The following is a 56,579-nucleotide window of genomic DNA, read 5'->3' on the forward strand; positions in this document are numbered from 1 at the left end:
TTTTGCCATGTCGTGTGCGATATCGAGTATCTCGCTCAATTATTACACTCCAGTTCTGCGATTGACCCTTTGGCTTTCAGGGATTCGACTTGTTCGTCGGTTGTCTTGATTAAATCCGCGGCGACTAATGCCAGAGCTTGATACTCGCCTTCTTCGCCCATTGGGCAAACACCTTACCTTTGAATGCTCTCAACTCATTCTCTATATATCATAGTGATACAGTTTTCGTTTTACAATTTTGCAGTGCTTACAGCTTTCATCATCGCGTCATGCATTGATACTGGCTGTTTTTTCTGTAACCGAAGCGTGAAGTGTCGATTGTCGCTTCATTCCCAACACGGTTTGCGGACACGACAAAAATCAAAAGCCGGTCATCTCCGGTTTTGAACCCCAAACAGCCCGTGCTTGAACGGTTTGTTTTGGGAAAACCTAAAAAATGGTGTTGTTTTTGTATCTCCAAAACCGCAAGAGCCACGATCTATCACAAAGTGCGCATCATACATCGAAGTCATCAAATATATCGCCGATTTCCTTTCCTGCCGCCGCAAGTGCAGCTTGTTTGGCTCTGTCACCGGTGTATTTCTTGCGCGCTTGTTGCGATGTGTGGTCGTTCAACAGCATTCCCGCGAGCGTTGCGTCCTCGCTGATAGAGAACACTATGTCGTAGACAATAGAGCGACATATATGTGCACCTGTTCCAAACTCTGATGACCAGACTTGAGAGACGTAATTCTCGGCAACCAGCGTGCCATCAGGGTGCACAAAAAGTGGCCATTCCTGCTCTTGCGCTCGTTTACGTAGGGTTTCGAGATATTTATCATCGTCATCCTGCAGCAGTCGTGCATCGACGAAATGCTGGACGCTGGGGTGCACTGAGCCCGGATAGGTTTCACGACCGGCGCGATGGCGGGTTTTGCGCAGCTTGTAGTCCCGAAGACGGTAGCGTCCATCAGACCAGATCAGGTCGCGGCCAAACCTGAGATCGTGCCATTCTCTTCTGAGAGGCGTCAGCGGAGGGACCGCGATGGCCAGCGCGCGGTTGCGCTGAATATGTCTATGTGCAGGATTTGCGTATTTGCGGACCCGTTTCAGAATCTCGTGGGCACGCGGATGAATGGTTGTGACATCAATGTTGGCAAGCGCTGCAAATTTCTGCGATGTCTCCACCTTATCTCGGTCGCGCAATTTGATGAGAAGACTATCCAGTTCTTTTACCAGAGTCTTGGAGTAGGCTTTCGAAAACCGCATGAAATCCCGCAGATCGTTGAAGGTGGCTGTTATGGTTGCAGGGCGCAACTTGGCGCCGCGATTAGAAGTCCGTGTCGTCTCATAGGCGTAGAACGCACGCAGCGCTTCGATAGTGAAGTCCAGATCCATGCCGTTCTCTCGCAGAAACCAGCCGAATTGGCAGAGTTTGCGCGTCATGCGATCATAAATATCCGGGGCCAGTTTGATCTTGCCATCGTCTCTGCGGTTTTTGATGTGTGCAAGATGCTGCTGCCAGTCCTTGGGTAGGTCTTCGGGGTAAAGCGAGATTTTTCGTTGATAGTCTCGCTGCGGCTCGCGGGAAATGCCAGCAAAGCGCGTACAGATTGAAAAGGGAGCGCGTGCCGCACGAAGAGGGCCAAGTGCTGCCGCTGTCGGGCCATCGGTTTTGAGCATTGCTGCAATGGCGGAGTCGATGGAGGATAGTCCGCCATTGAGGCGCGCCCAAACATGGCAATCGGAGGGCGTTAGTTCGGTGCAGTCATGTTCGGTCATGAATTCGACCAGACTGTCGAGCGCGTGCAACTCGGCAAGAGGCATGCTCAGCAGGATTGGCGAAGCAGCATTAGGTTGCCAGTGAGGTTTGGCGAGGATCTCGTGACGGTTCATTTTCCGATTAAAGCCTCCGCCAAAAGGTCCTGCACTTCTTCGAGTTTTTGCCTCTTGTCGATCCATCCGTAATAAGTATCGAGCACGCCGACCGAGCACCCGAGATAGGCGGCAGCGCGACCGCGATTGCTCCATGACCGTGCCAGAAGAAGAGACGCGAAACCATGTCGGAAATTGTGCGGATACATCGGCAAGCCGATCTCTGCGCTACTCCGTGTTAGCCATTTATGAAGCATTGATCCGGAGAGAGGCTTTGCGGATTGCTCGGATACGAAGAGATGTGTGGCTTGTGCGCATTTCTGCTCTTTGCAGAAATCGGGATTAGCGAAGTCAAACAGTGGACGCGCTGTCTTCAGATACCAGTCGAGGACATCGTAACCGCAATACTTGTCATCGCGGATATAAATGGGGGGTAGTTCAACGTATTCGCCCTTCATGTCTTTCTGCGCGATCCGTAGTTCGAAGATCTTGTTTTCATCAATCGTCTTGCGGAAAAAGTTCTGATGAACACCACTACATTGTGCGGTTAAAGCGCTGCCTTTCCGTAGGCCGGCCCCACGGATTTCCAGCGCGGAGAATGCCGCGCAGGTGGCAAGTCGCCGCGCATCGCGCAGTTTAGGTCTGGTGAGAGGTTTGTCAGTCGCAAGGATATCTTTCGCTCGCTCCTGGTAGAGCACGTGCTGCCGGAGAAACGTGCGCACATCGGCGGGATTATGAATAAGTTTCTCGCAGAAGGTTCGGCTCTTTGGGGACATCTTTCCCCTCGCCATGTGTCCTTCCTGCAGGTGCGGGTTTTTCTTCAGGTTTTTAAGCCATTTCTTGGTCTTGATGCCGTTGGCTTTGCCGATCTGCGCGACGGTCCGGATGTATTCTGCAGCAGTCCGATGACTGATTTCACCATCCTTTTCCGCAAGCTTGATCCAGTGACGAATGACGGGGATACGAACATGTGTTTCAAATAGGGGGTCGAGACAGTTCAAGGAGGCAAGGTCTACTACACCTGTTTCTTGTGCCGCACGGGCCAAGGCGATCAGCGCGGCGCGGTAGGCCTCGGCTGTCTTCGCGTTGAAATTTTCCGATGAGCTCTCCGACACATCATCGTATGTGCTCTGATCGTAGCGCGCTGTTTCGACCATGTCGTCAATCATTCTGCGTACGGCCTCGGGCACGGGGCTGCGGGCCGTAGGAATAAGATAGTCAGTATCGAAGTCATCAGGCAGGAATGCTGCGATCTGCGGGAAAACACGGTGTCGATTGAGCGCTTTGAGTGCAAGCACGGATGCGTGACGCGTGTGCTCCGGCATTCCATCCAGAAACGTCGGCACGACGTCAGGGGTCAGGTCCATTGGGTCGATACCTGCCGCTCGCGCACGGTCGGAAAATGTCCGGATAGCGCCAAATGTTGCAGGGTGCATCGGTCCGTGATTTTTTGAAAGGTCTTCCAAAAGCGCAAGGAATGGCGTCCAACCATCGATGTGATCTCTTAGTGCTTTCTTTGCGTCGATCAGGCCGAGCGTGCTTCGGATCCGTCGACGGACGACTTCGCGCCACTTCGAGTAGGCGCTCTTGGATGACCAAAAGCCGCGTGAGGCGCCTGGAAGAGGCCCGGCACCAATCTGTTTTACCGGCGGAAAATGCGCATCAAACCAAGCCAACAGGTCAGCGCCGTCGCCATCGAAAGTCGAAAGGGGAGCAGCGAAAAACTCGCTCAAGCGCATAATCCGGTTGCGTTCTGTTGTGTCGGCAGTTTCGTCGAACACGGTCTGCATCGTTTTTGGGGCGGGCAGAGTGTTGGTTATCGCGGTCTGTGAAGCACTGGAGAAAAGGCCCATTCGGCACTCCTCGTAATGTTGAAGGGACGCGACCGTCTTCCGGGACGGCTGGGGTTCTTATGAGCGAGTTGGCCTTAGGGCCGGATACGGCCTTTCAGGAAACTCGTACGCGGCGAACGAACCAGAAAGTGGTCATCATGTTCTCGAAGAGGGGTGTTGAAACTGCCAAGAGAGGTTGATGTGCGGTGTGAGTTTCTCACGCTAAAATCCATGGGAGGTCCTTTCATTTGGTTTGACGGGCAGATTGGCTGCTTGGCGTGCAGACGAAGCGAAAATGTGCGTTCGAGTCGAAATATTCGGAAACTAAGCGACCCCTTATGTTTTCGAGAGTTTCGCCTCGGACGACGCCCTGTGCAGGCAATCGCCTCGGCGTGCATCTGCGCCAGTTTCCGTGCAGGAACAGGGTGTTTTGGCTTGGGCAGCTGCGTATGCTGCGGTGTCAGCAAACAGACCTCGTGGCGTGCCACCCGCTTGCCTGTGAACGGCTTTCTGTGCGCATCCAGACTCTTTCGCGTCCGTTGCGGAAGGGGGCTCATCAGAGCCGGAGAGGGTGAACCTGCGTGCCACGTCTGAAACGATGTATCTGACGCGTCCCTGACTGATGATGCGAGCTGGAAGATCGTCTTTGTTGGCGAGCACCGCGTCGACCCGTGTTTGAGAAACCTCGAGATGCCGTGCCAGTCGTGAGCCTGGCAGGGTGTGTTCTGGGATCGGCGTCAAAATTTGAAATGCGTTTCTTGGACTTGCCAGCATCTGCTTGACTTGTGCCTTAAGCATGAGGTGCCGCTTCGGTCCGAACGCGTAGAGTGGGGGGTATTCGTTGTTGGGTGCGCGCAGTTGATCGAGAAGGACCTCACTTGAGATGCCGAACCATTCCGCGACTTTTGCTACGCGCACGAGGCCTTCGCCCAACATGTCTTCTTCGATGGAGGTCGTAGGTGACACCCCCAAGAGTTGCTCGTAGATCCGTAACATCGGAAACTTGCGACCGAGGGGCTGAATTCCGAACCGTTGAAGGAACGGACCTACCTCGTTGCGGGACAGTGTCGACCACTGGTGCAAATCAAGTAAGCTGGCTGGGTGAAATTTCGAGAATGGTAACATTTTCATCTCCTGTTTCACAGGAGATGGTTTGGGTTTCAGTCGGACGGAAATCATTTATGTCGTTTGCCTGCTGTCGACGCGACTATCTGTTTTTTTTGCTACCAATTAATGGCCATCGGTGGGCCTAAAATGGCTTTTGTGCATTTCGTTGTCGCCCTTTTATGCCAGGCCCGACACGTTGCCCGCCGAACAGGCGGTTGAGGATTTAGGTTTTGCCGGTTCGTCGGTTGATCCTATCTTCTCGTTGGGCCCGGTGCTGACCGCCGAATAGGCGGCTGAGAAAGATCAAAGGATGCACTTCCTTGTCGCTCTTCTATGCCGGGCCCGACATGTTGTCCGCCGAACAGGCGGTTGAGGATTTAGGTTTTGCCGGTTCGCCGGTTGATCCTATCTTCTCGTTGGGCCCGGTGCTGACCGCCGAATAGGCGGCTGAGAAAGATCGAAGGATGCACTTCCTTGTCGCTCTTCTATGCCGGGTCCGACATTTCACACAGTGAATGGCTGCGGTCTTACAATATTAGGCGCTGGAACATTGACAATGGCGGGGTGGCACCCGCGCATAAACTGAGAACGGTCGCCTATATTCGATGGATGGACCCCATTGATAATGGGGGGATTTCTGGGGGCTTGCCTTACTTGAGAGTCAAACCGAGATATTTGTGCGATGGCACGCAATCGCTACGCATTTTGAGGCCTATCTCAGAGCCTATCCCTCCTTCGCGTTACTGTCGTTCACCAGTTGTGCGGCGAAGGCCTGCAATCCGGCCATGTGAAAGAAGTGCTTTCTCTCTACCCAATTATTTATAGTTTCTTATATTCAGGTGACGAGTGGGCGATCACAAACCGTGAAAACAAACCTCCAATCCCTTAGCCCTCTCTGCGTGCAAAACGACCTCGGCAGCGGCGCGGGCGTCTTCGCCTGCGTCGTGGTGGTCGAAAGAAAGACGCAAATGGGTCTTGAGGGATGCGAGGCCATGCCCGCCGTTTCCTTTCAGCTCTGGCCAGGCGCGCCGGGCGACGGTCACACTGTTCTGCCAGGTCCAGGGAGGCTCGTCGCGCTGTAACATCGCGCATGCTGCACGGAAGGCGCTGCGGTCGAAGCCTGAATGCTGGTAGATGGTGAGGCCACAGAGCGGGGCTTCGATCATTGAGAGGACTTCTGCAAATCTGGGAGCGCCGCTTACGGTGGACTGGCAAATGCCGTGCAGCCCAGTGAATGCCCATGTCGATGTGCATGGGTCAACGTAGGTCGTCCAGGTTTCAATGGAATTATCAGGGCGAACGCAAGCCACGCCGATCTGGCAGATGCTGGCTCGGTCGTGATTGGCGGTTTCGACATCAAGAGCTACGAAACGGAAGGGGCCGGACGGGAAGCCCGTGCTTTCGGTGGTGCGGCGTCCAAAAATACTCGGCATCAGAAAACGTCCTTTGGAATAGCTACGGTAGGCAATTGCTTGCGTCCTCGAAGCGCCCGAGCACATCGATACAGGCCACGATGTCTGCCAAGGCATCCCGTGCTTCGTCGCGCTCTTGTCGTGCGTAGAACAAATTCGACTGCGCATCCGAAAGGGCATCTTGCGTTTCTTCAAGCTCTTCCAATGTGGTTTCGAGGGCCGCGCGCATTCGCTGATTGTCTTCGAGGAGATCGTTGTAATCGTCCACCAGCGCGTTGAACCTGTTCAGAAGGCCGTCATATTCATCCGCGCATTCGGTGAAGTTCGATTTACAAGTGAAACCTTCATAATTGCACTGGTAACTGTCAAAGCACACGGCATCCGAGCTCACGCACTTACCTGAACTCGAGCAAACCGTTTCGCCGTATCCAAGGCAGGCGCCACGAGCGCCCCAATTGCAACTGAAGTTTTGCTGCGCCGCCACCCCCGTTGGGATTAGGAGGGCCAACACGGCGAGTGCTTTGATCTTCATTCTGGCAAATCCAGTTTCGGCAGGGCGCGGACAATCTTCATCGTCTCCAGGCTCACCGTGATCACCCGTTGGAACAGCTCCAGCGGGTAGGCCGGGTTGTTCATGGTCTCGTTGGCGTAGTCGTTGGCGTCGTTGACGATGCCGCTGGCCTTGTCGGTCTTGACCACCTGGCGCTCCATCACCCATTCGAGCGCCGGTTTGCCGTTGACCACGTAGTCATAGGCCTCAAGCGGGATGTCGGTCATGGTGATGTTGGAGTTGTAGATCACCGTGGTCTTGTCCTTATCGCGCGCTTTGCCGCCGAACTTCATCTTGGTGACGCGGTAGAAGGCCTTGGGGTCATCAACGACCCAGGTGCGCGGATCGCCCTGCTTGTAGGTGACGGGGTAGGGCTCAACAGTTTCGTAGTTCACATGCAGGTCGCCAAGGCGCCGCCCGGCGTCGGAGAAGGCGCGGAAGTCGGCATAGGTCTTCACGCAGGGAATGCGGGGCAGTTCCTTGGTCAGGTTATCGGCGTAGCGGTCGCGATAGTCGGGCGAATGCAGCAGGCCGTAGACGTAGTAGAAGATGTCCTCCTTGCTGATCTCCTCGCCCGGATAGGCCGCCTGGAAATGCGCCAGCCCGGCATCGGTGATCGCGTCACGGCGCTGGAGGCCGGAGGACTGGCCCTCGAAGAGGCCGCCAGATTCCTCGTCCTGTTGGTCGTAGAGGTAGAGGGGAAAACACTGTGAGTTGTAGTGAAATTTCAGCTCGCTTACGCGATCAGCCATCAAAATAGAGAACTCAACGGCTTCTCCAACGCCTACAATTACGATCGTCCGATTTGAAACTTCTTGTTTTGGATACATACGAGGCATTTGGCCTTGACGATGAATCCACATCTTATCGTTGTAGACGAACTGCCTCTGAAATGGCCGATATAAGCCAAGTTGTATTTCCTGTTCAGAGAAAACAGCCGGAACTCCTTTCTCAAGATATGAGAAGAGGCTGCTGGTCCAGCTGATCTTCTTGGGATCATTGGAAACAGCAGACTTCAAATTCCTGCTACTTTCGCCGGCCCATCGGGTTCTTTCCTCTTCATACTGGCGGACTGATCTCTTCATATGCTCTTTGAGATCGCATCGGGAGAAATTGAACACCCAGTAGTCCCGGCCTGTTTCCAGCCCGCGCGTATAGTTCTCGAATAAGACCGATCCGGTTCGATCCTTCTTATCCCCAATCTTCATGAACGCATCGAAGCTCGCGTCGCGCTGGTTCAGCCAGTCGTTCTGATCGTCCGGCGTGATTTGTTCCCAACCTTGCGAATTGCTGATCCCCTTCACCGCACCGAAGTCGCGAATGATCGCCAGCTTTTGTTTGCGATCAAGGTAATCTCCGATGTCTCGAAAAAAGATGCGCCCATGTTGTGTAGCATTTGGGTTTTTGACAAAAACGCTGATCCCAATTGGAGCACGACTACCAGACCCGAAGGTCTGACCACCTTCTTTGCGTGCTCGTTCGCCACTGGTTCGAGTGTTCCCGCGAAGGTGAAATACATAGAGGTCGGTAAATTCCTCGGCCAGACATGCGCGCAGCCCATCCGCCGCATTGCCATCCACCCAGCCAGCATTCGTAACGAATGCCACGACCCCGGCATCACCAATCCGGTCAGATGCCCAACGGATAGCCCGGATGTAGCTGTCATAGAGGGCGTTCTTGTTCGTCGCGGTTGATCGCGCCGCATAGGTATCGCGGATGCGCCCATCCAAGGTCGGGTAGCCGACATTGGCATTGTTATCATTGGCGTTGTTCTGCCCCGAGGAATACGGCGGATTGCCCACGATCACGCGGATATCCAGCTCCTTCTGACGGGTCCGGCGTTCTGAGTTGTCGGGCATGTAGAGCGCAAGCTCGTCGTCGCCTTCATACATCTGGAAGGTGTCGGTCAGGCAGATGCCCTCGAAGGGCACGTAGTCGTTGCTCTTAGCAATCCCTTGGTAAACCGCTTCGATATTGATCGCAGCGATGTAATAGGCCAGCAGGACGATCTCGTTGGCGTGGATTTCGTGACGGAACTTGTGCTCCAGTTCTTCCGGCGCGATCAGGCCTGATTGCAGCAGGCGGGTGATGAAGGTGCCCGTGCCTGTAAAAGGGTCGAGGATATGGACGCCCTTGGAGCCAAGAGTCTGGCCGAAGTGTTCCTGCAACATCTCGTTGACCGAGTGCAGGATGAAATCGACGATCTCGACAGGGGTATATACGATGCCCAGCTTCTCGGTCGTGCGGGGGAAGGCGTTGCGGAAGAACTTGTCGTAAAGCTCGACGATCAGGCGCTGCTTGGCCTGCGGGTCGGTGATCCCGTGGGCGCGGTTGCGGACGCTGGTGTAGAACTTTTCGAGATCTTTGGATTCTTTCTCAAGACGGTTTTCGTCCAGAACATCCAGCACCTGCTGCATCGCGCGGGAAACAGGGTTCTGGTCGGTGAACTGGTGCCCTTCGAACAGCGCCCTGAAGACGGGCCGTGTGATAAGGTGCTGGGCCAGCATCTCGATAGCATCCTGCTCCGAAATGCTGTCGTTCAGATCGTCGCGCAATTCGGCGAGGAAATCATCAAAGGCACGGCGTGCTGGCGTGTCGGCTTCGGCCAGCAACCCGTTGATACGCGAGATGTGGCGCTGTGCGATTTCAGCGATATTGGTGGCCCAGTCTTCCCAGTAATCGCGGGTGCCGCATTTCTTAACGATCTTGGCCATGATGGCCTTGGAGAATTCGTCGATAAAGAGTTCGCCCTGTGTCGGAGCGGGGCCGGTGGTTTCTGCGTCACCACCCCCCGTGCCAATCGCAGATTGAGGCTGTGCCTTCCGCGTTGGCAGTTCGGTGACTTCATGGGTGATGGACTTGAGCTCTTCGGACTCCGGAGTGATACCGACGATCTCGATCCGGTCGGATACATCTTGTCCCAGTGATGCCTGGTTGATGGTGCCGTCGAAACGTTCGTCATGGGCGCGCAGCGCGTTCAGGATTTGCCAGACCACACGGTAGCGGTCGTTATCCTTCAGCGCGACTTCTGGTTCCACACCCGCGGGCACACCGACGGGGAGGATGACGTAGCCCATCTTCTTGCCCTCAGCACGGCGCATGACCCGACCTACCGATTGCACTACGTCGATCAACGACTTGCGCGGATGCAGGAACATGATCGCATCAAGCGCAGGCACGTCGACGCCTTCAGAGAGGCAGCGTGCGTTGGTGAGAATACGCGCCGTATTGCCCTCGGCCTCGGCTTTCAGCCAGTCGAGCAGTTGGTTGCGGGACTTGGCGTTGAAGGTGCCGTCAACGTGCTCGATCTCGATGTCGAGCCGGTCAGGCGAGGAGGGGGCATCGTCCTCTATCAGGGCATCGTCGCCAGTGTATTCGGCCACAACTTGTGTAAACTCGTCTCGGATGAGTTTCGACGCGGCGATGCTTTTGCAGAACGCCAAGGCGCGCTTCATGGGCTGCGGATCGAAGGAGATGTCCTGCTTCAGATCCTGTTTGGTCAGCGCCTTGTAGCAGCCGATGATTTTGGTGGCGTCGTCGAGATCAAGTTCGGAATTTTCATCGGCGAGGCGTTTTTGGACGTTGGCACTCACCAAGCCTTCATCCATTGCCAACACGATCACCTTGTAGTCGGTTAGCAGGCCCTTCTGAACAGCCCAGCCAAAGCCCTTATGGAGCAGTGTCTTGCCGTAGAGGCTCTCATCATCCATCGAGGCCAGAACAGCGGCCTCTTCGTCTGCCTTCGTCTTGACCGCATCGCCGAAAATCCGTGGCGTCGCTGTCATGTAGAGGCGTTTGCGGCCTGTGACGTAGGCATCATCATGGATGCGAACGAAGTTTGAGTCTTCTTCGCCGGCCAACGTGGCGCCTGTCGTGCGGTGTGCTTCGTCACAGACGATCAGGTCGAAGGCGGGAAGGCCTGCCTTTTGCGCGGCGTCGAGCACTCCAATGGACTGGTAGGTCGAAAAGACAACCGTCATTCGCTCCGGATCGTCTTGGGCTGCCTTTTCGACCAATCGTTCAGGGTTGGTAGTCGCGGGGAAGGCAAGGTCGTGCGCCTCAATCTCGGCCACGTCGTCTTTTGAGACACGGCGCTTTCCAACTTGGGCGTCGGAACAAACAGCGAAGGACCGGAGAGGTGTCTCGCTGTCGTTTGTCCACTCCCGAACGGTCTGGGACATCAGAGCAAGGGAGGGCACCATGAACAACACCCTGCCACCCTTGCCAACGAGATCTTCCGAAATCTTGAGGGAGGTGAATGTTTTGCCGGTTCCGCAGGCCATAATCAATTTGCCCCGGTCCGCCTCGGCCAAGCCGTCGCGAACGGCGTCCAGCGCTTCGATCTGGTGGGGTCTGAGGGACTTTTTTTCCGAGAGCACAGCTTCGCCGCGAATGCCGAAGATGCTCCAGTCTATGGGGCTTTCGCGAAGATGAGTGAGGGACAATCGCACCACGGGGATGCTTTGACCTATGATCATCTCCTCGGCGTTCGCACCCCAAGACACTTCAGTGGTGTCGATGACCACGCGACGAACGAAGGGCGCTTTGCCCGACGCCGATATGAAGCTATCAATATCTGCTTTCTGGATCCGGTGTTGTGCTGCGTAGAACTTGCATTGTATCGCGGCATAGCCATCTTCGTTACGAAGCTTTGCGACAAGGTCGATGCCAGTGTCTTTGCCGTTCCAGCCGTACTTGGCGGCCCAATCCGTCCAGGACCAAACCTCCGAGTATTCCTCTGCCTGAACTGGATCCACAGTCAGGTAGGCACACGCCAGACGCTCGAGATAGGTGCCTTTTTCACGTTCAGTTACTGCAGCGTCTCGGTAAGATTGTAGAAGGTCGTCCAGCGCGGTCATATGTGTTCACTCGTTGAAAATATGCAGAAGATTTGGGCTATTCTGGATACTATGCGGAAAAGCCACAACCACTCAACCGGAGATGGCACAATCATGTCATGTCATATTGCCATCTTGCGAACACCACGACAGTCTTTCGCCTTACCCCTTTTCAAAGAACCCATAGTGCGGCTTTGAATGACCGAATGACACGGTATCCGGGCCGAACCTCCGGTTGATGTTATCCACGACTTTTCCGAGCTTTTTCGTTCGGTCTTGGATGCTTGAGGAAATGGCAGAAACAGGTCCGGCACTCGATCCTCGAGCCGCTATGCTCTGCTACCCAACTGCTCTGCTACCCAACCTTCTGCCACTGAGGGCCAGAGTTTTTCGTCGTTTCTTAGCATGACGGGCTGGTATCGCCATCTGAGTTTTTCAGCATTATTGGGGGCATATTCCCAATCGCGCTGTGTGGTCGTTCTTCGTTGTAGTATCTACCACTGCCCGACAGGGTTATGCGGAGCATGATCCCGAGAGGTGCCAGTCCTCGATCTTTTCGCAAGTATCTTCGCGGCTCATGAACCAGTGTGTGTTCAGACATTCACCTCTTAGCTTTGAGTTGAACGCTTCTATGAAAGCGTTGTCTGTCGGTTTTCCAGGACGTGAGAAGTCCAGCGTGACCCCGCGCTGGTAGGCCCACAAGTCCATGTCGCGAGAGATAAATTCGCTCCCATTATCCACCCGTATCGTTTTGGGATATCCAATGTCGCGGCAAATACGATCCAAGGTGGCCACGACATCCTCACCTCGATAGCTGAAGCGAGGATCGATGACAGGACAATAGCGCGAGAAGGTGTCTACGACCGTCAGGATGCGAAGCTTGCGCCCAGTGGCGAGCTGGTCATGCACGAAGTCCATGGCCCAGACGTCATTGGAACAAACAGCGTCCGCGCGATCCTCTCGTAGCTTGGCTTTGACGCGCCTCTTGGGGGGCTTATTGCGCAATTGCAGGCCCATTTCCTTGTAAATCCTGTAAACCCGCTTGGGGTTCACTTCCCATCCTTCGCGTCGCAACACATAGTGGACGCGGCGATAACCATATCGAACACGCGTTTCGCAAATCTCTTTGATACGGGCCTTTAGACTGGCCGGATCGCGGCGACGGGATTTGTACTGATAGGTCGATCTATCGAACTTCAGCACGCTGCAGGCACGTCTGACAGACACGCGCCAATCTTCCCGAACACCGTCGATGATCTCGCGCTTACGATCCGGCCTCAGAGCTTTCGTTTGACGACATCCTGAAGCATTTCCTTGTCGAGCATTAGATCAGCGACAATTTTCTTCAGCCGTCGATTCTCATCTTCCAGCTCGCGCAGTTTCTTCATCTCGGACGGCATCAGCCCAGCATACTTGTTTGGCGGGAAAACCGTCCACTGGACACGCCCCTACGGTAAATGTTGATCTTCGCGAAATTCCTGATGCTCTAGCCTTCCTTGAAGGCATCTATCAACGCATGACGTGCGTTCTTTCAGGTTTTCCCGGCGAGCATTCGCGCCAGCATGTGACGGATGTGATCCTGCGCTCCGAAAAACAGAGCAACGACGACAACGCAGGCTCGTTCTTCATCCAGCAAGAACCAGATGGCGGTCTTTTCCATGCGCACGAAGCGCAGGCCCGCCCGAATATCAGATCGCAACGTTCCCATATGGGGCGATTGCGTCAACACATTCACCGAAGTTATTATTTTGCGAATCCGATTGGCCGCACGTATGAGTGCGGCATCTGGCTCATCGCCCAACTCGATATACGAGCTCGCAAGATGGTCAAAGATCAGCTCGAAGTCCCATTCCGCTTCTGCGGAGAACTCAAGATCCCACATTATCTGACTGCAATTTCCGCGCAATCATCTGTTCGATACGAGTATCCATGTCTGCCGACGAAACCATCGGTCCCGACAGGCGCCGATCGACAAGTTGCCGCAACGCAGCCACCTCCAGGTCCTCAGCTTCAGTTTTTTGCCGAAGCAAATCAAGTCCATGTTGAAGGACGGAACTCAGACTGGCATATCTCCCGGATTCAACAAGGTCACGAGCAAACCTGTCTTGCGGGTCCGACAAAGAGATCGATGATTTCACAGTCATGCCAGTCCTCCTTTGGCAGAAAGGTAGCACTTGGTAGCACTGCATTCAAGGCAGGATACCCATCCAAGTTGATCGCCACACTGATTTCGCACCCATTACTGCGTGACCGCGAAGATTTCGTCGGGAGCTGATCTCCCTATTATTTCTCTGACGAGCAGCAAGTGTTGAAGAATAAGTCGACTTTGAGGGGCGGCCCTCAGTAGTGTCAATATTTAACGTAGGGGCGTGTCCACTGGACGCTTTTCTTTTTCCGCCTGCACTCCAGTTAAAATACGTCGCTTGGCTAATACCAGCCTTGCGGCAAATCTCCGCAACCGGCGTACCTTCTTCGCCCTGCTTTACAATGAACGCCTTCTGCGCGTCCGTGAACTTCGATGCTTTCATCGTCTTCGCTCCTTTCCAGCCAAAGGAAAATACGAGCGAAAAACTCTAACTACAAACGGCAGAAAAATCGGGTTTCACAGCAATCGCCCAATGTCCCGAACAGCGTTTCATTTAGGCATTCATCACGTAGCTTGCCGTTGAAGCTTTCGATGAAGTCGTTCTGCTGCGGTTTTCCGGGTGCAATGCCAGGATTAGGATGTCGTGCAGACGGCGTAGGGAAGTGAAAACCAACGATGTCACCCGCCAGCACAGGTGTAGGAAGCGCCAAAAAACAATCCTATTCGAAACAATCAGGCAGCTTCTTCGACGAGCAGGTCAAACAAGTAGTCGTCCATAATACCGTCATGTTCGCCAAGTAGAGACACACTTTCGATGCCCTTAAGTTCGGCGAAGCCGTTGTCAATATTAGCTTTTTGAGGGCGCGACTCATCCGCCGCTCGCAGCGCAAGCGTTGAGATGCTACTGGTCATGAAACTCATGGTAGTCATGGTGTTTGCTCCTTTAGTGCACCCAAGTATTCGATTTTTGGTGCAAAAAGTCACTGTTTTCCTGAGCCGATGAGCCCTGTAAGGGGTCAAATTTTTCTACAATAGTAGATAGGGTTCCTCAGTCATATTCCATTTTTCACCCCAAGTAAATTTGCCCTGCGGGATATTTCACCTTTGGAACGCTGCGGGTGGCGAGGAAGAAACCGATTGCCAAAGGGCCGACGCGCCCGACGAACATGATAGTCATGATGATACCGCGCCCGATGCCATCAAGCTCATCCGTGATCCCGCGCGATAGGCCCACTGTTCCAAAGGCGGATGTCACTTCGAATGCTACGTCGATGAATTGACCATCGTGGTTGATTGCCATCACGAAGATCCCCGTCAGGACGAGCAGCATGGATATTGTTGTCAGTGCGAGGACCTTCATGACCTCATCTACCCCCAAGGACCGACCGAAGACATGCAACGTGGTTTGACGTCGAAAGAAGGCGACCGTGGCAAGAAGTAGGACGAATAGTGTGGTGACCTTGATCCCTCCCGCGGTCGAGGTGCTGCCGCCGCCGACCAGCATCAGCGTCATCGTCAGCAGGGACGTGCTGTCATGCATTCCGCCAGTGTTAATCGTGTTGAAGCCTGCGGTGCGCGGGGTGACCCCCTGAAACCAACTCGCCCACAGTTTGTCGATGGTGCTGAGGTGTCCCAGAGTCTCGGGATTCCGCCATTCCAAAAGTCCAAACATGACACAACCCCAGAGGATCAGGAAAGCGGTGCCAACAAGCATCAGCTTGGAATGTAGAGTTAGTTTGCGCCAGTTTCGCGTCTTGTAGACATCCCCCACAACGATGAAGCCAAGCCCACCCAAAATGAAAAGGGCAGGGATCACCAGATTGATAATCGGGTTTCCGACCCATTGCGAAAGACTGTCGGGGTGTAGTGCAAACCCGGCATTGTTGAAGGCAGAGACCGAATGAAAGACCGCCTGCCATAGGCCAGTCCAGCCAAATTCAGGGACAAATATTAAAGCCAAAAGGGTGGCGCCAACCGTTTCGCAGGCGAGGGCGATCACAAGGATCATGCGAGCAATATACGTGAGGTTCGACAGCGAAGTCTGGTTTAGGTCTTCGCGCAGAATCAGCCGTTGCGGCATGCCGACAGGGATCCCCAGAGCTCCGAGCAAGAGTACCGCAAAGGTCATAAGACCGAGCCCACCAAGCTGGATGAGCATCGCAATTATAGCTTGACCAAATCCGGTGAAGGCGGATCCGGTATCGGCAAGAGCAAGCCCGGTGACTGTTACCGCCGAGGTCGCCGTGAATAGAGCTTCGCTCGGACCGATGTCACCGTAATGCGAGATGGGCAACCAGAGAAATATAGCGCCCAGAAGGATCAGTGCCATGTAGAAAAGCGACAACAGTGCAGGCGGGGGCATTCGCAGTTTTTTCTTCCGCCTGAGAAAACTCCAGAATGGTGCAGTCATAATTAGAGGCTGGCTGCAAAGCTGTGAAGGTCGTTCCGCTGGCCCAGCAGTAGAAGCAGGTCATCGCGCTGAAACTGGCACTCTGAGCCGTCCTGCCCGATGAATTCACTCCCTCTCATAATCCCGATGCAGCGAAGATTGTAGGTCTTGGCATGTGGCAACTCGTTCAGGCGTCGGCCTTCGAGGCTCTCGGAGATGCGGAAGTTCACCACATGAAAGCCGTTTCCGAGGCTGACATAGTCCCGCATCAGCGGATTGTTCAGAATTTGCGCGATATGTTGACCAACCTCGACCTCCGGGTGAACGATCCTATCGACGCCAAGTTTTTTAAGAATTCGGTGGTGGGTTTTTGTGGCGGCCTTGGCCCAAACGACCTGAACGCCGACAAGTTTGAGGTTCATCGCCGACAGGATGCTGGCTTCCAAATCATCACCCATAGCAACGACAGCAGTATCACAGTCGCTGAAACCGGCATCACGCAGCGCTGCGTCATCCCGGGCATCTACGATCATGGCTTGTGATAAGGTATCTGCAAGGTTGGCGACACGCGCCTCGGAGATGTCGATGCCGATTACGTGGTTGCCGAACCGCTGCAGTTCCTTTGCAACAGAACTTCCGAAGTTGCCCAGACCAACGACACCAAATGTTCGCTTTTTGATATTCAATGCGTTGTGTCCATCCAATTTGACTGCCACGGAACATTGCCGCAAAGCAAAAAGATGTCAACATGGGCTCCAAGCGGACTTGTGGTGGTGCGACACGAAAATCTTGACCTTGCAGGCTTCAGTACGGCCAACCAGATGACCGGTCCCAGCCCGAAGCGGACATGACCTGTGCATTTGCTGCACCAGAGGCATTTCGAAGTGCGGGCGGGAAGCGGAAGTCCTCTACACATGCAAACGTTCAGGTGCGCTTTTCGCAAAGCAGACACTCAAAGTGTCAGACGCGGCTATGTACGTGTCCCCAAGGAACCGATGGTGTACGATGGTTTGTGGAAGCCCCTCAGGCGGTCATCTCGTGGAAATAGCTTACCCCGGTCAAAAACATTGAAAATCTTGACGTCGCTCGGTCTGGCGCAAGAAAACGGGATGCCTCAGTTGAAGAATGACCAATCAACATCCGCAGCAATAGGATTTGAATGTTCAGACGGCTTGTGACCAGACTGGCCATTGCAAATAGGGAAACAACCGTAGTGATTGAGAAAATCGCTCAAGAAGAAGCTTTCAATGTCAAAAAGGTTCTCATTTCCGTAGTTCCTGAGAACTACTGCAGAGTAGTACGTAAACTTCACGCCCTGTGTCTTTGCGTAGTTACTAATTCCCATATTGCCAGATTGGCCGGACAAGTGGCCGCCAAGCCTCTTAAAAAGGCTGTTTTGTTTTGACTCGCTCATCCCAATGTAAATCAGCTTTGAGTTTGCGAAGGGATACGCGACTTCACTTTCGGTCAAGTAGATGAAGTAGATGCCCGCAACACCACGAACAAACTTGATTTCTTGCTCGCTTAGATTGTACGATTGTGTGAATAATATCCGCATTTCTCAATACTAAACAAGGACATAGGTCTTGACCACCGAAAACATCAAGACAGCATCCGAGGTCATTACCGAGTTCCTCGACACCCAGGCTAAGGACGAAGCCCTCGACGCGGACACTGTGGCCGCTGTTGGCAAGCTTCGAAAGGACGATGATCTAAGCAAGGTCAAGCTGCTACGAAAGCTGGAAGAGGCACGCAAGGCCGCACTCAAGGCTGATGTGGCGGACGCAGAGGAGGCAGGTGATGACTAAAATTCGCAAGGTCACCGTCTCGCGCTTTCGCGGCGCACGTTTCGAGCTGCCCCTCGATTTTTCGAAGAAAACGAAGAGCGTTGCGATCTTCGGTGAGAACGCGTCGGGCAAAAGCACTATTACAGATGCCCTTGAGTGGTTCATTCATGACCGCGTGGACCACCTGTGGCGGGAGGACTGCAAGCAGGACTCGCTGCGCAATGTACTCGCCGACGACAAGCCCAGCTCTGTGGAGCTGGTATTTGACGGCACTGACCGCAACGGAACCAAAGCGCTGTCGGGCACGCTGAAGACCTCAGCCACCTTTGCCAATGACAATGCAGAGCAGCTTGTTGCTGATCTGAAAGGTGACAATATCATTCTCAGGCATGCAGATATTGTTAACTTTCTCGACAAAACAAAAGGCGGAAAGCGTGAGGCCATTGCCGATATTATCGGTTATAGTGAAATCACGAAATTTAGAAAAGTCCTTTTGCAAACCAAGAACCAGCTCGAAAAAGAAACTGAATACACGACCGCAAAACAGCAGATTCAGCGGCTTCAGTCCGGGATGATCGCGGAAGTAGAGCAGGTTGTTCCTGACAGAAAAGAATTTTACGGCGTGGCCGCCAATGTCATGAAGCCATTTGATCTTACGACAGAAATTACTGACGAAGAGTCCTACGTTGAGGCTTTAGAAGAGCTTCGAGGACAGGGCAGTAGTGAAGAAAAGATACGACTGGCAGAACGGCTTGCGCAGCTTGAAACGGCTTGCAGTGACCTGGTCGCCGATATTGATCAACTCTCTGATGATGCTACGGCATTTACGGACAAATACAACGCCCTCGCTAAAGAGAGCGAAAACGTCAACAAGCTTCGGCTCAGTGACTTTCTAACGCGCGGCAAGTCCGTCCTGGACGACGAAGTCTTTACTGATCCGCATTGCCCGTTTTGTTTGTTGCCCTATGAGCTTGATCAACTTCAAGAAGAGGTCGGCAAGCGCCTTGAAGCGTTAGAGGTTTTGCAGAAGCAGCTCGATGAAGCAGGCACGCTCAAGGATGCGCTTGTTGAGACCGTCATCAACGCGGGCCTTAATACGAAAACCATCATGGAGACGTATTCCGATCTGAAGGATTTTTCTTCGCTGATCGAAGCTGTTAAGGCTGCGCGCTTCATGTTGCGCGACTATCTGAAAGAGCTGAAATCCGCCTTTGATGATAGAAGGGTTTTCGAGGCACCGGCTGGTTTCGTTGCCGAACTGAAGGCGTTGCGTGCAGAAGCGGAAACGGCTGCGGAGCAAGCCAAAGAAGCCGCGAAGAAGCTGCAGCTCACGGAGCTGGAGAAGAAGGTCGCCGCGGCGCTGACCAGGCTCAAAACCGTCAACGATCAGGTGAACGACTTTGAAAGCTATCAACACATAAAGGATGCATATGAAACCCAAGTCATCACCCTTTCGTCAATGCTGAATGCCTTCATCAAGGTTCAGAATGGGGCACTGCAAGCCGTGCTGGATACCATCAGCGATGATGTCGGGAAGTTCTACGCGGCGCTTCATCCCAAAGAGAGTGTGGACAAAGTACGCCTGACCATGGTCGGCGATGAAGGTGTCGAGTTCCAGTACACTTTCCATGGCAAGGCGACCCAGCCGCCACGCAAATATTTGAGCGAAAGTCACCTGAATAGTCTTGGCGTGGTGCTGTTCCTCGCCAACGCTCGCATTTTCAACAAGCACGCCAAGTTCTTAGTGCTGGACGATATCGTCACAAGCTTCGATACATCGCATCGGCGCAGGCTCTTACGTCTTTTGCGCGACGAGTTCTCCGATTGGCAAATCATCATCCTCACGCACGAGAATATCTGGTTCGACATTATCAAGAGGGAGATGGGGCAGCATGGCTGGATTTTTCATGAGGTCCGGTCAGACGGTGCAAATGGCATCCTTCTCGAAAACAGCCCCGCGACGCTGAAAGAAATCATCGAACAGAAAAAGGGCAAGGAAGACGTTACCAATGACCTACGCAAGCTAATGGAGCTTGTCCTCAAGAACATCTGCCAGGCACTTGGAGTCAAGGTGGCCTTCCGCTTCAACGACATCAACGAAAAGCGAATGTCCGATGAGCTGATCAGCGCGCTGAGATCAACTTTGAAGGACAAATCGCCCGATCTGCTGGACACCCAAATCTTCTCCGATCTGGCAGGCTCGGCCCTCATCGGCAATCTGGTCTCTCACGATAACGCCGACAAAATTGTCGGCGCTGACATTGAGGTGTTGCTGGAAGATATCGAGAAGCTGATCGCCCTCTTTGTTTGTAAGCATTGTAACCGCCAAATTCGCGCAGATATCGATGTGCCCGGTGAGAAAGCGATTTCGTGTAAGTGTGGGAAGTCTAAATTGCCTTGGAAAACTTAAGTGCTGTAAGACCTGCTTAAACAGAATTCGCACATCACGCGATTGGCATACAAGCCGGTAGCGACCGCAAAGTCCGATCAGAAGTGCAGATAGACCGGTTTGAACTTCGATCAGATATGGTTAATGGAGCGTATTGGTCTGTTTGGTGTGCGGACAGCTTCAAACTATCGGGAGGTCTTTGATGGATAATCCTCATACAGCGGCCACGAAATTTGCGGCAGATTTTGGGGCGATGGAATACGCCCTAAAGAGAATGCCAAAGTACCGCCGCAAGAACAGAGCAATTGCAGAGGCTGATTGGGACGCATTTGCGAGAGATTTGGGGCAGGAATTCTTTGATCATGTCGTGGAGTCTGGGGTTGCAAAAACACTGATTGGCGAGCCACCGCGACGCCTTCTGGCAGATATGCAGTGGGATCCACCTAATCCCGTCCCACTCTCAAATGTCTTGCAACTCATAGTCAATGGTGTCTGTCGCGTGCGAAATAGTTACTTCCATGGCGAAAAGTTCACTGGTGGACCGGCTGGCCAATGGGAGCGCGACGCCAAGCTCATTGAAGAAGCTCATGCCGTACTTAAAGAGGCTCAGAAATTCGCCTTCAGCCAGCCTGAAAGCGTTGTTGGTTCTGATTAGGTGGTCCAAACTCGTAGCCCATCAGTCTTCATTTGAACCGTGGTTCAGCCAATTCGAATGTCCGGAATGCGGCTTGCGACCGCAGCATCCGAAGGCCGCGCTCAAGGTCGGCTATGGGCCGTCCATAACGCTGCATGCCTTTCAGGCAGGAGGCTTTGCAAAGCGCATTTTCTGCGCTTAGCTGCCGTTCTGGACAAATTCATTGAATGACCGCTCTCAGCCCTTCCAAGACATTCGTGCCTGGCGCAGAATGACGAAGGGTATACCCTGGGAGGGCGGAGAGTGGCCATTATCTGCAGGTGCGAGTTAGACAGCTTCAGGAACAGCAGACCGACTTTGGTTGTGGCAATATACAGGGGACAAGCTAATCGTTCAGAACTGGCGTCTTGGAACAAACTACAAGCTTCTTGGATCCGCGCGTCATAGCCACATAAAGGCTTTTGGCGTCATGATGTGCGGCGTCCAAAACGACCGAGACGTCAGCTTCCAAACCCTTAAGCAGTAGCGTGCTGCCGACTGCCCGCTTTGGAACTTCACGGCCAAGAATACGGCTTTGCTCGCGAAACCTGACCGCCGTCTCATACAGTGAATTTGCTTCATCTTTGTCGCACTGGTTCAGAGCTTTCAGGCACACTCTGAGTACTTCATTTCGGAACACGCGCACCCCTGGCATTCTTGATATTTCGGAAAGCAACGCCGCACCCCTTGCTAAAGATGGTCGCTCGCTAAATTCCAGCGCAAGAACTTCCGCTTCATTGGGTTCATTTCTGGCGGTGCCAGATTGTAGCGATTTCACTCTTTTGACGAAATCGTCCGGACCAACGTTTGTCATGACATTGGCAGCAAACTTTATAATCTTTTCCAAAGCGTTTGCATCGTTTATGTCAAAATCTGCTGCAAATTCCGTCACATCCCTCAGGTCAACATTTTCAACGGTGGCAGCACCCGGAGTCCGCGCCGCGAAGTCACGGTGCGACTGTGGTTTCTTGCTGTCGCCGATGACTAAGACCGAACCTCCCGCTTTAGGAGAAGTCGTCCGTGCCGCTCCAAGTTGCCGTTTGTAGTCGTCACTTCCATCAAGTTCGATCCACTGAACCGACGGTGGAGCTGCTCGAAGATCGACAGGTTGCCCGTTTACCAAAGCGCACCTTGCCTTCAGTAACCATTGGCCGAGTTCTTCAGAATCGGCATTCTTCCAACGCCATGGGATGTCCAGTTCCGTAACAAGTGGAAAGTGTTTGCACACCATGTCGTTCCACGGAGCAACTTCGTTTCCGGGCCAATTGAAAATTGCCTGCATGGGATCACCCAGAATAACAGTTCGCAGAACACGGGCCGCGTAGAAAACTATAGCGTGTTGAGGAATTGAGCAGTCTTGATACTCGTCCACTATGAGGCGATCATAGTTTGCGGCAATAATGTCATCCAAGTGGGATTCTTTTAAAAGACAGCACGCAGCTTTTCTGATCTTTGGATAATTTGGGCGCGTAGCCTGCAGAAGCGAAGAGTTTGCGCCAGATCGTTCCGGAAACATGGATAGGAGCCGGATCACCCAACCATCAATTGTCATCAACCGAAAGGCAGACGCCGGCACGCCAGCGCTTGCAAGTCGGCTCCTTAGGGCCGCCACGCCGGCATTCGTATGGGTAAGTACCAGCACGGGCTTGGGGCCAGTATGGCACGTCAAAGCTTCAGCAATCAGGTGGGTTTTACCACATCCAGCTGGGGCCGTCACCGTACCACGTTCTATGGAAAGAAGATCAATCGGTGTGTCATGCATGTTCGATCCATAAGAATATTGCAGTCAGGACCTGCTGAAACCACTGTTGAGAGTTTCGCAATTCTGGACCGACTATATTTCGACCGATGTGCTCCATCGCAGCAACATTTTTGAACCAAGGATTTTTTTTCTGCTTGGATGCTTTGGCAAGTATAGCCCGGGTATCTTGGCAAATGCCCCCCAACTCGACCTCGGCTTCGAACGCATCAAGGTCAAAAGTATTATTAGATGCCGATTTAATCCATTGGTCGATGCTGCCCCGATCATGCAAGTCGATTGCATACGCGACAAGCTCTTTAACTACAGTGTCAGAGACGCCGCGAAAGATTGCATCTTCGATCGCCTGTCCCGGTTGCCATTTGAAAACAACCCCTCCAACGTCTTCAAAAGCTGCTTCAGCCTCTGCATTTGGCCGTTTATCATCATCCCTGAATACTGCGACCGGGTAGCCCACATCGACAAGTGCTTGCCCCCTACCAATAACTCGGGTGACTCCGCCTCCATCAGCAAGAGAAACGCCGCGAGCCGCTAAAGGTTGGTAGGTCGCATTTGATGAAAAACAGGCATCCAGCCCTCGAAGAAATCCAACTTCGCTGGCACCTTCACAAACAATAACCCTGCGGGAAAGAAACGCTTCAGGGTGTGAGCGGATCGTACCTTGGGCGGCGTCTTCGTCACCGATCTTCTTTGCCTCATGACTTCCGTCGTCAATCTTGCGCAGTACAAAAAGCTGGTTTCCGGTAAGCTCCCTTAAAGCTGTCGGAGAATGGGTCGTAACAAATGCCTGCAAAGGCGGATTTTCCTCCTTGGCCCCCAAGGAGGAAAGCAACCGAATAATTCGATGTGGTTCAAGACCATACTCCAGCTCGTCGATCAGTATCAGCGAAGATTTTTCGGCAGCGGCCCGTTGCAATCCAGCAATGAGAAGCCGAATTGAGCCTACGCCCAAGCTTCTCAATGGCACGCCCTTGGCGTCATGAAGCGAAACTGTACCACCGGAAAAACTGACGCTATGTGCGTCAAGCAATGCTTTGGCATCTGTTCCCGCTTCGATCCCAAGAGACGAAGCTGTTCTTCGTACAGTGTTAAGAGTTTCACTTAACTCCTTCTGGGCATCATCGCCAAATGAGTCTCGCGCAATTCTGGCGGCGCTGATAAGAGCAGCTGAGGCATCCGCCGTTTCATCGTTCAGTTTGTTCAGTACGGAACCGCGCCGCCAACTGAGGTTGTAGTCACTCAAGGCTCCAAGGCGGTTAGGAGCGAGCCTCAGCCTGTCACCCCAAGACAAACTGCGCGACATGCCCTGCGCTGCGGCACGATCTGAAAACAGATCCCACTTGGGTTCCAGGTCGTCCTGAACTACCAATTGAAGGCAAAGAACAGTCTCCGCATCCTTTTCTGGTTCCTCCAGAATCTCGCCAGTTTCAGCGCGAAAGCCACGAAGAAAATGGCCATATGCATCGAGGCTCTTCAAGCCATCTTCCAGATCACCAATCGTAAGTTTGATGCAAATTGGCTCGTCGACGTTCATCTCGAAAAAGTCCGCGTCTGAAATGGAGAGGTTCCGGCGCGCGCCCAGACAGTAGTCAATGGCATCGAGAATGGTTGTCTTCCCGCTATCTCCCGGGCCTATCAGGCAATTGATGCCGGAAGACGGTCTCCATGAAAGAGATTTTATTGAGCGAAAATTGCTAATTTCAACTTTTCTTATTCTGGCCACGGTGCCTCCCTCAAAAAAACTCCAACAACTCTCTGATGAGTACACAGCAACGAGACAACTTCAACCAAACGCTTGTCGACCGGTCCCGAATGAAATCAAAATTCGATAGCGGAGCGAACGGCGGGTTCGGCGGGCCGAGCTGCCGCATTAGCTCGCTCGGCCATCGGTCCGCAATGGGCCGATCACGTCGAGAGGTCAGACCACGGCTCCAGACTCTGCAAAGGTTACTATCTGCGCTTAGCTGCCGTTGGCGCAGGGCGCAGCGAATGTCGGCAATTCGCTCTCTTTGCCCGATACTGTTCAGGCGAAGCTGATGGATGTTCCGGCAGATAGGTTTCGCTGAGTGGGCATCAAATACTTAAGGCTCCCGAAGATTTCTCCGGGAGCTGTGGTACGGTATGCCAACTCAAGCAAAAGGAGGGAGACAAAGGTTGCATCATGACCGGCATTGGCCGAGCATGAGTTTGGATTATTTTGTTGTCGATATTCCCTAAAAAGATTTGAGTTTTTCAAGACGTTTGTCTTGAGGTCGGCGATCTAAATCATGCCAAGGCAGCTCTCTCGCCAGTCGCGGATCCGAGCAATGTGTATCCGTGCTGAAACTTCTGTCATGAAACTTTGCTCGCACAGTATCTGTTCGAGAGTCTCATCTGCGACCAACGTGCCGATCTCTGGATCGTCGCCGCGACTATGGGTGCCGAATGCCCGAAGGCAACGCCACAGGAAATGGGCGGCTTCGAAAACCTGCTTCGTCTCGCCTTCAAGAGCGGCCTCAAACCTGCGGGGCAGGGGGAAATGCGCGTTTTTCAGGCGCGCTCCGGTTTTGGGCATGGGCCCGATTTTCTCCGCGGGCAACACACCAGATTCAGCGATTTCGGCCACAGATCGCAAAGCGTCGAAGTTGTCGACGGCGCGGGCCCATTTTCGACGCAGATCCGCTCGGAGGGAGCGCTCATGGACCCAAGCCCATTCGCGATCAACCTGCCAAGGCTGCAGATCGTCTTTTGCCGCGATCTCCATCAGAACATCGACGGGATTGTGTGCTCTGGGGATCCCTGCATCGACAATTTTTGACTGCAGCGTTTTCCATCCGTGCGGCCATGCCCGACCGACCTGATCTGCGAGGCGCAACAGTTCATTTCGGTAGGCTTCCATGTCTTTGGGATGTTGGGCCAGCGTGCTGTCGATGATTTCGATCCATGGAATGTCCTCAACCGTCCCCGAGAAAACCGACTTGTCAGGGGCATGACGATATAAGGCACGAACGGCTATGAGTCTCGCGCGAATTCCATTTGCGCTGTAACCGGCTGCTGCCGCGTGTTCCGTCAGTTCAGATGCAAGGTGGTCGGAAAGCTCACCAGCTTTCAATGCAATGTCGGCGACGGGGGCAGGGGGAAGACCTGGTAGGCGATCTCGCAATCCATCAAGCACACGCAGGCCATTGACCACTACGGAAGTTTTTCCAATTTGTCTGGCCTGCTCAACAAAATTTTTTGCGATGCTTTCGTCGATGTCTTGGGGCTCAATATCGGGAGCAATTCTGCTTACAAATGTTGAAAGCCGCGCCAGTGCATATAGATCCTCTCCGCGCACTCCCATGTCCTTGGCTCTTTCACGCAGCATCGACCAAGGCGGCAAACGATCAGTGTGACGCAGGAAAGCCTTCAGTATAGACCGATATGCTTGCAGAGTGTCGTCACCAAGATGCGGGCAGCGATCACGAATGATAGACATTGCATCGTTGAGGGCAATTCTATTGTCGAGATTGATGCCGCTTTCAATCAGATGCCACAGCATCCGGCGCAGTGTTGCTATTTTCTTTTTCGGGATGTGTCGTTTCTTGGAATAATCTGCGAGTTCGGCCTCCATCCCATCTGGTAGAGTCAACGGCTGTCTGTTTGTCTTTCGGGGCTGTGGGTTTGCGAGCGCCGCGTATTTCTGGGGGCAACGGACGCGGTCAGAGGTAACATTTGCGGGCACCGACTTGGGGTTTGCAGCTCGTAGCAATGAGAGCAGGGTGCGAAGATACAAATCCGCAGTGACTGTCGCGACTTTTTCTTTCGCTGCGTCGTAGTATCGCGTTGCTTCGACAAAGCTTAGAGACCATCCAGGCTCGGGTCCGTTCTCGTCGAGCAACCCGATGTCGACCGCCAGCTCGAACGCTCGTCGTGCGACCGCGGCATGACCAACGGGTATCTGCGCAGAAGCGGCTGCCAGCGCGGCGGGCAACGCGATGCGATGTTTGTCGCCGTCGCGGTAATCTGGAAAGGGGCCAAACCTTTCCCTGCCAAGACACCCCGCAGCTGCAACGCGTGGGTCGTCTCTGAGACTGTCTAAGGTTGAACAGGAATTCCTAAAGGCGCTTCTCTTCGTCCTTCGGAGATCGCGATCAACGGTCAGAACCATCTCACGTGTTAGGTCACGCAGGGCGATCCCCGGGAAATATTCTTCCATCATTTTGCGGTTCACACCCGGGAGGCGACCTTCTCGGGCAAGCTGGTTCAAAAGGGTATAAGGATCTTGATTGGACCATGCACCGGCCAGTTTTGCGTGTCGCAAGAGGCTATCGCGGCAACGACCGTAGATTGCCGCATCCCCGAATTTTTCGGCGAGACATTTGTCTGGCTGCTCGGGAAACCACGTCGAGAATGTTGTTTCTGTTTTTAGCACGATCGGGTCGTGAAACGCCTCAGCTCCAATGACTGTATAGGCGAGGTCGAGAAACGCCAATATCGAAGTGTCATTGGGCGTGGGGACGGTGTCATTTTCGATCCGCACACGCAAATCGGCAAGGCTTAGCGGGGGTGTATACTGTTTCATTTCGGGAAGATGGTCTCACTTGCGAATATCAAAATATTTCTTTCGCGGCATGGGAGAAGAATTGGGTATTGGGGCTATGCGCCGCAGAGGAGTGGCGTGCCGCCCTTGTTTTCCTTGCCTATGAGTGCGGGAAATCGCGGCAACCGGTCAGCCCAAGCCGAACAACAGTTTGCGATCACCCGCACTCGCAGCTGATCACTGCAAGCTGGCTCTATCCCACCACCCGTAGATGTCGCTGAGGTTCTGTGTGGCCTGGTGCCATGTGATGGTCCTCAAATGGACGACGGATCATGCTGATATCGACGACAACAGATTTTATACGTTTTGCCAGCGTTTCGATCCCGAGGTTCTGCCCGTAAGAACGGTCACCTTCGTCCGTATAGGTGTGGCCCATCAGGCGACAACGAATGGCGTCCGATTTGTCGTCTGCCAGCAAGTCGTGATGGAAGGTTGTTCGCAGCGCATGGAAATCCAGACCTGGCCAGTAGCACTCGTTGTTACGGCGATAATATGCGAAGGCCTTGCTGAAATTCGCAGAAAATCTGCCCTTTTGCTTGCTGCGGTTGATGAAGGGGAAGAGCCGGATATGCCCCTGTTTCTTGCGCAGCGCGACCAGTTTCAGGAGGCCCAGATCGATCAATTGCGGGTGGATCGGCAAGGTCCGGGCGCTGCTGAGTGTCTTTACCCCGTTGATGATGGTGTGTTGAATCCGCAGGTAGGGAATGCCGTTGTCAGATCCGAAGTCCTCCGGCCCGAGCTGAAGGATCTCTTCCATACGCATCCCCTGGTGCCGCGCGATAAGCGGTGCCCAAAACAGCGGCTCCCCGATATCGTCGAGCGGTTCGTGGAAAATGCGGGACCCCCAAAGCGCATTTATCCGGTCGTCCCAGGCTTCCCGCTTGCGTTCGCCCTCGGTGCTCTTGAGCTCCTTCTCGTCCTTGTTGCTCCACGAGCAGATGCTGAACGGGTTTTGATCGATCAGTTGCATATCCATTAACATCTCACCGACAGCGCGGGCGACGCGCCCGTGTTTGATGAAGGTCGTGACCGAAATCCGGTCTTCCTTTCGATTCATGCGCATTTTGTCGATCAGTTCGGAACATGTTCCGTTTGCCTGGGCCGCAGCTATATCTTTTTCGAGCTGTGCCTGATCTGCATCCGCTTTTTCGATGATTTCGACGACATTGTATCTGTTGCGATCTTTTCCGGACTTGCTGTGGTTGGCCGGGAGGCGCCGGAGATATTCGAGAGCATCGTTGACGTCGTCGACATGGACTTCATCGACGGGGATGTCGCCGAGAACGGCTGGCCAGAAATCAAGCGCCAACCGGTGCTTGCCCTTGAGATCTTCGCAGAGGCGGTCATCGACCGGGGCCGCTTTCAGCCTCTCCGGGATTGGCTTTCGTTTCTGATGTTTGTTGAAGGGTGCCTTGTAGCCCCAGCTGCGCAGTTCGAAATAGAGTTCGAACGCCTCGACAACCGTGATCCCGCGCTGCTTTTCCAAGGCTGCGCGGGATGTATCGGAGAGTAATTTCCGGTCCACAAGGATGCGGGGCGGGCGCGCCGCGACACGTGCCTGCTGCCAGGTCTGCTCGTCATACCCTTCGGGAAGATCAAAGCCGGCGGGTATGATTGCCGGTGTCACACACGTCGAATACTTATGAGAGGAGACGCAGTCGGAGGGCTCATCAGCACCGATCGGATCATGTCGAGGGGCCGGTTCTACGGGCGCATGGACTTCGGGGCTGGCTTTGGATGTGATTGCGTCCGTTTTCGACGCGAATGATGCCGGGGCAGGCGCTGGAGGTTTCGCGATTGCTTGCGCGCTTGCGAATGCTGTCGGTTCAATAGTGTTACCACCAGAGGTGCTCCGAAATCTGGGCGGAGCTGTCTGCGTGTCGTTAACCGCACGGCGGAAAAACAGTGTTGGCTGCTCATAGATACCTTGCTGGCGGCGCGCGCGTTCGTGACTTACATCGAGCAGAACTTTTGTCGCCTCATAGGCCAGTGCAGACCAGTCTTCGTCGCCCTCGTTGACGTCTATGCCGAGATGCATGGCGACGTGTCGGAGCGGGCGTCGTGCGACCTCTCGATCGCCGAGATAGAGTGCCTGACGCAATGTCGTCTGCAGTGCCTCTTCGCGCCGCAGGTCAAGAGCGGCGGCCTCGGGGCTGCGGGGAGCGGCTACGGCGCGAGCGCGCTCGAAGGCTTCGATCTCGAACCGGGCGAGGCTTTCGAGCATCGTGACCTGAATATCGGGCGAAATTGCCATCACTGTCTCCGCGTCTGCGGCGAAGATCAGGTCGCTCATCTCGGTGAGGCGGCGGGCCAGGATCTTCGCGTCGCGGAGGATTTGGGTGCGCAGCGAAAAGCACAGAAAAACTTTTTTTGGCGGTGGCGAATTTTTTTCGTCCCGTAGGAACCGAGGCAGTCGTCTGCGCCAGTAGTAGCTGGCGCGGCGTATTTCGAGATGGGGCGGAAAGCTCCGATTCCGGGGCATGGACATGCCCTCCTGTGCACACGTTGTGCACCGCCGAGTGCACCCGAATGTGCACCTCGTCATCGAGTTCCGAAGGCGGAACTCAGAAATTAAATGATTTCAAGGGGTAGCTGATATTTTGGCTCCGGCGGTAGGGATCGAACCTACGACCAATTGATTAACAGTCAACTGCTCTACCGCTGAGCTACGCCGGAACACGGGGCGTATATAGCGGGGGCGATTTGGGGCCGCAAGAGGGATTTGCACGAAATCTTTGCAAAAATGACATGCGGGGTGATTTCTTGGGTTACGCCCGTGAAAATCGCGCCGATTGTGAAAGGTGCGGTGTCGCGGATATGCGTTTTTGTTCATATAGATCAATGAGATGAGCGAGCGTGTTGCGCGCAGCATAGGGCAGGGCGGGCGCGGGCAGGTCGCTGTAGATTGCACGGGTGAGCGTTGTGAGGTCGCACGGTCCCTTGGCCAGTTCTGCGAGAATTTGGGATTCGCGCATGGCGCGATGGTCCAGAAGTTCGCTGATACGCGCTTCTGGTGTGTCGATGGCATCGCCATGCGCGGGCATCAGGCGTGACGGGCCGAGCTGGCGCAGGAGAGTGAGGCTTTCACGATAGGTGCTGGCATCGCCATCGGGTGGGGAAATCAGGGACGTGGACCACCCCATAATCAGGTCGCCCGTAAAACACAGGCCTTCCCACAGGAAACTCAAATGCCCGCTCATATGCCCCGGTGTATGTAGCGCGGTGACGGGGCCTGCGGCGGTCTCCACCACCGCGCGGTCGGCAAGTTTGATATCTGGTGCGAATCCGTGATCCACGCCTTCGCCACCACCAAGGGCGTCTTCCTCGCGGGCAAGGCGCTGCATGATTTCGGTGCGGCCCGAGGTTGCGTCGCCAAAGGCCATGACAGGTGCATCAGTGAGTGCGGCGAGGGCGGGCACACCTGCGGAATGGTCTAGATGGGCATGGGTGACAAGGATGTGGCTGATCCGCGTGCCGTCGGGCAGGGCGGCCATGATGGCTTCGCGATGTGCGGCACTGTCGGGGCCAGGGTCAATCAAAACCCGATCCGCGCCCGTGCCGAGAATGAAGGTATTGGTTCCCCAATGGGTCATGGGCGAGGGGTTGGGGGCGATCACGCGGATCACACCTGTGGCCACCTCTCCTTGAGTGGCTGGGCGGGGAGATCGGAGCGGGTCGGTCATGTTTTCCTTTCCCTTCGGGCGCATGCAGGGCTACCAATAGCCATGTTCTTTCGTTGGCTCAAAAAATATTTGCCGCGCGGGCTCTATGGGCGGGCTGCCCTGATCCTGCTCGTGCCTGTTGTCGCGGTGCAGATCGTGGTCCTCGTCGCCTTTTCGCAGCGCTATTTCACCGATGTCACGCAGCAGCTGATGGCGGGGGTGACTTCGGAGGCGAAGCTCTATGTCCTTGCCGCTGAAGGTCTGGATGGTGATGCGGCGGACATTGTCATGGCCGATCTGGATACGCGGCTCAACATGATATCGCGATACGGGGAAGATGTGGCACCCGTGGCGGATGCGCGTGTCTGGTATGATTTTTCCGGTCAGGTCATCATGCGCGAGTTGGCCAAGGCCTTCGCAACGCTCGACGGGGTGGATCTGGCATCCGACATGCGGGCGGTGCGTTTTTCCGTTGCCTTGGAGGGCGGGCGGCTTGATCTCACCGTGCCGCGTGGGCGGGCGTCGGCGCGCAATCCCCACCAATTGCTCGTGCTGACGGTCTTCACGGGGATCGTGCTTACCTTGATTTCTATTGTGTTCCTACGCAACCAGTTGCGGCCCATTCGCCGTCTGGCGCGGGCGGCGGAGGCTTTCGGGCGCGGGGAGGTCACGGAATACCGTCTCGCAGGGGCGACGGAAGTGCGCTCTGCGGGCGCGGCGTTTCTCAATATGCGCTCACGGATTGAACGCCAGATCGAACAGCGCACATTGATGCTTTCGGGCGTATCGCACGACCTGCGCACACCTCTCACACGTATGCGGTTGTCATTGTCTCTTCTGGAGGCGGAGGGCGTGGCGGAGGATGAGATTGCCAACCTTCGCGCTGATCTGGACGAAATGGCGCGGTTGATCGACGAGTTTCTCGAATTCGTCCGTGAGGATGCTGCGGAGGAGAGTGTCGAGACGGATGTCATGGGGTTGATTGACGCCGCGGTGGCTCGGTTGGAACGCGCAGGTGGCGTGGTTGAGATTGGTGCACGTCCTGAGGAGCTTGTCGCCCTGCGCCTGCGCCCGACGGCACTTGCGCGCGCGCTCGACAATCTGCTGTCGAATGCCCTGCGGTATGGCAGCAAGGCGCGGGTGAGCCTCTTTGTCTATGAGAGGTCAGTGGTTCTGTCGATCGAGGATGACGGGCCGGGAATACCTCTTGAGGACCGCGAACGCGCGGCTCAGCCCTTCGTGCGACTCGATGCGGCGCGCAACCAGAACAAGGGATCGGGCGTGGGGCTTGGGCTTGCGATTGCCACCGATATCGTGCGTCGCCATGGCGGGTCATTGCGTCTGGGCGAGAGCGGGGATCTTGGCGGCTTGCGTGCCGATATGGTCTTGCCGCGCTAGGCCTTGGCGGGCAAGGACGCGTAGCGCGCGAAAGGGGGCGGAATTGGTAGGCCCGGCAGGACTTGAACCCGCAACCAAAGCGTTATGAGCGCTCTGCTCTAACCAATTGAGCTACAGGCCCGCCGCAGGTTGGTTATTCCGAGGGCGGCGGAGGGTCAAGAGGGAAGACGCGTGCGAAGTGTGACTGCGATGTCTGCCAAGGGCGTTTGTGGCAAACCGGCCAAAGAGGTCGGCATTTCGCTTGAACGTGGGCGGCGGGGCCAAGAGGCTTTTCTTTATCCCTGATTCCGCGTAATTGGTCGCGGACGCCATGAAACAGGCCTCGCGGGAGGCCGCCTAGACGCGGAGATTTCAGGACATGGGCAACTCGGACATCGGTCACACCAATGGCAAGCACGACGGGCTTACCTATGCCTCATCTGGCGTGGATATCGACGCGGGTAACGAACTGGTCGAGCGGATCAAGCCAGCGGCCAAGGCCACGGCACGCGCGGGCGTGATGGCGGGGCTTGGCGGCTTCGGCGCGATGTTCGACCTTAAAGGCGCGGGCTACGACGATCCCATTCTGGTTGCCGCCACCGACGGTGTGGGCACCAAGCTGCGGATTGCAATCGACACCGACAACGTGGCGACCGTGGGCATCGACCTCGTGGCCATGTGCGTCAACGATCTGGTCTGCCAAGGGGCCGAGCCGCTGTTCTTCCTCGACTATTTCGCAACGGGCAAGCTCAAGCTCGACAATGCCACCGCGATCATCGAAGGCATCGCCAAGGGTTGCGAACTTTCGGGCTGTGCGCTCATCGGCGGCGAGACGGCTGAAATGCCTGGCATGTATGAGGACGGAGATTTCGACCTCGCGGGTTTTGCTGTGGGCGCGATGGAACGCGGGCAGGACTTGCCGTCAGGCGTGCGCGACGGGGATGTGCTGCTGGGGCTTGCCTCCGACGGGGTGCATTCCAACGGCTATTCGCTGGTGCGCAAAACGGTCGAAGTGTCGGGCTATCGCTGGAGCGATATCGCCCCCTTTGCCGACGAGACGCTGGGTGAGGCGCTGCTTGCGCCGACGCGGCTCTACGTCAAACCTGTGCTCAAGGCGATCCGTGCGGGCGGTGTTCATGCGCTGGCCCATATCACGGGCGGCGGCCTGACCGAGAACCTGCCGCGCGTTCTTCCGCAGGGGCTTGGTGCGGATATCGACCTGACCGCGTGGAGCCTTCCTCCCGTGTTCAAATGGCTCACCGAGATGGCAAACCTGTCGCAAAGCGAGCTGCTCAAGACGTTCAACGCGGGCATCGGCATGGTCGCCGTGGTGGACGCGAGGCAGGCCGAAGCACTCACGGCACTTCTGGAGGCCGAGGGCGAAACGGTCGTCCAACTGGGCCGCATCACAACGGGTGGTGGCGTGACCTACGAGGGCGCCCTGTCGTGAAACGGGTCGCGATCCTGATTTCAGGGGGCGGCTCGAACATGGTCTCGCTGGCCAAATCAATGACCGGCGACCACCCCGCACGCCCCTGTCTTGTGCTCTCCAACCGTCCCGAGGCGGGAGGTCTGGCCAAGGCCGCTGACATGGGTATCCCCACGGCTGTGGTGGATCACACGGAATTCAAGGGCGACCGCGCTGCATTCGATGCCGCCGTGATCGCGGCTATCGACGCCCATGCGCCCGATGTTCTCGCGTTGGCGGGGTTCATGCGTATCCTGACGCCTGAATTCATCGCGCATTACGAGGGGCGTATTTTGAATATCCATCCCTCGCTCCTGCCCAAATACAAGGGGCTGCACACCCACGCCCGCGCCATTGAAGCGGGTGACAAGGAGGCGGGCTGTTCGGTCCATGAGGTCACTGCCGAACTCGACGGCGGGCCGATCCTCGCGCAGGCCCGCGTGCCGATCCTTGAGGGGGACACGCCAGAGGCGCTTGCCGCGCGTGTCCTGCCTAAAGAGCATGAAATTTATCCCGCAACGCTGCGCCGTTTTCTCGATGGCGACCGCTCTCGCGTCGATTATTGAGCGCACCGCATGGGTCAAAAGGCGGGCGAAAATCCCACGCTGCGCGGTGCTCCATACGCCGCGACGCGGCGCAGCCCTTTCCTTTTGTGGATAAACTCCCTAAAGAAGCGGGCAATGACGCGCGGGATGACCCCGCACCGCCTCTGATAAAAGACAAAATATGATCACAATTAAAACGACCGAGGGCCTTGCTGCCTTCTGCGACCGCGCCCGAAATCACCCTTACGTGACGGTCGATACCGAATTCCTTCGTGAACGGACCTATTATTCCAAACTCTGCCTCGTGCAACTCGCCGTTCCAGGTGACGCCGAGGAGGACGCCGTTCTGGTCGATCCGCTCGCCAAGGGCATTGACCTCGCGCCACTTTACGAACTTTTCCGCGACACCTCGGTGGTGAAGGTTTTCCACGCCGCACGTCAGGATCTGGAAATCTTCTACATTCAGGGCAATGTCATCCCCGAGCCTCTGTTCGACACGCAGGTGGCCGCTATGGTTTGTGGTTTTGGCGAGCAGGTGGGGTATGAAACTCTCGTGCGCAAGATCGCCAAGGAGAGCCTTGATAAGACCTCGCGCTTTACCGACTGGTCGCGCCGTCCGCTCACGCCTGCGCAAGAGACCTACGCTCTGGCCGATGTGACGCATTTGCGGGTGATCTATGAATTCCTCGCCGCCGAACTCAAACGAACGGGTCGCGAGAAATGGGTCGAGGAGGAGGAGGAAGTCCTTACGTCGCCAGAGACCTATGTGATCGAGCCCGAAAACGCATGGAAGCGGGTCAAGACGCGCACGAACAGCGGAAAATTTCTCGCCGCGGTCAAGGAATTGGCTGCCTTCCGTGAGGAATATGCCCAATCGCGCAATGTGCCGCGCAACCGTGTCTATAAGGATGATGCGCTGTTGGAACTGGCCTCGACCAAGCCTAAGACGGTGCAGGATCTGTCACGTTCGCGCCTGCTTTTGCGGGAGGCGCGCAAGGGGGAAATCGCCGAAGGTATCCTCGCCGCCGTGGCGCGCGCTGCGAACTATGCGCCTTCCGAAATGCCTATTCCCGACACCAGCCGTGAGAAGTTGCAGGTCAATCCTGCGCTTGCCGACATGCTGCGTGTTCTGCTCAAGGCTAAATCGGACACCTACAATGTCGCGGCGAAGATGATTGCGACGGCCTCCGATCTCGACCTGATTGCGGCGGGTCAACGCGAAGTTGCCGCACTCAGAGGCTGGCGCGCCGAGGTTTTCGGCGACGATGCGCTGCGCCTGTGTAACGGTGAGGTTGGTCTCGCTGTGAAGGGTCAAAAAGTGGACGTCATCACGCTTTAAGCGCGGCTCCGAGACCGAGAATTTGCCCCTGCGCCGTGGTTCATGGCGCAGGGGTTTTTCGTGGCGCGCCTATACCACTGCTGCCTCAACCTGAGTACGGACATCGGTTTCCGCCTCATCAAGCGCGAGGTTGAACCGTTTTCCGGTCATTGGCAGCGGCGTGAACCCGCAGGCGATGTAGGCGCTCTGCGCGGCGGTGTTGCTGTCTGACGTGCCGACGGTCAGGCGGGCGCAGCCATGGGTGCGTGCGGCCTCGATGCTGGCGTTGATGAGGGCGCGACCCACGCCCGTTCCGCGATGTTCGGGGCGCACGAAAAGGTGGTGCAGGTCCATCACCCGTTGCCCGAATTGCAAGCGCATCCCGCCTGTAAGGCCCGCGTAACCCACGACAATGCCGTTCCGTTCCGCCACCAGAAGGCGCAACCACGGCATGTCCGCCTTGAGCAGATGCACAAGCGCGGGCAGGTCGAGCGTTGCCGCATCGCCGTGGTGTTCGGCCAGCGCGCGGATCATGTCCAGAAGGGCGGTTTTATCTGCCCATTGGGCTGGGCGCACGGTGGCGGAGTTACCCGCCTTGTTTGTGGCGGGTGTTGTGGTGTTGATCGGGGTCGGCGCTGTGAGCGCTTGAGGGTGGGCTGTCATTTGTCTGTCTCCTGTTTCGCGCGCCACGAGGAGACATTTGATCATTAAAAAAGCCGCCCCGAGGCGGCCTTTCGTGTTTCCATGACTAACGGGCCGCTCTCTATGTGAGATCGGTCCAATAAAACGTGGTCATGGCAGTTGCGTGTTTCATACGCACGAACATGACGGGCGATTCACGATCTGTCAATCGGTGAATTTCGCGAGTTCCAAGCGATTAGCATCTGCCATGAAAAACCGCCCCCGACCAAGGTCGGAGGCGGCGCGCAACCGTTGTCATCCTAAGCAACGGGTGTCTCTCAACGCGAGGGGGCGTTACTGGTCGTAGTCAACCTCTTCGGTCAGGCGCAGGGCCGTGCCACGTTCGGCCGCGATTTCCATCAGATTCAGCCCGTCAGCCTCGAATGTGCCCCAGCCCGCGACGAGGTCGATGGCTTTGGTGCCTGGCGCGATCGGGTATTCGTAGTTGGCTTCCGCGTAAATTTCCTGCGCATTGGGGGAAGTCAAAAACTCAATGAATTGCGTGGCTTCGTCAACGTTCTTCGAGGCTTTTGTGAGGGATACGCCAGAGATGTTCACGTGGGTGCCGCCACCTTCGAACACGGGGAATTCAAGGCGCACGGCGTTGGCCCATTCGGCCTGCTCTTCGTCCTGAAGCATCTTGCCCATGTAGTAGGTGTTGCCCAGCGAAATGTCGCATTCGCCCGCCCAGATCGCTTTAACCTGCGCGCGGTCGTTGCCTTGGGGCTTGCGTGCGAGGTTGTCTTTGAGGCCCGTAAGCCATTCTTTCGCGGCTTCTTCACCGTGGTGCTTGATGTAGGCGGAGGTCAGGCCGAGCATGTAGACATGGGTGCCCGAACGGGTGCAGATGCGGCCTTTCCACTTCGGATCGGCGAGATCTTCGTAAGTGGTGATTTCGCCATCTGCGACGCGCTCTTTCGATGCGTAGACAACGCGGGCGCGGGTGGTGAGACCCCACCAGTGGCCGTCGGGGTCGTGGAATTCGGCAGGCACGTTCTTTTCAAGGGTTTCGGTGCGGATCGGTTGGGTTACGCCTGCGTCCACAGCTTCAGCCAGACGGGAAATGTCCACGGTCAGGATCACATCTGCGGGGGAGCGGTCTCCTTCGGCGACGAGGCGCTCGGTGATCCCTGAATCGAGATAGGCCACGTTCACGGCAATACCTGTTGCCTCGGTGAAAGCGTCGGTGAGCGGCGCGATCAGTTCGGGCTGACGGTAGGAGTAGACGTTGACATCAGCCAGCGCAGGCGCGGCGACGGCCAGCGTGGCGGCGGTGGCGAGAAGTTGTTTGGCGAGTTTCATGGAATAGCCTCCTGTTCGTTTGAGGCGTTTTAATCCGAGTGATTTTGTCGGGTCAATAGCTGATTAAAAAAATCAGGAATTGAATTGTCATAGTTTTTTGCCGGCGTACCCAACTCATACGCGGGGGCAAGCGAGGCTAGAGTTTCCCCGCCTTGTCCTCTTCCTTCACTTCATCCCAGAGCGCGTCCATCTCGGTCAGATCGCTGTCAGTCGGCGCTTTGCCCATTTTCTTAAGGCGATCCTCTACCGCATTGAAGCGGCGTGTGAATTTAGCGTTGGCAGCGCGCAAGGATTCCTCGGCATCCACGCCCATATGGCGGCCAAGGTTAACCATGACAAACATCAGGTCGCCGAATTCCTCGAAGACTTCTGCCTGCGTGAGCGTGTCGCGGGCCTCTTCCAATTCGGCGGCTTCCTCGCGGATTTTGTCGAGGACATGGGAGGCATCGGGCCAGTCGAATCCGACCCTTGCGGCGCGCTTTTGCAATTTCTGCGCCCGCATGAGGGCGGGCAACCCCATGGCCACACCGTCAAGCACGCGTGTCTCGCCGCGCCGTTCGCGTTCGGCGGCTTTGACCTTTTCCCAGTCGCGGGTCTGTTGCTCGGAGGATTTCTCGTTGCTCTCGGAGCCGAAGACATGGGGGTGGCGTTCGATCATTTTCTCGGAAATGGTCGCGGCCACATCGTGAAAATCGAACAATCCCTTGTCGGCGGCAATCTGGGCCTGAAACACCGACTGGAACAACAAATCGCCCAATTCGGATTTCAAATCCTCCATATCGCCCCGCGCAATCGCGTCATCGACCTCATAGGCCTCCTCGATGGTGTAGGGGGAGATCGTCGAGAAATCCTGCTCGATATCCCACGGGCACCCCGTTTCGGGGTCACGCAGGCGGCGCATGATTTCGAGCAGTTTCCCGATCCCTTCGGGGAGATCGTGGATCGGATCGCGGTTCGGGCGAGGCGCTGTGTTTGTCACGGGCGGAGGGCCTTTTGCTTTGGGCATTCTGTCGCGGCAAGGGTGGCCTTTGCACGAAGGGCTATGCAAGGGCTAAATCGCGCTTTATGGTGCGACCCATGACCAACCGTTGCGCCATCATTATTTGCTGCATTATCCGCTGACATCTGTCGCGCGGGTTCGGTCTCTTTTCTCTGACAAGTGAAGCTGATAAAGCCCGCGGGGACACGCCCGAGGAACATTCATGACGACGATCAAGCTCACCAATTCGAAGACCCGCCGCAAGGAGGTTTTCACTCCCATCGATCCCGACAATGTGCGCATGTATGTCTGCGGACCCACGGTCTATGACCGCGCCCATATCGGCAACGCGCGGCCTGTGATTGTGTTCGACGTGCTCTATCGGCTTCTGCGCCATGTTTATGGCGAGGATCACGTGACCTACGTGCGCAATTTCACCGACGTGGATGACAAGATCAACGCGCGGGCGGCGGAGAGCGGGCGGTCGATCCGCGAGATTACCGACGAGACAACGCAATGGTATCTTGAAGACATGCGTGCGGTCGGGGCGCTTGATCCGAATTTCATGCCGCGGGCCACGCAATATATCCCGCAGATGATCTCGATGATCGAAGGGCTGATCGAGAAAGGACATGCCTACGCCGCCGAGGGGCATGTGCTTTTCGCCGTGGAAAGTTACAAAGCCTACGGCGCTCTTTCGGGCCGCACCATCGATGACATGATCGCGGGCGCACGGGTCGAAGTCGCACCCTACAAACGCAACCCGATGGATTTCGTGCTGTGGAAACCGTCCTCCGACGACCTTCCTGGCTGGGACAGTCCTTGGGGGCGGGGGCGTCCGGGCTGGCATATCGAATGCTCCGCCATGGCCAAAGACCGGCTGGGCGAAACCTTCGACATTCACGGCGGCGGCAACGACCTGATGTTTCCGCACCACGAGAACGAGATCGCCCAAAGCTGCTGCGCGTCCGGATGCGAGGACGGGCAGGGGTTTGCGAATTACTGGCTCCACAACGAGATGTTGCAGGTTGAGGGGAAGAAGATGTCCAAGAGCTTGGGCAATTTCTTCACTGTGCGGAATTTGCTCGATGGCCATGATGGCCAAGCCCCCGTGCCGGGTGAAGTGATCCGCTTTGTGTTCCTCTCCACGCACTATCGCAAGCCGATGGATTGGACTGCGGAGAAGGCTCAGCGGGCTCTCGCTGAACTTGGAAAATGGCATAAAATGCGCGGGGAAAATGTCGCGTCGGATAATGTTCCTACCGAGGTCCTCGACGCAGTTGCAGACGATTTAAACACTCCGCGAGCAATTTCAGAATTGCGCCGACTTGCTAATGCTGGGGATATTTCGGGGTTGCTTGCGGGGCTTGATTTCCTAGGTCTGAATACTGTGAGCGTAGACATGTGGAACGAGATACTCGAATCTGAAAAAGAAGAGCTTTCAGAACTTGCCGACCAACTCGCCGCCCTCCGCGCCACCGCAATGGAAACCAAAGACTTCTCCGCTGTGGACGCTCTGAAAACCGCACTCATCGACGCAGGTGTCGAGGTGCGTATGTCCAAGACGGGCGTTGATCTTGACGCGGGGCCGAATTTCGACGCTTCCAAACTGGAGGGTCTGCTGTGACTTCCTCCAAAGACCGCCTTTACCTCTTCGACACCACCCTGCGCGACGGGCAGCAGACGCAGGGCGTGCAATTCTCCTCCGACGAAAAGCACCGGATTGCCTCCGCCCTCGACGCGCTCGGCATCGACTATATCGAGGGTGGCTGGCCTGGCGCGAACCCGACCGATACCGAGTTTTTCAACGCCCCACCCAAAACCCGCGCGACCTTCCTCGCCTTTGGTATGACCAAGCGGGCAGGGCGCTCGGCGGAGAATGACGAGGTGCTGGCAGGGGTGCTCAATGCGGGGACCAAATCCGTCTGCCTCGTGGGCAAGACCCATGATTTCCACGTCACCACCGCGCTCGGCATCACGCTCGACGAGAACCTCGATAACATCGCGCGGAGTTTCGATTACATCGTGGCGCAGGGGCGCGAGGCGCTGTTTGACGCCGAGCATTTCTTCGACGGGTACAAGGCCAATCCCGATTACGCGCTCAAATGCCTCCACGCCGCCTATGACGCGGGCGCGCGTTGGATCGTGCTGTGCGACACCAACGGCGGGACGCTGCCTGACGAGATCTACGAGATCACGAGAACTGTCATCGAAAGCGGCATTTCGGGCGACCGCCTTGGCATTCACACCCATGACGACACGGGCAACGCCGTGGCCAATTCTCTGGCCGCCGTCAACGCAGGTGCGCGTCAGGTGCAAGGCACGCTCAACGGTTTGGGTGAGCGGTGCGGCAATGCCAATCTGACAACGCTGATCCCGACGCTTCTGCTCAAGGAACCCTATGCCTCCACTTTCGAGACGGGCGTGAGCCGTGAGGCGCTTTCGGGGTTGGTGCAGACATCGCGGATGCTCGACGACATTCTCAACCGCGTGCCGCAACGCGCCGCGCCTTATGTTGGGGCCTCGGCCTTTGCGCATAAAGCGGGGCTTCACGCCTCCGCGATCCTCAAAGACCCCACGACCTACGAACACATTGCGCCCGAAGTGGTCGGCAACACGCGGATCGTGCCGATGTCCAATCAGGCGGGCACGTCGAACCTGCGGTCGAGACTGGCCGATATGGGGCTGGACGTGGCCGATAAGGAGGCCCTGTCGCGCATTCTCGATCGCATCAAACTGCGCGAGAGCGAGGGCTATTCCTACGACACGGCGCAGGCGTCTTTCGAATTGGAAGCGCGCCGCGAAACGGGCCAGATGCCCGAATTCTTCGAGGTCGAACGCTACCGCGCCACGATCGAGCGCCGCCGCGATGCGCGTGGCAGGATGAGCCATCTGTCGGAAGCCACGGTTGTTGTCTCCATCGAGGGAGAACGGCACCTGTCGGTTTCGGAAGGCATCATGGAGGACGGCTCTGACGGTGGTCCCGTCAACGCCCTGTCCAAGGCGCTGGCCAAGGATCTCGGCCCCTATCAGCACTATATCGAGGACATCGAACTGGTGGACTACAAGGTGCGTATCACCCAAGGGGGCACCGAAGCCCGCACCCGTGTCATTATCGACCATGAGGATGGACAGGGGCGGAGATGGTCCACTGTGGGTGTGTCGTCGAACATTATCGATGCCAGTTTCGAGGCACTGCTCGACGCGATCCTGTGGAAACTGGTGCGCGACGGGGCGACAGCCCTCGGGGCGGAGTAACCCATGTCTGTGCAAGCCTGCGCCGAGATGGTGCAACGGATGGACGAGGACCGTTTCCGCGCGACGATGGCCGCGCCTGTGCCCGCACGTGAGGTGCTTTTCCCGATCCATGCCTTCTGTCTGGAGGTCGCGAAAGCGCCGTGGGTGACGAAGGAAAGCATGATCGCGGAGATGCGTTTGCAGTTCTGGCGAGATGTTCTGACGGAAATTCAAGAGGGCAAGACCGCAAGGGCCCATGAGGTCGCGGCCCCTTTGCATGGTGTGCTGGACGGGGCGGCGGCGGCGGCGCTTGATGAGAGCGTGACCGCACGGCAGTGGGATATCTACCGCGATCCGCATGAGGATGATGTCGCGTTCAAACGCTATCTCCATGCCACCTATGCCATCCCGATGCATGTCGCCGCGCGCCTGCTCGGTGCGGATGAACGCCACGCCAAGGCGCTTAACCGATTGGGGCTTGCTGGTGCGGTCGGGCGGTATCTCGCGGCCATTCCAGCCTTGCAGGATGCGGGGCGTATTCCGCTGGTGGATGGGCGTCCCGAGGCGGTTCAGGCACTGGCGAAAGAGGCGTTGGATCAAGGACGATGGGGCGCGCAAAACCTGCGTGGCCTGTCGAAAGAAGCCCGCGCTCCGATGATCGACGCCATGATGCAATTGCCCGTTTTGCGGCAGGCCGCGCGTGATCCTGCCGCGGTGCTGGATGGGCGACTGGGGCAGGGCGCGTTCAAGAAATCCCTTCGGCTCGCGGGCGTTTCTCAGCTGCGCTCTTGGGCGATTTTCTGATAGTAATCCAAGACGTAGACGCGGATCGCAGAGGCCAGACCCGCATCCACTCCGCGCCCCTCGTCGATCTCGGCGGCCAGCACGTTGATCGGTTTGCCCTGTGCTTGCGCAATGTCGCGGAAGGCGCGCCAGAAGGGGTCTTCGAGCGACACTGATGTGCGGTGGCCACGTAGGGTGAGGGAGCGTTTGACAGGCCGCGCGTTCATTCCTCGGACGCCCCGTCTGCATCGATTACACTCTCGTTGTCTCGTTTCGCGCCGTCGAGGGTCGCCTTGGCGCGTTCCGCGTCGAAGGCTTCAACCGTCCTTTGCGCCTTGCTGCGCCCGAAGCGCACGGCGTTTTCCTCACCGCTCGCGCGTTTCTCGCGGCGGGCCTTTTCTTTGCGGAACTGGCGCAGATTTGTGACCTTGCTCATAAGGCAAGCCTAACGCAGCAGGCGGGTCTGATGCCACAAGAAACCATAGGAGCGTCACAATCCTGCCGTTTTATCAGGGCATCCGTTTGGCTCGTGTTAACTATGAGCGTGCCTCTGGGCCGCATGATACCGAAAGCCAGTGCTATGAAAATCCGTTGGACATACGCCTCGAAAGCCGCCGCGCTTGCCTTTGCCGCCCTTGGTGCGACCATGAGCGCCGCGCCCGCCCATGCGCTGACGGTGGATTTCACCATCGATGCAACGGCAACCCCAGGCTGGTCGCCGACGGACGGGCTCGATACTGGCATCTATCTGCCCTACGGCAGCGAGTTTTCGATTGCCGTCGATCCCGATGCCCTGTGGTCCTTTGGTGGTGGCCTGATCTCGACCAACGCCGATGGCGATCCGCTTCTGACCTATTCCAATAACGGTCTTACGGCGGGTACAGGCACACTTGTGGGCCGTGTTGGTGGCTCTTCCTATTTCTCCATCGGCACCTCCTATTCGGGCACCGCACAGTCGGATGGCAACCTTTTCCTCTTCGCTTGGGATGGCACGCCGATCGACAACTCGGGCGAACTCACTGTCTATGTCGGTGACAGCCTGACCGTGCCCAATATTCCCACAACGCCACTTCCCGCGACCGCGTTGATGCTGGCGGGCGCTTTGGGTCTTGGCGCTTTGGGGACACGCCGCAAGCGCGGAGCGGGCACGCAGTCCGCCGCTATGGCGTAGAAACCTCCGACAGATCATTACGAAAAAGGGCGCCCGTTGAGGCGCCCTTTCTTCATCTGTTTTCAAATATCCAAATCCGCGACGGATCAGTCTTTGGGACCGATCATTTTCTCGGGACGGACCACCTCGTCGAAGGTCTTTTCATCGACAAAGCCGAGTGCGATGGCCTCTTCTTTCAGGGTGGTGCCGTTCTTGTGCGCGGTCTTGGCAACTTTGGTGGCGTTGTCGTAGCCGATGGTCGGTGCCAGCGCGGTCACAAGCATCAGGCTTTCGTGCAGCAGTTTCTCGATGCGCGGCTCGTTGGCTTTGATGCCCACCACCATATTGTCGGTAAACGCCGAGGCGCTATCTCCCAGAAGCTGCATGGATTGCAACACGTTATAGGACATCATCGGGTTGTAGACGTTCAACTCGAAGTGCCCTTGTGAGCCAGCAAAACCCACGGCGGCGTCATTGCCCATGACATGCGCGCAGACCATTGTGAGGGCTTCGGCCTGTGTCGGGTTTACTTTGCCCGGCATGATCGACGACCCCGGCTCGTTTTCGGGCAGGATCAATTCGCCCAGACCACAGCGCGGCCCAGAGCCAAGCAGGCGGATGTCGTTGGCGATCTTGAACAGCGATGCGGCGACGGTTTTCAGAGCGCCGGAGAATTGCACCATCGCGTCATGGGCGGCCAGTGCCTCGAACTTGTTGGGCGCGGTTACGAAGGGCAGGTCGGTGATCTCGGCCATATTGGCGGCGACCTTCTCGGCCCAGCCTTTCTTCGTGTTCAGACCCGTGCCGACGGCAGTGCCGCCCTGTGCAAGTTCGTAGATGTCGCCAAGGTTGGCTTCCACGCGCTCGATGCCCTTGCGAACCTGATGGGCGTAGCCACCGAACTCCTGACCCAGCGTGAGCGGGGTGGCGTCCTGCGTATGGGTGCGGCCGATCTTGATGATGTCCTTGAAGGCTTCGGACTTCTTCTCCAGCTCAGCGGCCAGTTTGTTCAGACCAGGCAGCAGAACGTCACGGGCCTGCATCGCAATGGCCACATGCATGGCCGTGGGGAAGGTGTCGTTGGACGACTGACCCATGTTGCAATGGTCGTTGGGGTGGACGGGAGATTTCGATCCCATCTCGCCGCCAAGCATTTCAATCGCGCGGTTGGAGATCACCTCGTTGGCGTTCATGTTGGACTGGGTGCCAGACCCCGTTTGCCAGACCACGAGCGGGAAGTTGTCGTCGAATTTGCCTTCGATGACTTCGCCTGCCGCTGCGATTACCGCATCGGCAATCTCGGCTTCCATATTGCCCATTTCCTTGTTGGCCATGGCGCAGGCCTTTTTGATCACACCGAGCGCACGGATGATCGGAACGGGTTGGCGTTCCCAGCCGATAGGGAAGTTAATGATCGACCGCTGGGTCTGCGCGCCCCAGTATTTGTCGGCAGGAACTTCAAGCGGGCCGAAACTGTCGGTTTCAGTGCGGGTCTGGGTCATCGGGGCTCTCTCCCTTGATGGATATCACTGTCGGGCATGGCTATACGCGCTCGCGCAGGGCAAGGCAATGTATACAGGCGCATACAGGGTGTGTTGTTTGCGCTAAACCTGTGGATTAAGGGAGAAAATCGCCAACGCGGGGCATAGAGCCGCCGCGCTATTTACGGAACTTGTCCAACGAAACGATTTCCGCCTCTTTCGGCGCGTCATCCTTGGGCGTGTCGTCATCACCCTTGGCGGAGAAATCTGGGGTGATCTCTTCGGCCTCTTCGAGATCGTCACCGTCTTCGTCTTCGACTTCCTGCGTCTCAAACCGAAGTCCGAACTCGACAGATGGATCAACAAAGGTGCGGATCGCGTCGTAGGGGATGTAGAGCGGTTCGGGATTGTCGCCGAAATTCAACGTGATAGCGAAGCCGTCATCGGTCACGGTGAGGTTGTCGAACCAATGCTGGATCACCACCGTCATTTCTTCGGGATAGCGATCAGAAAGCCAGTCGGCCAGCTCCACGTCGGGATGCATCGTGTCAAAGGTGATGAAAAAATGGTGCTCGCCCGGAAGACCGTCGCTTTGAACGCCTTCCAGCACTTTGCGGATCAAGCCCCGCATCGCATCATGCATCAGATTGCCGTAGTCGATGCTTTTCGCCATCGCGTGCATCCTTTCGTTGTCGACCCCCTTACCATAGGGGATTCTGTTTCGATGAAAAGAGGCTTACGGCAATAAGGGATTAGAGGCGCGGGGAAAAGGTGGCGTGGATGCTTCGTGCGGACAGGCCGAAAACCCGTGTCGGCTATCCGTCGGACATCTGTCGGGCAAGTGTCGGGCAAGTGTCGGGCACCCGCGCGCCTCGCCTCAGGTCGGCGTCAGGCGTTCTTTCGACATTCGCCGCGCGGACGATGAACTTTCGGAACATTCTGAGAGGGGGGGAAGTGCAGGCTTCTGTTGCCAGGTGCCTGCGAACCCCGCCTTACGCTGCTAGGCGAAAGGGCTTAGATTTCGATGTTTCGAACTGCTTACGCAGCCAGAGCCATCGGAGCTTTGTTGTCATTTGCAACTAGCTTTAGTGAACCGATAACGGTGGTATCTCACCGAGACAAAGCTACATCTTTACACGTCCGTCGATCCTATTTCGTCCCCATGATCCCCAAATGAGGGAGGTTTGGTGGAGACGCCGGGTACCGCCCCCGGGTCCGATCCGCTTATTACATGCGCGTTTATGCCCATAGTCGGATTGCTCCGACAGGTTTTATTTAGGCGCAGGCGGGATGGTTTTCAAGATCAAAGGCACCGACAGGGTGTCATGGGCCACTAGACATCTCAGGGAGCGCAGCATCGCGGTTTTATGCTGAAGGTTAATGAAGGCCGTTCATTCAACGCTATTTGTTGTCGCTTTCGAAACAATTGGCTTTTCAAAAACAAATTGTGTCGCCTGTAGCCGTATTCCTCGGCGAAAATCCCTTTCAAATGCCACAATTGCGTCCGCATTGCGTCATGTTTATCGGGGAAATCCCTTTCCAAAGGGCTTTGGTGTCTTTCCTTGGCGGTCGCAGATTCGCGTTTGCTACAGTTGGGAGCGGCACTCGGGCAGGTATTTAGTGGCATGCGCTTGGGGCAATTCCCTGAACGCAGAAGAAGGGGATCAATCCCCTGTATCGAGGAGTGGAATTGTGCACAAAGCACTCGCAAGTATCTGTAAACACGTAACGAGTTATTGTCGTTCTGAAAATGGTTCCGCGACAATCGAACATGTCTTATGGCTGCCCGTCATGACGGGGTTCATGATGCTGACCACAGACGCGACCATTCTCATGAACCATCAAGGGCACCTCTATGAAGTGGCGCGGGACGGAGCGCGGATGGTTTCTGTGGGGCAGCGCACTCCGCAAGAGGCCGCCGAGGCCCTGCGTAGCAAGCTCGCCAATGGTGAGAATTACGACATAGATTTGCATGTGGATGGCGATTACGTCGTCTCCGAAGTGTCCATTCCCTTCAGCAAAGTGGCACTTTTCAGCCGCTCGATTTCCGGTGATGCCACGCTTTCGGGTGGTGTGGTGATGTGGATCGAAGGTGACGACGATCCCGCGATAGAGGCAGGAGCCTGACCCATGACTTTACCCAAAAATCCTCCCGCAACGCGCGTTTTCTCATCCCGCGCCTTTCATAGATTTAACCGCAACGAGACCGGGGCAGGCACCATTCAGTCGGTGTTTATCATTGCGATTATGGCGGTCATCGGTGGTATCGCGGTCGACGTTGCGAACGCATGGCGTGCACGTACACAGCTACAAGTCACCGCCGATTCCGCCGCACTGGCCGCTGCCGCGCATGTAGACAACTCGGAGGAAGCCTCCAAAATCGCACAGGATATTGCGCGGCGTATGCTCGGCAAAGATAGCGCCGCTTTGGGCAGCACCGATGTCCAGTTCGGAAATTGGGATAGTGACGCTCAGATGTTCACGGCCCTCGATGAGGAGGCTGCGCCCGAACTGTTCAACGCAGTGCAAGTCATTGCCCGCCGTGACAGCGCACGCGACAACGCGCTCGGCACCTATCTGATGCGACTCGTCGGGATAGACAGTTTTGATATTTCCGCGGGGTCCATCGCAGTTTCGGCAACCGAGACGGCTGTTGTGACGGTCGCAAATCCTGACGCGGGCAACGGTTGTAATGATGCAACCTTCTTGTCGACGCACAGCGTAACTGCGGGCGGGGGCAATACCTTTAACGGCGATGTTTGTATTTACGGTGCGGGAGGGGTGAGTTTCGGCGGAAACGATTACTATTCCGACCAGACAAAGGCCATGGCCAACGACATCTCGACCGTCAATCTCTATTCTCCGGCCGCCGGTTCCGCTCCGGTGGAGGAAATCAAGGCGGAAGGGGAAATGGAGGCCACGCTCCTGCCAAAAATTGACGGGATGTATACCGATCTCATGAGTGCACTTGGCGGGCTCGATGGACAGCAATACGGAGGTGATCTGGTTCCCGATTTCGTGAAAGATCCCGCCACGGGCACCGCCACGGTGAAGGTCAAGAACGGGTGGTGGTCAATCCAGCCTGGAGAGGTCGAGCCCTATACCATTTACGTGGTCAATGGCGGCGCCCAATTCTCGGGCGGTATGGATGCCCATAACGTTGCCTTCGTGGTGAGCGGGCAACTCGGGGTCGGAGGCGGCGGAAGTTTGCACTTCTACGACACCTATTTCATGGGCAACGACATTAACCTTGCCGGCTCCGTGGAGTGGGGCGATCCCGAAACATCCTGCTCCGAAACGGATCCGCGCTATTCGGTCTACATGTTCGCGAAGAACTATGTGTCTCTGGGAGGTTGGGGCAACAGCGTGCCTATCAACGGCATTGTGGTCGCCGCTCCTTCGATCCGTCCCGGTGGTGCGATGACAGGCTCCAACATCTACATGGAAAGCTCAAAGAATTTCAACATCGGCGGTGCCTTCAATATTCAGGGATGCGGTTCCGAAAATCTCGACAGCTACTGGGAACTTGCCGATGCAGGTGGCGAAAGCACGGTTCAAACCACCTATAAAATCCGCAAGGCAAAGCTGCGCCGCTAGGCCCTCCATGCAAACCGATTTGCCTGCAAGTCACAATTTACCTGAACCGCTCTGATCTCGTATCAGAGCGGTTTTTTGCTCGGCATGACCATCAAGACGCGTTGACAATTCCCTTGCGGCGAAAGAACGTCTGCGCATTCTTTGACCGCAGCGCGCAGGGGTCTACTTAAAACCTCTCGTGCAACGCATTTGTGCGTTTGCGGTATATTCAGGAGGACAAAATATGCGCGCATTGGTGATGGAGCAAAACGCCGACGGACTGGCGGAAGCGCAGATCAAGGACATCTCGCCCGACGATCTGCCGCAAGGCGATGTGACTGTGGCGGTGGAATATTCCACGCTGAACTACAAGGACGGTCTGTGTCTGTCTCCGAAGGGTGGCGGGTTGGTGCGCAATTACCCCCATGTGCCCGGTATTGATTTTGCGGGCACTGTCGAGACCTCCGACGATCCGCGCTACAAGGCGGGGGACAAGGTGGTGCTGACGGGTTGGCGCGTGGGCGAGGTTCATTGGGGCGGCTATGCCGAGAAGGCACGGGTGAAGGCCGACTGGCTGGTGCCTCTGCCCGATGGGTTGAGCACGCGTGACGCGATGGCCGTGGGCACGGCGGGTTTCACCGCGATGCTTGCGGTGATGGCGCTGGAGGACCACGGGCTGACGCCTGACAAGGGCCCTGTGTTGGTCACGGGGGCTGCGGGCGGTGTCGGTTCGGTTGCCACGGCGATCCTTGGCAATCTCGGCTATGAGGTGGCTGCTGTCACGGGGCGTCCCGAGCAGGCCGATTATCTCAAGAGCCTTGGTGCGACCACCATCGTGCCGCGCGGCGATATCAATGAGACCGTCAAGCGTCCGCTGGAAAGCGAGACTTGGGCGGGATGTGTCGATGCGGTTGGCGGTGAGATGTTGGCACGTGTTTTGGGGCAAATGAAATATGGCGGCTCGGTTGCGGCTGTGGGACTTGCGGGCGGGGCGGGACTGCCTGCTTCCGTGATCCCGTTCTTGCTGCGCGGGGTGAACCTTCTGGGCATTGACAGCGTGATGAAACCTTTCGAGGCCCGCAAACGCGCATGGGCACGGTTGGCGCACGACCTTCCGATGGAGAAGCTCTCGGCAATGATCCATCCTGCCACACTTTCTGACCTGCCTGAACTTGGGGCGGCGATCCTCAAGGGCGGTGTGAAAGGGCGTGTGGTCGTGGACGTGAATGCCTGACATCGCTTGATAGACATGCAAAAGGGGCGCCCGTTGGAGCGCCCCTTTTTTTGATTGGGAATGCGAGGGGATTGGCCGCGTCAGGCCATATCGCCCGAGAGCGCACGGCGCGCGCGTCCTTGCACAGTCAGGATCAGTGCGAGGTTGAGAATGGCGCAGAAGGCCATCGCGCCCAGCATCGGCGTGGGCGACCCGTCGAAGAACTGACCCGTCAGAGCCACCATCGCGCCGCCTGCTACCATTTGCAGCGTGCCGCCGAGGGATGAGGCCAGCCCCGCGATCTCTCCGTGGGGATCAAGGGCGGCGACCATGGTTGTGGGCATCACAAGACCCACGGAGGCAAAGCCCGCGATCAGCCCGATCACGATGACGGGGAAGCTCGCGTATCCCAGAAGAGACAGGGCGAAGAGCGTGCACATCACAGTGGCAAAACCGATGACACCCGTAAGGATGATCGTCATCGCGCCGTAGCGGCGCATCAGCGGCGCTGCGGTTTGCGAGGCGCCGATGAAGCCCATGGCGTTGATCGTGAAGGCCAGAGAGAACTGGGTCGGCGTGAGGCCGAAGGTCTCGACATAGACGAAGGAGGCGGAGGCGATGAAGATGAAGAAGCCCGACATTGCCAAACCGCCGACAAAGGTCAGCCCCATGAAGACAGGATCGCGCAAAAGCACCTTCGCGCCGCGCCCAAGGGTGGCAAGGTTGATGGGTTTGCGCTCGGATTTGGGCAGGGTTTCGTGCTGGAACAGGGCGGTGATGGCGAAGGCCAGAACGGCGGCAACGGCCATAGCGGCAAAGATTGCCCGCCAGCCTGTGATCGCGATCATCCCTGCGCCCGCGAGCGGGGCGAGCATGGGCGAGACCGAGAAGACCAGCATGATCAGCCCCATCAATTTGGTCGCCTCGTAGCCTGTATATTGGTCGCGTACGATGGCGCGGGTCACGACCATCAGCGAGGCGGCCCCCATGCCCTGCAACGCACGGGCCGCCACGAGCATCTCGATGCTCTGCGCGCGGGTGGCCATCAGCGAGGCGATGGCGAAGATCACCAGCCCGATATAGAGCGGCAGTTTGCGTCCCGCCTGATCAGCCCAAGGGCCATAGACCAACTGGCTGAGCCCGAAGGTGACGAAGTAGAAGGTGATCGTGCCCTGTGTCTGACCGATGGTTGCGCCGAGATCTTCGGCGATGGTGGGCAGCGCGGGCAGGAACATGTCGATGGCGAAGGGGCCAACGGCGGACAACAGCCCGAGGACAAGCGCGGAGCGCAATAGCGGGGAGAGGACCATGGAAGGGTGGCCTTTCGATTGGATTGTGCGTGGGGTGCGGTCTCATGAAAGGGGGAGGCGTGCCGCAGTTTCGTCTATGTGACGTATGGACAAGCCTCTGGTCAACCCGCCTTGGCGCGGATAATCAGGTGCAAATCTGCACGTGAGGATTGCATGACCGATATTTCGACACTTTTGCCCTTTGCCGCACTCATCGCCGTGATCGGCGCCTTTGCCGGTGTGTTGGCGGGGCTATTGGGCGTGGGGGGCGGAATCGTTCTGGTGCCCGCATTCTTTTACGCCTTTTCGGGGCTGGGCTACGGCTCACCACAATTGATGCAAATCTGTCTGGCGACATCTCTGGCCACGATCATCGTCACCTCGATCCGCTCGGTCTCGGCGCATCACCGCAAAGGCGCGGTGGAATGGTCGATCTTGAAGAGCTTCGCCCCTGGTATCGTGGTCGGGGCGCTCATCGGTGTGCTAGTGGCCTCGTCGCTGCGCTCTGCGGCGCTACAGGTGATCTTCGGTGGCGTGGCGAGCTTTATCGGTCTCTACATGGCCTTCGGCAACAGCGCGTGGCGCTTGGGTGACGAGATGCCCAAGGGCATCATGCGCGTGGTGATTTCGCCGCTCATCGGGTTTCTTTCGGTGCTGATGGGGATCGGCGGCGGGTCTTTCGGTGTGCCGACCATGACGCTCTACGGCGTGCCGATCCATCGCGCGGTTGCCACAGCTGCGGGGTTCGGGGCGATCATCGCGATCCCTTCGGTGATCGGATTTCTCTTTGTCGATCTTCCCGGGGATGTGACGCCGCCCTTTACCGTTGGAGCGGTGAATATCGCGGCCTTCGGGTTGGTGATCTGCATGACGCTTCTGACTGCACCTCTGGGTGCGCGGATTGCCCATGCGATGGACCCCAAGCCGCTCAAGCGCGCTTTCGGTGTCTTCCTGATCCTCGTCGCGCTCAACATGCTGCGTAAAGCGCTCATGGGGTAGGGTGCGATTGGGTGGGGGCCTAGAGTTTCCGCTTGAGCCGTGCGGCCCGTCCACCGCGCCTCTTGGTCGAGGCGGGGGTGCGTTCAGGCAGTTCGGCCATGACTGCGGCGCGTGCCTCGGCGGTCATCCGTGACCACTCCGCGATCTCGTCAATAGAGCGCGCACAGCCCAGACAGAGCCGCGTGTCAGGGTCGATCTGACAGATGTTGATGCAGGGGCTTTCGATCTCGTCGCGCCGCCAAACCTCGTCACTCATGGCGACCTCACAGATAGCCAAGGCGGTCAAGCGCGCCTTGCAGGATGACGGCGGCTGCGACCTGATCAATCTTCGCCGCTCGCTTGGCGCGCGACATATCGGCTTCCAGCATGGCGCGTTCGGCCGCCACGGTGGACAGGCGCTCGTCCCAGAAGGTTATCGGCAGATCGGTCAGAGCCGTGAGATTGCGGGCAAACGCGCGGGTTTTCTGACAGCGCGGCCCCTCGGAGCCATCCATATTACGCGGCAGACCCAGCACGATGCCACCGACCTCATGCTTGCCCAAGAGCGCGAGAAGCGCTTCGGCGTCCAGCGTGAATTTCTTGCGGCGGATGGTGTCGAGGGATGAGGCCACGCCCCAAAGTCTGTCCGAGAGCGCGACACCAATGGTCTTGTCCCCGAAATCCAGACCAGCCAGCGGGCGCATCGGGGGCAGGGTGGCTTTGAATTCGGCCACGTCGTCGAAAATGGTGGCGCTCATTGGGTGACGCCCGCGCGTTCGGCAGCGGCGCGCACGGTGGCCAGCGCTTCAGGGGCCGCGCCAAATGTTACCTGCGCCTCGTTCCAGATCGCACGCGCACGCTCGGCCTCGCCCAGAACACCGAGCGAGGAGATCAGCCGCGCCCATTCCTCGGGTGTGCCGCCCTCGTTGGCCAGCCGCGCCGACAGCCCGTCAACCATGCTTTGGATCATGTCGCGGCGTTCCTCGTCGCTCATTTCAGAGGCATTTTCGATGTCCTCGGCGCTTGGCCCGCCCAGACCGTCGCTGCTGGCCACGGGCGGCAGGGTGTAGTGAATGCCCGCCGCCTGCGCGACGCTTTCGATCTGCGCACGGATTGGCGGCACCCAAGGCGCGCCTTCGGGCGATCCCGTGACAAGCGGTTGCCACAGGCGGAAGGTCATGTCGGGGCGGCCGGTCTGCGCGAACATCAGGCCCGAGTAATAGAGCGCCGCACCGTTCTGGCTGTCGCGTTCGAGCGCGCGGGTCAGCGCGGTTTCGGCCTCTGGCGAGACAAAGCCGCCAGCGGCGAGGATCATCATATCGGCAAGGTCGGAATAGTCCTTGGACGTGGCCTCGTCGCCTTTGATCGCGATCACCCGTTCCTGAGCCTCGTAGGCGGCGCGGTAATTGCCCGCGATGGCCTCGTTGCGCGCCAGAAGGATGTGACCTTCCAGATCGTTGGGCCGATCCGCAAGAGCGGCGCGAAGCTTTTCCATAAGGGCGGCATGTTCGGCGTCAGGTGCGCGCAAGGAAGGGGTCGGAGGCGCGGATGCCTCCGCCTCGTCTTGTGAGGGGCGGTTTGCACGGATTTCGGCGGCGGTCTCAAGACGTTTTTCCAGTGGCAGATCCGCGTAGCCCGCAACGCCGAGATGGTTGTAGAGCGCCACCCCGCCGACCAGACAGGCGCCCGCAACCACAACGCCAGTGATAACGGCGGGGCGGGTCGCACGGGTCTCACCCGCGCCACGTGCCTTGTCGGCATCAAGAAGACGGCGCGAGATTTCGACGCGCGTGCGTTTGGCGTCCTCTTCGCTGAGAACCCCGCGGGCCAGATCGCGCTCAACCTCGGCCAGTTGATCGCGGTAGACGCGCATTTCCACATCGGCCTTGGACGCCGACCAGTTTCCCCGCGACCGCGCCATGGCAAGCGCCATCGGCGTGACGGCCAGAAGGGCCAGTATGGCGGCAATGGTCCAGAACATCATGGGCGCAAATCCTCACTTGGGTTGGCTTCGGTGTTTACCGTTCAAGGGGCTTTTGCGAAAGGGGCAATGACAGGAGTGTGACCTATTGGCCCGCAAGATCCATCACGCGCAGGGCCGTTACACTTCGCAATCCCGCCAAACGTGCGCTTGCGCATCCCCGCACAGTGGTTTTCCGACGCAGCTCCGCACTCCCCCCTTGACCCCGACCGCGTGGTGCAACAGGTATAGGTCAAACGAAACGCACATTTTCAAAGGAGAATTCCGATGGCTTTTGAACTTCCCGATCTGCCTTATGCTCACGACGCTCTGGCCGATCTCGGCATGTCCGCCGAGACCCTCGAATACCACCACGACCTGCACCACAACGCTTATGTCACCAACGGCAACAAGGCGATTGAAGGCACCGAGTGGGACGGCAAGACCCTCGAAGAGATCATTGTCGGCACCTACGACAAGTCCGCCGTGGCGCAAAACGGCATCTTCAACAACATCTCCCAGCTTTGGAACCACAACCAGTTCTGGGAAATGATGGGCCCCAAAGGCAACACGATTCCGACCGAGCTTGAAAAAGCGCTCACCGAGAACTTCGGCTCCGTCGACAAGTTCAAAGAAGAGTTCGCCGCCGCAGGCGCAGGCCAGTTCGGCTCCGGCTGGGCATGGCTCGTCAAAGACACCGACGGTTCGCTCAAAGTGACCAAGACCGAAAACGGCGTGAACCCGCTTTGCTTCGGTCAGACCGCGCTTCTGGGCTGTGATGTTTGGGAACACTCCTACTACATCGACTTCCGCAACAAACGTCCTGCCTACCTGTCGAACTTCCTCGAAAATCTGGTGGACTGGGAAAACGTCGCATCGCGCATGTAATCGGCGCGCATCTGACGATGTGATCGGGTCGGGGGGAAACTCCCGACCCTTTTTTATGCGGTGATACCTGTGCGTTTTTGGGGCTGACGCCTCGGCTGGCCACTGAAAACCGCTCAGGCCATTTGCGCGAGGCTTGGCCTCATTTTCCTTGCCGCAGGGCGATTTGCCTCTATTGACTGCCCTTATGACACAGACACGTTCGGGTTTTTTCGCGCTGATTGGCGCTTACACGATCTGGGGGCTTTCCGCGCTCTACTACAGGGAGGTGACGCATGTTCCTGCCCTTGAAGTGCTTGCGCATCGCACCGTGTGGTCTTTCATTGCCTTTTTCGGGATCATCGCCGCGCAGGGTCGTATTCGCGAGATGTTTGCGCTTTTGCACCCGCGCACCCGTGGTCAGGGGCTGTCTCGCATCGCGCCTGCGGCCTTTGTCATTTCGATCAACTGGTTTCTGTTTGTCTATGCTATCCAGTCGGACAGCACGCTGGAGGCGTCACTGGCCTATTACATCTACCCGCTGATGGCGGCAGGGGTGGGCTGGGTGCTCTTTTCCGAGCGGCTCCACGGGTTGCAATATCTGTCGATGGGGCTGGGAATTGTTGCGGTTACGGTCCTCACGGTCGGACTTGGCGCTGTTCCGTGGCTGGCGCTGATGATGTCGGCAACCTTCATGACTTACGGCACGATCAAGAAGGGATTAGCGGCGGGGCCTGTGATTGCCATGGCGGCCGAGACCACCCTGATCGCGCCTTTTGCGCTGATCTACCTGATCGGTGCTGAGCTATGGGGCTGGGGCGGGTCGGCGGCGCAGCCTGCGGGAGCCTTTGGCGCGGATCTCTGGTCGAGCTTCGTGTTGATGCTCGCGGGTGTGGTGACAGGTGTGCCGCTCCTGCTGTTCTCCATGGCGGCACGGCGGCTGTCGCTCACGGTCGTGGGCTTGGGGAACTACTATAACGCCACCTTGCAACTCATTGTGGCAGTTACGATTTTTGATCAGGTGATCACGCCGTCACATTCCATCGCCTTGCCCTTGATCTGGGTGGCGCTGGCGGCTTTCACCTTCGAGAGTTTCCGCCGCGAGCGTCAGGACCGCAAGGCGCGCACCGCCGCGACAAGCTCGTCGACGCTGCCCACCGAAGTGTAAAGCCCGCGCGAGGCGTCAGAGGCGAAACCCTCGGCAATCACATGGTCGATCAGGGTCTCCAGCGGCGCCCAGTAGCCATCGGTGGAGAGCAGGAAAATCGGCTTGTCATGCAACCCGATCTGCTTCCACGTCAGCACTTCGAAAAATTCGTCGAGCGATCCCATCCCGCCGGGCAGGACGACGATGGCATCGGAGTTCATGAACATCACCTTTTTACGCTCGTGCATGTTCTCGGTCACGACGAAGGTGGTCAGGTCGCGTTTGCCCACTTCCATATTCATCAGGTGAACGGGGATCACGCCAAATGTCTC

At 56.9% G+C, this 56,579-nt stretch carries 50 protein-coding genes, 2 tRNA genes, 1 other RNA gene and 3 pseudogenes (2 of these 56 running past the window's edge); 19 read left to right on the top strand and 37 right to left on the bottom strand.

Annotated features, from left to right (window positions below):
• The 5 genes from ACN0SC_RS05705 to ACN0SC_RS05725 all read right to left on the bottom strand — a co-directional run.
• Nucleotides 1-39: the beginning of a helix-turn-helix domain-containing protein gene (locus ACN0SC_RS05705; RefSeq protein WP_417248700.1), read on the bottom strand. The gene continues 264 nt to the left of window position 1, outside the view; only the first 39 of its 303 coding nucleotides appear in the window; it begins with the start codon at nucleotides 37-39; the stop codon falls past the left edge of the window.
• Nucleotides 36-161, bottom strand: coding sequence for a hypothetical protein (locus ACN0SC_RS05710; protein ID WP_417248701.1), 126 nt, complete (start codon nucleotides 159-161; stop codon nucleotides 36-38). Before ACN0SC_RS05710 ends, ACN0SC_RS05705 begins: the two co-directional genes overlap by 4 nt.
• A 334-nt stretch (nucleotides 162-495) precedes the next feature.
• On the bottom strand, nucleotides 496-1,875 hold the full coding sequence (locus ACN0SC_RS05715) for a hypothetical protein (RefSeq protein ID WP_417248702.1): 1,380 nt from the start codon (nucleotides 1,873-1,875) through the stop codon (nucleotides 496-498).
• Nucleotides 1,872-3,707, bottom strand: a complete 1,836-nt coding sequence (locus ACN0SC_RS05720) for a hypothetical protein (RefSeq protein WP_417248703.1) — start codon at nucleotides 3,705-3,707, stop codon at nucleotides 1,872-1,874. The genes ACN0SC_RS05715 and ACN0SC_RS05720 overlap by 4 nt, the downstream gene beginning before the upstream one ends.
• Nucleotides 3,708-4,022: 315 nt before the next feature.
• Nucleotides 4,023-4,811, bottom strand: coding sequence for a hypothetical protein (locus ACN0SC_RS05725; protein ID WP_417248704.1), 789 nt, complete (start codon nucleotides 4,809-4,811; stop codon nucleotides 4,023-4,025).
• Between the two features lie 302 nt (nucleotides 4,812-5,113).
• Between ACN0SC_RS05725 and ACN0SC_RS05730 the strand changes: the two genes are divergently transcribed.
• On the top strand, nucleotides 5,114-5,236 hold the full coding sequence (locus tag ACN0SC_RS05730) for a hypothetical protein (RefSeq protein WP_417248705.1): 123 nt from the start codon (nucleotides 5,114-5,116) through the stop codon (nucleotides 5,234-5,236).
• Between the two features lie 411 nt (nucleotides 5,237-5,647).
• Here ACN0SC_RS05730 and ACN0SC_RS05735 read toward each other — a convergent pair whose 3' ends face one another.
• The 12 genes and pseudogenes from ACN0SC_RS05735 to ACN0SC_RS05790 form a co-directional block, all read right to left on the bottom strand.
• On the bottom strand, nucleotides 5,648-6,226 hold the full coding sequence (locus tag ACN0SC_RS05735) for an exonuclease domain-containing protein (protein ID WP_417248706.1): 579 nt from the start codon (nucleotides 6,224-6,226) through the stop codon (nucleotides 5,648-5,650).
• A gap of 22 nt (nucleotides 6,227-6,248) precedes the next feature.
• Entirely contained in the window at nucleotides 6,249-6,737 is a 489-nt protein-coding gene (locus ACN0SC_RS05740; protein ID WP_417248707.1) for a hypothetical protein, read from the bottom strand.
• Complete coding sequence (locus tag ACN0SC_RS05745) at nucleotides 6,734-11,614, bottom strand: DEAD/DEAH box helicase (protein ID WP_417248708.1); 4,881 nt, start codon at nucleotides 11,612-11,614, stop codon at nucleotides 6,734-6,736. Before ACN0SC_RS05745 ends, ACN0SC_RS05740 begins: the two co-directional genes overlap by 4 nt.
• Nucleotides 11,615-11,755: 141 nt before the next feature.
• On the bottom strand, nucleotides 11,756-11,926 hold the full coding sequence (locus ACN0SC_RS05750; protein ID WP_417248954.1) for a DUF4113 domain-containing protein: 171 nt from the start codon (nucleotides 11,924-11,926) through the stop codon (nucleotides 11,756-11,758).
• Between the two features lie 67 nt (nucleotides 11,927-11,993).
• Nucleotides 11,994-13,008 (bottom strand): annotated as a pseudogene (locus ACN0SC_RS05755) (IS3 family transposase); the annotation flags it as partial.
• Between the two features lie 116 nt (nucleotides 13,009-13,124).
• On the bottom strand, nucleotides 13,125-13,475 hold the full coding sequence (locus tag ACN0SC_RS05760; protein WP_417248709.1) for a type II toxin-antitoxin system RelE/ParE family toxin: 351 nt from the start codon (nucleotides 13,473-13,475) through the stop codon (nucleotides 13,125-13,127).
• A complete protein-coding gene (locus ACN0SC_RS05765) occupies nucleotides 13,462-13,737 on the bottom strand; it encodes a ribbon-helix-helix domain-containing protein (RefSeq protein ID WP_417248710.1) in 276 nt (91 codons plus the stop codon). Before ACN0SC_RS05765 ends, ACN0SC_RS05760 begins: the two co-directional genes overlap by 14 nt.
• A 261-nt stretch (nucleotides 13,738-13,998) precedes the next feature.
• Nucleotides 13,999-14,121: pseudogene (locus ACN0SC_RS05770) on the bottom strand (transposase); the annotation flags it as partial.
• 88 nt (nucleotides 14,122-14,209) lie between these two features.
• Nucleotides 14,210-14,305, bottom strand: a pseudogene (locus ACN0SC_RS05775) (integrase core domain-containing protein); the annotation flags it as partial.
• Between the two features lie 106 nt (nucleotides 14,306-14,411).
• A complete protein-coding gene (locus ACN0SC_RS05780) occupies nucleotides 14,412-14,609 on the bottom strand; it encodes a hypothetical protein (protein WP_417248711.1) in 198 nt (65 codons plus the stop codon).
• 136 nt (nucleotides 14,610-14,745) lie between these two features.
• Nucleotides 14,746-16,089, bottom strand: a complete 1,344-nt coding sequence (locus ACN0SC_RS05785; RefSeq protein WP_417248712.1) for a TrkH family potassium uptake protein — start codon at nucleotides 16,087-16,089, stop codon at nucleotides 14,746-14,748.
• Nucleotides 16,090-16,091: 2 nt separating this feature from the next.
• The gene (locus tag ACN0SC_RS05790; protein ID WP_417248713.1) at nucleotides 16,092-16,754 is read right to left on the bottom strand and encodes a potassium channel family protein; all 663 of its coding nucleotides are present in this window, start codon (nucleotides 16,752-16,754) and stop codon (nucleotides 16,092-16,094) included.
• A 527-nt stretch (nucleotides 16,755-17,281) separates the two neighbouring features.
• On the opposite strand from ACN0SC_RS05790, the gene ACN0SC_RS05795 reads away from it, so the two are divergent.
• From ACN0SC_RS05795 to ACN0SC_RS05810, 4 genes are all read left to right on the top strand, one after another.
• Nucleotides 17,282-17,473 (top strand): hypothetical protein, encoded by a 192-nt coding sequence (locus tag ACN0SC_RS05795; RefSeq protein WP_417248714.1) that lies wholly within the window; start codon nucleotides 17,282-17,284, stop codon nucleotides 17,471-17,473.
• A gap of 181 nt (nucleotides 17,474-17,654) precedes the next feature.
• Nucleotides 17,655-17,876 carry a hypothetical protein gene (locus ACN0SC_RS05800; RefSeq protein WP_417248715.1) on the top strand — a complete coding sequence of 74 codons (222 nt, stop codon included), beginning with the start codon at nucleotides 17,655-17,657 and terminating at the stop codon, nucleotides 17,874-17,876.
• Nucleotides 17,869-20,265 carry an AAA family ATPase gene (locus ACN0SC_RS05805; RefSeq protein WP_417248716.1) on the top strand — a complete coding sequence of 799 codons (2,397 nt, stop codon included), beginning with the start codon at nucleotides 17,869-17,871 and terminating at the stop codon, nucleotides 20,263-20,265. The genes ACN0SC_RS05800 and ACN0SC_RS05805 overlap by 8 nt, the downstream gene beginning before the upstream one ends.
• Nucleotides 20,266-20,446: 181 nt before the next feature.
• Nucleotides 20,447-20,899, top strand: a complete 453-nt coding sequence (locus tag ACN0SC_RS05810; protein ID WP_417248717.1) for a hypothetical protein — start codon at nucleotides 20,447-20,449, stop codon at nucleotides 20,897-20,899.
• 364 nt (nucleotides 20,900-21,263) lie between these two features.
• Here ACN0SC_RS05810 and ACN0SC_RS05815 read toward each other — a convergent pair whose 3' ends face one another.
• From ACN0SC_RS05815 to ACN0SC_RS05840, 6 genes are all read right to left on the bottom strand, one after another.
• On the bottom strand, nucleotides 21,264-22,679 hold the full coding sequence (locus ACN0SC_RS05815) for a UvrD-helicase domain-containing protein (RefSeq protein ID WP_417248718.1): 1,416 nt from the start codon (nucleotides 22,677-22,679) through the stop codon (nucleotides 21,264-21,266).
• Nucleotides 22,672-24,399, bottom strand: coding sequence for an ATP-dependent nuclease (locus ACN0SC_RS05820; protein ID WP_417248719.1), 1,728 nt, complete (start codon nucleotides 24,397-24,399; stop codon nucleotides 22,672-22,674). Before ACN0SC_RS05820 ends, ACN0SC_RS05815 begins: the two co-directional genes overlap by 8 nt.
• 537 nt (nucleotides 24,400-24,936) lie before the next feature.
• Nucleotides 24,937-27,219 (bottom strand): hypothetical protein, encoded by a 2,283-nt coding sequence (locus ACN0SC_RS05825; RefSeq protein WP_417248720.1) that lies wholly within the window; start codon nucleotides 27,217-27,219, stop codon nucleotides 24,937-24,939.
• A gap of 211 nt (nucleotides 27,220-27,430) precedes the next feature.
• The gene (locus ACN0SC_RS05830) at nucleotides 27,431-29,719 is read right to left on the bottom strand and encodes a DUF6538 domain-containing protein (RefSeq protein ID WP_417248721.1); all 2,289 of its coding nucleotides are present in this window, start codon (nucleotides 29,717-29,719) and stop codon (nucleotides 27,431-27,433) included.
• A 119-nt stretch (nucleotides 29,720-29,838) separates the two neighbouring features.
• Nucleotides 29,839-29,913 (bottom strand) — tRNA-Asn (locus ACN0SC_RS05835).
• A gap of 92 nt (nucleotides 29,914-30,005) precedes the next feature.
• Nucleotides 30,006-30,920: an MBL fold metallo-hydrolase gene (locus ACN0SC_RS05840; protein ID WP_417248722.1), complete on the bottom strand. Its 915-nt coding sequence runs from the start codon at nucleotides 30,918-30,920 to the stop codon at nucleotides 30,006-30,008.
• A gap of 42 nt (nucleotides 30,921-30,962) precedes the next feature.
• On the opposite strand from ACN0SC_RS05840, the gene ACN0SC_RS05845 reads away from it, so the two are divergent.
• Complete coding sequence (locus ACN0SC_RS05845) at nucleotides 30,963-32,297, top strand: ATP-binding protein (protein ID WP_417248723.1); 1,335 nt, start codon at nucleotides 30,963-30,965, stop codon at nucleotides 32,295-32,297.
• Nucleotides 32,298-32,341: 44 nt separating this feature from the next.
• Here ACN0SC_RS05845 and ACN0SC_RS05850 read toward each other — a convergent pair.
• Nucleotides 32,342-32,418, bottom strand: a tRNA-Ile gene (locus ACN0SC_RS05850).
• A 237-nt stretch (nucleotides 32,419-32,655) separates the two neighbouring features.
• On the opposite strand from ACN0SC_RS05850, the gene purM reads away from it, so the two are divergent.
• From purM to rnd, 3 genes are all read left to right on the top strand, one after another.
• The gene (gene purM, locus ACN0SC_RS05855; protein ID WP_417248724.1) at nucleotides 32,656-33,726 is read left to right on the top strand and encodes a phosphoribosylformylglycinamidine cyclo-ligase; all 1,071 of its coding nucleotides are present in this window, start codon (nucleotides 32,656-32,658) and stop codon (nucleotides 33,724-33,726) included.
• Entirely contained in the window at nucleotides 33,723-34,310 is a 588-nt protein-coding gene (purN, locus tag ACN0SC_RS05860; RefSeq protein ID WP_417248725.1) for a phosphoribosylglycinamide formyltransferase, read from the top strand. Before purM ends, purN begins: the two co-directional genes overlap by 4 nt.
• A 160-nt stretch (nucleotides 34,311-34,470) precedes the next feature.
• The gene (gene rnd / locus ACN0SC_RS05865; RefSeq protein ID WP_417248726.1) at nucleotides 34,471-35,628 is read left to right on the top strand and encodes a ribonuclease D; all 1,158 of its coding nucleotides are present in this window, start codon (nucleotides 34,471-34,473) and stop codon (nucleotides 35,626-35,628) included.
• A gap of 69 nt (nucleotides 35,629-35,697) precedes the next feature.
• On the opposite strand, the gene ACN0SC_RS05870 is transcribed toward rnd, so the two are convergent.
• From ACN0SC_RS05870 to mazG, 3 genes are all read right to left on the bottom strand, one after another.
• On the bottom strand, nucleotides 35,698-36,270 hold the full coding sequence (locus ACN0SC_RS05870) for a GNAT family N-acetyltransferase (protein ID WP_417248727.1): 573 nt from the start codon (nucleotides 36,268-36,270) through the stop codon (nucleotides 35,698-35,700).
• A gap of 312 nt (nucleotides 36,271-36,582) precedes the next feature.
• Complete coding sequence (locus ACN0SC_RS05875; protein WP_417248728.1) at nucleotides 36,583-37,590, bottom strand: Fe(3+) ABC transporter substrate-binding protein; 1,008 nt, start codon at nucleotides 37,588-37,590, stop codon at nucleotides 36,583-36,585.
• A gap of 136 nt (nucleotides 37,591-37,726) precedes the next feature.
• The gene (gene mazG / locus ACN0SC_RS05880; protein ID WP_417248729.1) at nucleotides 37,727-38,569 is read right to left on the bottom strand and encodes a nucleoside triphosphate pyrophosphohydrolase; all 843 of its coding nucleotides are present in this window, start codon (nucleotides 38,567-38,569) and stop codon (nucleotides 37,727-37,729) included.
• Nucleotides 38,570-38,792: 223 nt separating this feature from the next.
• Between mazG and cysS the strand changes: the two genes are divergently transcribed.
• Genes cysS through ACN0SC_RS05895 form a run of 3 tightly spaced genes read left to right on the top strand, consistent with a single transcriptional unit; the run spans nucleotide 38,793 to nucleotide 42,610 of the window.
• A complete protein-coding gene (cysS, locus tag ACN0SC_RS05885; protein ID WP_417248730.1) occupies nucleotides 38,793-40,196 on the top strand; it encodes a cysteine--tRNA ligase in 1,404 nt (467 codons plus the stop codon).
• A complete protein-coding gene (cimA, locus tag ACN0SC_RS05890) occupies nucleotides 40,193-41,827 on the top strand; it encodes a citramalate synthase (protein ID WP_417248731.1) in 1,635 nt (544 codons plus the stop codon). The genes cysS and cimA overlap by 4 nt, the downstream gene beginning before the upstream one ends.
• A 3-nt stretch (nucleotides 41,828-41,830) precedes the next feature.
• Entirely contained in the window at nucleotides 41,831-42,610 is a 780-nt protein-coding gene (locus ACN0SC_RS05895; RefSeq protein WP_417248732.1) for a squalene/phytoene synthase family protein, read from the top strand.
• Here the strand turns inward: ACN0SC_RS05895 and ACN0SC_RS05900 are convergent.
• Together ACN0SC_RS05900 and ACN0SC_RS05905 are read right to left on the bottom strand one after the other, a co-directional pair.
• Nucleotides 42,583-42,816 (bottom strand): ribbon-helix-helix domain-containing protein, encoded by a 234-nt coding sequence (locus ACN0SC_RS05900; RefSeq protein WP_417248733.1) that lies wholly within the window; start codon nucleotides 42,814-42,816, stop codon nucleotides 42,583-42,585. The two genes, ACN0SC_RS05895 and ACN0SC_RS05900, sit on opposite strands and share 28 nt — an antisense overlap.
• The gene (locus ACN0SC_RS05905) at nucleotides 42,813-43,025 is read right to left on the bottom strand and encodes a DUF4169 family protein (protein WP_417248734.1); all 213 of its coding nucleotides are present in this window, start codon (nucleotides 43,023-43,025) and stop codon (nucleotides 42,813-42,815) included. Before ACN0SC_RS05905 ends, ACN0SC_RS05900 begins: the two co-directional genes overlap by 4 nt.
• A 144-nt stretch (nucleotides 43,026-43,169) precedes the next feature.
• On the opposite strand from ACN0SC_RS05905, the gene ACN0SC_RS05910 reads away from it, so the two are divergent.
• Nucleotides 43,170-43,760 (top strand): hypothetical protein, encoded by a 591-nt coding sequence (locus ACN0SC_RS05910; RefSeq protein WP_417248735.1) that lies wholly within the window; start codon nucleotides 43,170-43,172, stop codon nucleotides 43,758-43,760.
• An 86-nt stretch (nucleotides 43,761-43,846) separates the two neighbouring features.
• Here the strand turns inward: ACN0SC_RS05910 and fumC are convergent, their stop codons facing one another.
• From fumC to ssrA, 3 genes are all read right to left on the bottom strand, one after another.
• Nucleotides 43,847-45,241 (bottom strand): class II fumarate hydratase, encoded by a 1,395-nt coding sequence (fumC, locus tag ACN0SC_RS05915; RefSeq protein ID WP_417248736.1) that lies wholly within the window; start codon nucleotides 45,239-45,241, stop codon nucleotides 43,847-43,849.
• Between the two features lie 157 nt (nucleotides 45,242-45,398).
• Complete coding sequence (locus tag ACN0SC_RS05920) at nucleotides 45,399-45,893, bottom strand: SspB family protein (protein ID WP_417248737.1); 495 nt, start codon at nucleotides 45,891-45,893, stop codon at nucleotides 45,399-45,401.
• A 280-nt stretch (nucleotides 45,894-46,173) separates the two neighbouring features.
• Nucleotides 46,174-46,525, bottom strand: a transfer-messenger RNA (tmRNA) gene (gene ssrA, locus ACN0SC_RS05925).
• 75 nt (nucleotides 46,526-46,600) lie between these two features.
• Between ssrA and ACN0SC_RS05930 the strand changes: the two genes are divergently transcribed.
• The 3 genes from ACN0SC_RS05930 to acuI all read left to right on the top strand — a co-directional run bounded on the left by ACN0SC_RS05930 (nucleotide 46,601) and on the right by acuI (nucleotide 50,030).
• Nucleotides 46,601-47,347, top strand: coding sequence for a TadE/TadG family type IV pilus assembly protein (locus ACN0SC_RS05930; RefSeq protein WP_417248738.1), 747 nt, complete (start codon nucleotides 46,601-46,603; stop codon nucleotides 47,345-47,347).
• 3 nt (nucleotides 47,348-47,350) lie between these two features.
• The gene (locus ACN0SC_RS05935; protein WP_417248739.1) at nucleotides 47,351-48,817 is read left to right on the top strand and encodes a pilus assembly protein TadG-related protein; all 1,467 of its coding nucleotides are present in this window, start codon (nucleotides 47,351-47,353) and stop codon (nucleotides 48,815-48,817) included.
• Between the two features lie 223 nt (nucleotides 48,818-49,040).
• The gene (acuI, locus tag ACN0SC_RS05940) at nucleotides 49,041-50,030 is read left to right on the top strand and encodes an acryloyl-CoA reductase (protein ID WP_417248740.1); all 990 of its coding nucleotides are present in this window, start codon (nucleotides 49,041-49,043) and stop codon (nucleotides 50,028-50,030) included.
• Nucleotides 50,031-50,110: 80 nt separating this feature from the next.
• Here acuI and ACN0SC_RS05945 read toward each other — a convergent pair whose 3' ends face one another.
• A complete protein-coding gene (locus ACN0SC_RS05945; RefSeq protein WP_417248741.1) occupies nucleotides 50,111-51,319 on the bottom strand; it encodes a multidrug effflux MFS transporter in 1,209 nt (402 codons plus the stop codon).
• A gap of 153 nt (nucleotides 51,320-51,472) precedes the next feature.
• On the opposite strand from ACN0SC_RS05945, the gene ACN0SC_RS05950 reads away from it, so the two are divergent.
• The gene (locus ACN0SC_RS05950; protein WP_417248742.1) at nucleotides 51,473-52,297 is read left to right on the top strand and encodes a sulfite exporter TauE/SafE family protein; all 825 of its coding nucleotides are present in this window, start codon (nucleotides 51,473-51,475) and stop codon (nucleotides 52,295-52,297) included.
• A 19-nt stretch (nucleotides 52,298-52,316) separates the two neighbouring features.
• Here ACN0SC_RS05950 and ACN0SC_RS05955 read toward each other — a convergent pair whose 3' ends face one another.
• From ACN0SC_RS05955 to ccmI, 3 genes are read right to left on the bottom strand one after another with little or no spacing between them, the layout of a single operon-like run.
• Complete coding sequence (locus tag ACN0SC_RS05955) at nucleotides 52,317-52,553, bottom strand: DUF1289 domain-containing protein (RefSeq protein WP_417248743.1); 237 nt, start codon at nucleotides 52,551-52,553, stop codon at nucleotides 52,317-52,319.
• Nucleotides 52,554-52,560: 7 nt separating this feature from the next.
• A complete protein-coding gene (ruvX, locus tag ACN0SC_RS05960) occupies nucleotides 52,561-53,034 on the bottom strand; it encodes a Holliday junction resolvase RuvX (protein WP_417248744.1) in 474 nt (157 codons plus the stop codon).
• Nucleotides 53,031-54,260, bottom strand: coding sequence for a c-type cytochrome biogenesis protein CcmI (ccmI, locus tag ACN0SC_RS05965; RefSeq protein ID WP_417248745.1), 1,230 nt, complete (start codon nucleotides 54,258-54,260; stop codon nucleotides 53,031-53,033). Before ccmI ends, ruvX begins: the two co-directional genes overlap by 4 nt.
• Before the next feature lie 264 nt (nucleotides 54,261-54,524).
• On the opposite strand from ccmI, the gene ACN0SC_RS05970 reads away from it, so the two are divergent.
• Together ACN0SC_RS05970 and rarD are read left to right on the top strand one after the other, a co-directional pair.
• Nucleotides 54,525-55,124, top strand: a complete 600-nt coding sequence (locus tag ACN0SC_RS05970) for a superoxide dismutase (RefSeq protein WP_417248746.1) — start codon at nucleotides 54,525-54,527, stop codon at nucleotides 55,122-55,124.
• Between the two features lie 184 nt (nucleotides 55,125-55,308).
• Complete coding sequence (rarD, locus tag ACN0SC_RS05975; protein WP_417248747.1) at nucleotides 55,309-56,268, top strand: EamA family transporter RarD; 960 nt, start codon at nucleotides 55,309-55,311, stop codon at nucleotides 56,266-56,268.
• Here rarD and ACN0SC_RS05980 read toward each other — a convergent pair.
• A protein-coding gene (locus ACN0SC_RS05980; RefSeq protein WP_417248748.1) for a TIGR00730 family Rossman fold protein crosses the window boundary here: on the bottom strand, nucleotides 56,208-56,579 show its 3' portion. It continues 198 nt past the right edge of the window; 372 of the gene's 570 nt are visible here — the last part of the coding sequence; its start codon lies beyond the right edge, outside the window; it ends in the stop codon at nucleotides 56,208-56,210. The two genes, rarD and ACN0SC_RS05980, sit on opposite strands and share 61 nt — an antisense overlap.

The sequence above is a fragment of the Celeribacter sp. genome, assembly GCF_048261515.1.
In the GTDB taxonomy this organism is placed as follows: domain Bacteria; phylum Pseudomonadota; class Alphaproteobacteria; order Rhodobacterales; family Rhodobacteraceae; genus Celeribacter.

Excerpts from the sequence above, each read along its gene's own strand:
- ACN0SC_RS05870 (WP_417248727.1), bottom strand. The coding sequence starts at position 36,270 with ATGACAGCCCACCCTCAAGCGCTCACAGCGCCGACCCCGATCAACACC.
- ACN0SC_RS05710 (WP_417248701.1), bottom strand. The coding sequence starts at position 161 with ATGGGCGAAGAAGGCGAGTATCAAGCTCTGGCATTAGTCGCCGCGGAT.
- ACN0SC_RS05760 (WP_417248709.1), bottom strand. The coding sequence starts at position 13,475 with ATGTGGGATCTTGAGTTCTCCGCAGAAGCGGAATGGGACTTCGAGCTG.
- cysS (WP_417248730.1), top strand. The coding sequence starts at position 38,793 with ATGACGACGATCAAGCTCACCAATTCGAAGACCCGCCGCAAGGAGGTT.
- ACN0SC_RS05840 (WP_417248722.1), bottom strand. The coding sequence starts at position 30,920 with ATGACCGACCCGCTCCGATCTCCCCGCCCAGCCACTCAAGGAGAGGTG.
- ruvX (WP_417248744.1), bottom strand. The coding sequence starts at position 53,034 with ATGAGCGCCACCATTTTCGACGACGTGGCCGAATTCAAAGCCACCCTG.
- ACN0SC_RS05900 (WP_417248733.1), bottom strand. The coding sequence starts at position 42,816 with ATGAACGCGCGGCCTGTCAAACGCTCCCTCACCCTACGTGGCCACCGC.
- ACN0SC_RS05805 (WP_417248716.1), top strand. The coding sequence starts at position 17,869 with ATGACTAAAATTCGCAAGGTCACCGTCTCGCGCTTTCGCGGCGCACGT.
- ACN0SC_RS05780 (WP_417248711.1), bottom strand. The coding sequence starts at position 14,609 with ATGACTACCATGAGTTTCATGACCAGTAGCATCTCAACGCTTGCGCTG.
- ACN0SC_RS05785 (WP_417248712.1), bottom strand. The coding sequence starts at position 16,089 with ATGACTGCACCATTCTGGAGTTTTCTCAGGCGGAAGAAAAAACTGCGA.
- fumC (WP_417248736.1), bottom strand. The coding sequence starts at position 45,241 with ATGACCCAGACCCGCACTGAAACCGACAGTTTCGGCCCGCTTGAAGTT.
- ACN0SC_RS05935 (WP_417248739.1), top strand. The coding sequence starts at position 47,351 with ATGACTTTACCCAAAAATCCTCCCGCAACGCGCGTTTTCTCATCCCGC.
- purM (WP_417248724.1), top strand. The coding sequence starts at position 32,656 with ATGGGCAACTCGGACATCGGTCACACCAATGGCAAGCACGACGGGCTT.
- ACN0SC_RS05740 (WP_417248707.1), bottom strand. The coding sequence starts at position 6,737 with ATGAAGATCAAAGCACTCGCCGTGTTGGCCCTCCTAATCCCAACGGGG.
- ACN0SC_RS05830 (WP_417248721.1), bottom strand. The coding sequence starts at position 29,719 with ATGCCCCGGAATCGGAGCTTTCCGCCCCATCTCGAAATACGCCGCGCC.
- ACN0SC_RS05930 (WP_417248738.1), top strand. The coding sequence starts at position 46,601 with ATGAAGGCCGTTCATTCAACGCTATTTGTTGTCGCTTTCGAAACAATT.
- ACN0SC_RS05945 (WP_417248741.1), bottom strand. The coding sequence starts at position 51,319 with ATGGTCCTCTCCCCGCTATTGCGCTCCGCGCTTGTCCTCGGGCTGTTG.
- ACN0SC_RS05810 (WP_417248717.1), top strand. The coding sequence starts at position 20,447 with ATGGATAATCCTCATACAGCGGCCACGAAATTTGCGGCAGATTTTGGG.
- ACN0SC_RS05720 (WP_417248703.1), bottom strand. The coding sequence starts at position 3,707 with ATGGGCCTTTTCTCCAGTGCTTCACAGACCGCGATAACCAACACTCTG.
- ACN0SC_RS05910 (WP_417248735.1), top strand. The coding sequence starts at position 43,170 with ATGAAAATCCGTTGGACATACGCCTCGAAAGCCGCCGCGCTTGCCTTT.
- ACN0SC_RS05825 (WP_417248720.1), bottom strand. The coding sequence starts at position 27,219 with ATGAAACAGTATACACCCCCGCTAAGCCTTGCCGATTTGCGTGTGCGG.
- ACN0SC_RS05725 (WP_417248704.1), bottom strand. The coding sequence starts at position 4,811 with ATGTTACCATTCTCGAAATTTCACCCAGCCAGCTTACTTGATTTGCAC.
- ACN0SC_RS05845 (WP_417248723.1), top strand. The coding sequence starts at position 30,963 with ATGTTCTTTCGTTGGCTCAAAAAATATTTGCCGCGCGGGCTCTATGGG.
- ACN0SC_RS05970 (WP_417248746.1), top strand. The coding sequence starts at position 54,525 with ATGGCTTTTGAACTTCCCGATCTGCCTTATGCTCACGACGCTCTGGCC.
- ACN0SC_RS05920 (WP_417248737.1), bottom strand. The coding sequence starts at position 45,893 with ATGGCGAAAAGCATCGACTACGGCAATCTGATGCATGATGCGATGCGG.
- ACN0SC_RS05765 (WP_417248710.1), bottom strand. The coding sequence starts at position 13,737 with ATGACTGTGAAATCATCGATCTCTTTGTCGGACCCGCAAGACAGGTTT.
- ACN0SC_RS05735 (WP_417248706.1), bottom strand. The coding sequence starts at position 6,226 with ATGCCGAGTATTTTTGGACGCCGCACCACCGAAAGCACGGGCTTCCCG.
- ACN0SC_RS05955 (WP_417248743.1), bottom strand. The coding sequence starts at position 52,553 with ATGAGTGACGAGGTTTGGCGGCGCGACGAGATCGAAAGCCCCTGCATC.
- ACN0SC_RS05715 (WP_417248702.1), bottom strand. The coding sequence starts at position 1,875 with ATGAACCGTCACGAGATCCTCGCCAAACCTCACTGGCAACCTAATGCT.
- ACN0SC_RS05745 (WP_417248708.1), bottom strand. The coding sequence starts at position 11,614 with ATGACCGCGCTGGACGACCTTCTACAATCTTACCGAGACGCTGCAGTA.
- ccmI (WP_417248745.1), bottom strand. The coding sequence starts at position 54,260 with ATGATGTTCTGGACCATTGCCGCCATACTGGCCCTTCTGGCCGTCACG.
- rnd (WP_417248726.1), top strand. The coding sequence starts at position 34,471 with ATGATCACAATTAAAACGACCGAGGGCCTTGCTGCCTTCTGCGACCGC.
- ACN0SC_RS05905 (WP_417248734.1), bottom strand. The coding sequence starts at position 43,025 with ATGAGCAAGGTCACAAATCTGCGCCAGTTCCGCAAAGAAAAGGCCCGC.
- acuI (WP_417248740.1), top strand. The coding sequence starts at position 49,041 with ATGCGCGCATTGGTGATGGAGCAAAACGCCGACGGACTGGCGGAAGCG.
- ACN0SC_RS05815 (WP_417248718.1), bottom strand. The coding sequence starts at position 22,679 with ATGCATGACACACCGATTGATCTTCTTTCCATAGAACGTGGTACGGTG.
- ACN0SC_RS05875 (WP_417248728.1), bottom strand. The coding sequence starts at position 37,590 with ATGAAACTCGCCAAACAACTTCTCGCCACCGCCGCCACGCTGGCCGTC.
- ACN0SC_RS05950 (WP_417248742.1), top strand. The coding sequence starts at position 51,473 with ATGACCGATATTTCGACACTTTTGCCCTTTGCCGCACTCATCGCCGTG.
- rarD (WP_417248747.1), top strand. The coding sequence starts at position 55,309 with ATGACACAGACACGTTCGGGTTTTTTCGCGCTGATTGGCGCTTACACG.
- ACN0SC_RS05895 (WP_417248732.1), top strand. The coding sequence starts at position 41,831 with ATGTCTGTGCAAGCCTGCGCCGAGATGGTGCAACGGATGGACGAGGAC.